This is a genomic window from Spirochaetota bacterium, from assembly GCA_017999915.1.
Lineage (GTDB): Bacteria > Spirochaetota > UBA4802 > UBA4802 > UBA5550 > RBG-16-49-21.
Map to the genome: position 1 here is coordinate 57253 of JAGNKX010000008.1, position 57671 is coordinate 114923.

Here is a 57671-nt window from a genome sequence, read left to right on the forward strand (position 1 = left end):
GGCGTTTATTTCTTTGACTGGGTCACATCCTTTGTGAATGATGAACTGACAATTAATGATAATAAGGTCTGCACAGATTGTCCCTTTGTGCCTTGATCAAAAAAGATGTCTCATAAATACTGCTGATTAGAAAGCGGGAGGATCATCCTTCCCTTTTTTATACCCGCGTCAGGGATGACGCGGGAGGCGTACCCTCATCCCCCGGCCCCTTCTCCCATTTAGAATGGTAGAAAGGAGAAGGGGGGCGTTGAAAAAGTCGTTAAAGCGGAAACCCTCTCCTTTTTAAGGAGAGGGTGCGCGGAGCGCGGGTGAGGGTAAAACATCCGCCCGCAGGGCGGATACTGATAGGCGATTGTTGTCTGAGGCTGCACAGAGCGAAGCGAATGCAGCCGAGTTAATCGCCAAGCCCGTCGCGGCGTTTGAGCGACCGGGAGGGAGGAGCGCGAGGCCGCCTTTATCTCGACTTCCTGTCGAGTGGCGGCAGGCGGGCTTCCTGCCCGCTCGATGTCGGCCGCGAAGGCCTTCATCCTCGCAAAAAATAACCTACTCATATTTTGTCTTTTCCAGATTCTTCAACCGCGTCCGCTCCCCGAAATTTTCCAGTGAGAGGAGGTGCCGCTCGGCGCGGAAAACGATGGCGAAGCCGCAGAGGAACACGCAGTTGCGGAGGATGAGCCAGGGAGTGACGTTCTCGGAGATGTTGATGCCCAGGAGCCCCAGCTGGAAGCAGCCGCACTCGAAGCTCCGGCCCCGGGCCACGTTGACCGATATGAAGGCGATGAAGGCGGTCATGAGGAGGAAGGCGACGGCCGCGGAGGCCCGCACCTTGACGCCGATGAGAAGGCAGAGCCCCAGGATCAGCTCCAGCGACGGAACGTATGAGGCGGCGTAGGGGACCAGCGCCTCCGGGAGAATGTCATAGCGGGCCACGATGAGCCCGAAGGACGCCGGGTCTGTCAGCTTGACCGCGCCGGTGAAGGCCAGCATGGCCCCGAGGGCTACCCGTAGTATCACCGTGACCCTGTTGCCGTAGAGGGCGCCATTCAGGGCCTTCCTGAGGCCGCTTTCATTTCCCATCCCGCTTCTCCCCGTCGACGGGGTATCCCTTCGATTTCCATTCCGGGATCCCCTGTTCGAGTATGTATATGGTCCTGCCGTATCCCCGCTTACGGATAACCTCCGCCAGCATGGCCGAGGCGCCGCAGGCGGGACCGTCGCAGTAGATCACCGCTTCCACCGGCTTATCGAGGATGGAGTAATCGGCCTTCCCCTTTCCCTCGGCCGCGTCCAGGGCGGGCATGTTAAGGGCGCCCCTGATGCGGGCCCGGTCGTATTCATCTTTCTCCCTGGCGTCGATGAAGAGGGCCCCGGCGTCATGCTTGATCTTCGCCTCGGCCGCGGATATGGCCACGATCTTACGGGCTTCGAGGGCCTGCCTGCCTGCCAGGACGAAGCCGCGCGGATGAAGCAGGTTCACGCACAGGCCGGCGGCGCCTGCCATGACAAGAATGACGGCCATGTCTTTAACGAGGCGCCGTGTTTTACGCTTATCACTGACTGACATTGTCCTCCATGTATCGCTTGAACGCGTCGGTGTTTATTTTTTCGTAAATCCTTTTATCGATGAAGAGCTCCACCAGGTCCCGGTCAAGGACCCATTTTTCAGCTTCCTCGCGCAGTATCTTCAGCACCCGGTCCCGGGGCAAGGCCTTTTTATAGGGGCGGTCGCTCGCGACCAGGGCGTCGTAGATGTCGGCGATGGCCATGATCCGGGACTGGAGGAGGGTGCTCTCGCGGCCGGCGAGGCCGTCCGGGTACCCCGTGCCGTCCAGCTTTTCATGGTGCCGCAGGGCGATCTCCGGGATGTTCCGGTATTCCGGCGGCCAGGGGATCTTGCTCACGAAGGAGTGGGTATGGAGCACGTGGCTTTCGATCTCCTTGCGCTCCATCGGGTTCAGGCTTCCCCTCCGGATAGAGAGGTTCAGTATGTCGAAGGGCGATATGACCAGGAGCCTGCCGCCGCCCACGTTAAGGCACTCGATCCCGTCTATCTCGCTCGATATCCGCTCCAGCGTCTCCTCCGGGTTCTGATCCACTACCGCCGGCTCGTTCATTTCAGAGAGCTTCTGCTTAATTTCCATGATCCTGTCAAGCTTGAATTTTTTCTCATCCCGGAGCTCCTCGAATGCGGCGAAGGAGTTCTCATCCTTCTTCATCTCCTTCAGCAGCTCGGCTTCCCTGGCGGAAAACTGCAGCTCGATGAAACGGTAGAGGTAGTTGAGGCGCAGGCAGAGATTGTCGAAGTCCTTGGGATAAAGCTTTTTTTCCTTCTTGAAGACCGAGAGGTCGATGTAGACCTTGCCGAAATCGTGGAGCAGCGCCGCGAGCTCGATCTCCTTGATCTGCGTATCGGTGAAATGAAAATCCTTGAGATATCCCTCGCTCACTTCGTTGACGGCCCGTGCCATGGCCGTGCAGATGTCCGCCACCCGGAAGGAATGGCCGGACGTGGCCGGGTCCCGCGACTCGATGGCGGAGACGGACGCCTTCACGAACTCCTCGAACTGGTTCTGGATCTGCATGATCATGCGGTTGTTCTCGATGGCGATCGCCGCCTGTCCCGCCACCGCCTCCATGAGGCTGTCGTACTTGTTGTTGAAGATGACGACGTGGCGGTCGAAGTCTTCCGGCGTCTCCAGCTTGATGGTGAAGGCCTCGTAGGCCCCGTCGCTGACCATTTCCGGGTTTTCCTTGCAGTTGATGAGCTGTATGACGCCGATGACCTCGTCCACGTGGTTCTTCATCGGCACCACCAGCATGGAGCGGCTCCGGTAATGGTTCTTCCTGTCAAAGGAGAGGTTGAAGGAATAGGGCGCGTCCGGCGGCAGGTTGTAAGCGTCGGAGATGTTCAGGACCTGGCCGGTGACCGCGACGTATCCCGATATCGATTTCTTGTCCATGGGAAGGACCATTTCCTCCAGGGGGATGTCGCGGGAAAAGGTATGGGAATACTTGAAGCGAAGGCGCATCTTCCCCTCCTCGTCCTGCTCCACCAGGAAGATGCTGCCGGCGTCGGCCCCGGTGATCCGCTTGCTCAGGAAGAGGAAGAGCCGGAGGAGCTTGTCCTGGTCCTTTTCGGTCGACAGGGCGCGGCCCATGTTGATCAGGTCTTCCTGGTCTTTCTTCGTATCGATGAGCCGGGCGAGGTACGTCTCCTGGAGGGAGCGGTTGACGTAGAGCTCGTTGATGACGGCGAAGGTCCTGCGCACGATGAAGGCAAATTCCGGGGCGGAGACCGGGTGGTGCCGGAAGTCTGATATTTCCCTCAGGTTCTCGAAGTGGAGCTCCCTGACCGATTCCTCGGGGCCGAATATGATGAACTGGTAGGTGATATCCGTGAAGGGAAGCACGCTCAGGAGCTTGTTCAGGTCCATGTACTCGTCATAGTGAAGGAATATGACCGCCAGAATATGGGTGTCGCTGACGTTGTCGATGAAGTCCTGGATGTCCTTGCCGATGTTGGCGGATTCCAGGATCGTGTAATCGTGCTCCTCCGGGATAGAGAGGAACGGCCGGGCCTTGTGGGAAATAAGGACGATGCTTTTGTTTCGTATCTGCAAAAGATCCATACATGAATCACCCGTATTGTGCCATCATGATCAAACATTTTTTAAAAGGCGTCAATGATAATTTTCATCACTGCCACAGCCTTTCCATGGACGATTATTATGTCGTTAACGACCGCCCATGTCATGGCTGCTGCGGATGAATAATACTTGACAGGCGCGCTTTTTATTGTAGACGAATTATTGCCTTTGTCGCATTCTCTGTGAATCGACCGGCGCGCTATACCATGAGCGATGTAATGAAAATAAATATCCACCAGACCCTGGAGGAGATCGGCGAGGCCGTCATGGCGGCCCTTGCTTACAAGCGCTATTCCCTGGACCACCTGGAGAGGGTCATGTCGGCCATCGATGATCTCATGATGAACCCCTCCAACCGGAAGGAGTGCGAAAACCACCTGCGGTCATCGGGAACCAATTATGTCCTTTTTTTCCTTTCCAACATCCTCTATAACCTGAAGCAGCGGGGCCAGCTGGTCCTCTCGGAAGAGGTCATGAAATGGCTCGGCAGCGTGTGGAAGAACTTTCTCAAGCGCAACAGGGCCTACCAGGAGACGTTCCCCGGCATCGATGAATACCGCATCAAGATGCGGAAGTATTATCCAGCCGGCGGCACCTTCATCAGCCAGATCGACAACGTCAACCTTGTCAGGGACGACTTCGTCGCCGACACGGAATCGGAGGAGAGCCCCATCCGCAGGCTGGAGCGCTTTTATGCGGCCGCGTGGGACATCCTGAGCGCCATGAAACCGAGCTATTTCTTCCTCCTCGATTATCACTACGAGAAAAAGATGACCACCGGCGTAGATTCGAAAGAGGCGGTGGCCCTGGAGGCGGGAGGGCTCACGAAGTTCGGCCATGTCAATTACACCTACGCGGACATCGCCGTCCTGATCTGCCAGTGCCTGGGGATCCTGGAGGCGGCATACCTCATTTTAAAGAAGAAAAAAATGCAGCGGCGCCTCGTGAACGTCAACGGGAAGCAGAAGTTCCTCACGACGCCGGAGATCTATAACCTCTACCTCGACAAATTCAACGCCATGAAGAAGGAGCTGACGAACCTGAACAAATAGTTCCGGCCCGCCACCGAGACCCATGACCGCCTACAAAGACAGGGATATCATCACCATCCTCGGGAACATACCCGTATTCCAGGGACTCGCCGAGGCCGACTACGCGGAAATCATGCCGCTCCTGAAGCCGGAGAAATTCTCTCCCGGCGCCCATATCATCAAGGAGGGCACCCACGGCGATTCGATGTGCATCATCGTCAACGGCGCGGTCAAGATAACCAAGACCGGCGGGGACGGCGAGGAGATACTGCTGGACACCTTTTACGCCGGCTCCTATTTCGGCGAGTTTTCCCTGGTGGACAACATGCCCCGCTCGGCCAACGTCATCAGCCTGGAGGACACGGAGCTGTTCCGCCTCGAGAAGAAAACCTTCGATTCGCTGCTGGCGAAGAACGGCTCCATATCGGCCGCCTTTTACCGGAACTGCCTGGAGGAGACCTTCTCCCGCTTCAGGAACATCATCGCGAACTTCGCCTTCACGGAGCACACCCTCCGCCAGACCTCGACGAAGCTGGATGAGCTGGACCGCGATCTCTCCATGGCCAGGGAGGTGCAGGGCTATTTCATCAACCGGGAGCTCCTCGACCACGAGCATTCCTTCCTGCCGGGGGTGCGGCATTCCTACGTGTACAAGCCGTGCATCGCCATCGGGGGCGATTTCCTGAACGTGACGGAGCTCCGGCCCGGCCTGGCCGGGATTATCATAGCCGACGTCATGGGCCACGGCATCACCTCGGCCCTGGGCACCGGCGTGCTCAAGAGCGCCTATTCCATCGCGGTGAGAGAGCTGGGACAGAGGCCGACGCAGCTCATGAAATACCTCAGCCGCCATTTCCTGAAGGTCATTCCGGAGCTGTACGCCACCTGCTATTACGCCCTGGTGGACATGAAGAGGAAAAAGATCCAGCTCGCCAAGGGGGGCCATCCCCAGCCCCTGTTCTGGAAAAACCGGCGCAAGGGCTTCATCGACATCCAGTGCCAGGGCACGGGCCTCGGCCTGGTGAAGAAGGCCCGCTTCGGCAGGGTGGAGTACTCCATCGAGCGGGGCGACAGGATCCTCTTCTATACCGACGGCATCATCGAGCAGAAGAACCCCCGGGGGGAGATGTACTCCGAGGGACGCCTCCGGAACATCTTCAGGGACCTGATACTCCGGAACGACGGCGATATCGTGAATAACCTTTTCAAGGACATGACATCCTTCGCCTCCCGCAAGGCGCTGGAGGACGACGTCACCCTGTTCCTCCTGGAGTTCTGAGGCGATCCTTCACGGTTAAACCCGGCCGTTCCCGCCCTGGCCATCAATCACTCTCTTCGGCCGCCTCTCATCACCGGAAAAACCGTCCGTTTCCGCCAATAGTTATGCTTTCATCCGCTTTTTTATCGCCAAAAATCTTAAAAACACAAGCCGTTCATTCTCCGGGAGTGGCCGTTCATTCCGTGCCCATTGACAGGGGTGTATAACTTTATATCTTTTTATAAGAAACACTGAGAGCATACAATACACAATTCGGCATGCTACGTCGCGGTCGGGCATTACTGATTCCTACCGTGGCAATATGGACCCCCGGGAGGGCGAAGTCCTGATTGGCTTCTTCCGGACAGGTCATGTCTCATAGGGGCAAAAAAGCAAAAGGGGCGCAAAAACCGGATTTTTTTGGAGGATTCATTGAAATGAAAAATTTGTTCAAGCCCGCGGCCTGCTGCCTGTTAATGGCGGCGATGTTGGCCTCCACTGCCTGCGAGAACATTGAGAAAAAGAAGGACAATAAAAGACTGCTTCCACTCCTTCTGCTGGGCTCCGTAACGGAGACAAGCTGGTACACGTTCATCGGCGGGAGCGGCAATGACTATGCGAACTCTATTATGCAGACCGCCGACGGCGGGTACATAATTGCCGGCAATGCAACCAAAGACATTGCGTCCATGGGAGGGAAGACGCCGATCAACCCGTATTCTGAGGGCTTTGATATGATCGTAGTGAAGCTCGATTTCAGAGGCGCTGTAGCCTGGCACACCTTCCTCGGAGAGAGCAGCTTTGAATTTGCCAGTTCCGTGACCCAGACCGCCGACGGCGGGTACATCGTCGCCGGTTCCGCTCTGGGAAATATCCCGTCCATGGGAGGCAAGACGCCGGTCAACGCCTATTCCTCGGACTATGATATGGTCGTGGTGAAGCTCGATTCAAGGGGCGTCGTTGTCTGGTATACCTTCCTCGGCGGGAGCGGTATGGATCAAGCAAAATCAGTGGCGCAGACTCTCGACGGCGGATGCATCGTCGCCGGTTATGCAGACACAAATATCGCGTCCCTGGGAGGGAAGTCGCCGATTATGGCGTATTCCTCAAACTCTGACATGGTCGTGGTGAAGCTCGATCCAAGCGGCGCCGTCGCCTGGTACACCTTCCTCGGCGGGAGCGGTTATGACCAGGCCTGCTCAGTGGCGCAGACCAAAGATGGAGGGTATATCGTGGCAGGTTATGCGGGCGCAAATATCGCGTCCATGGGAGGGGCAGCGCCGATCAACGCGTATTCCTCGGGCATTGATATGGTCGTGGTGAAGCTCGATTCAAGCGGCGCCGTCGCCTGGTACGCCTTCCTCGGCGGGAGCAGTGATGACCAGGCCTACTCCGTGGCGCAGACCAAAGATGGCGGGTACATCGTCGCCGGTTCCGCATATGCAAACATTGCGTCCATGGGAGGGAAGGCGCCGGTCCGCGCCTATTCCTCAGGTGAGGATATGGTCGTGGTGAAGCTCGATTCCAGTGGCGCCGTCGCCTGGTATACCTTCCTCGGCGGGAGCGATATTGATAGAGCCAATTCCGTTGCCCAGACAATCGACGGCGGGTACATCGTCGCCGGTACAGCGAACCAGGATGTTATTACCGGAAAAAACGATATGTCGGTGGTAAAGCTCGATTCAAGGGGCTCCATAGCCTGGTCCACCCTCCTTGACGGGAGCGGCGCGAATACGGCCAGCTCCGTGGCGCAGACCGGTGACGGCGGGTACATCGTCGCCGGTTCCGCATACGCAAACGTCGCGTCCATCGGGGGCGCAACACCGGTCAACGCCTATTCCTCGAACAGCGATATGTTCGTGGTAAAATTGAAGAGCAACGGTTCGTTGTGACCGGGGGGCTGAGATATATTGAAGATTCGTATTGTCAGAGGGGCGCATAATACATTCCGGGGATATTAAAATGAAAAATCTGCTTAAAACTATGGCATATTTCCTGCTGACGGCGGCGGTTTTGGCCTTCACGGCCTGCGAGATCAGTGAAAAAAAGGACAATAACTTGCTGCTCATGTTGCTCCTGGGGGGCGCCAATGGCGGAGATACCGTTGTAAACATCGCCGCCATACCCGGCGTGGTAGCGCCGGCTTATAGCGGGACACCAGTGACAACGATCACCGAGACAGACCAGTACACGGGAACAGTTGCGTGGAATCCTTCGGACAGTGCATTTGCCGCGACAACAGTCTACACCGCGACCATAACGCTGACACCCAAACCGGGATACAAAATAACCGGTGTGATTGCGGACTTCTTTACCGTAGCAGGAGCAACGAGCGTTACGAACAGCGCCGGCTCAGGGGTGGTAACCGCGGCATTTCCGGTGACGGACTGGGCGGTATATAATCTACGTGACACCGGTCCTGCCGGCGGGCTGATATTTTACATCAATCCCAATGCTTCGACTGATGGTTGGAAATACCTTGAAGCTGCTCCTGTCTCAACAGAATGGACAGAAAAAGTTTGGGGCGGTTATGGAACTGCGGTAACTGGTGCAGATGGGACTGCTATCGGAACAGGAAAACAAAATACAATAGATATAGTTTCTCAGTTTGGAGCGCAAGAGCCATACGAAAGCAAAACAGACTATGCGGCAAAACTTTGCAGTGATCTTGTAAGCGGGGGCTATGAGGACTGGTTTCTTCCATCAAAAGATGAATTGAATTTGATGTACACCAATTTAAAAGCGTACGAGGTTGGTAATTTTGGGAACAGCTATTATTGGAGTTCGTCTGAGGGCGACCATCTCAGCGCGTGGTACCAGTTTTTCTTAAATGGCGCCCCGAACTCCTACTATAAGTACCTCGTCTCCAACAAACGGGTTCGGGCTGTCCGGTCGTTTTAACAATCATTGGAAAAATATTTTTTGGGGATAATCATGAAAAACACCAGACGAATACTGGGATGCATGCTGATTACGGCATCGCTGGCCTTTACGGCCTGCGAGACGGGGAAGAAAGATGATAACAGCTCGCTTCTGTTGTTGCTTTTGAGCGGTGGTGGCAAAGCCGTTATTAATATAGCCTCAATACCCGGCGTCACACCGCCGGTTCTCGGAGAGATTCCGGTGACATCGATAACTGAAACCGCCCAGTACACCGGGACGGTTACGTGGGATGGCGGCTGGGCATGGTCGGCGAGATTTGGCGGCGATAAGGCCTACATGGCAACCATCACGCTCACTGCTAAAACGGGATATACCCTCACGGGTGTGACCGCGAACTTTTTCACGGTTGCGGGGGCATCATCGGTAACAAATTCGGATGATTCAGGAGTGATAACCGCAGTATTTCCCGCGACAGCATCAGTTGGAAATATAGGAGATTCCGCATTGGGAGGTAAAGTAGGATATATTCTGCAAAGCAGTGACACGGGATATGTCGCGGGAGAACAGCGGGGCCTCATAGCGGCGACCGAAGACCAGAGCACAGGAGTAGAATGGATATCCGGAGGATCAACTCAATCCACCTTAGTGCCGGGCGGTACCGGCACCGCCCTCGGGACAGGTACTGCAAACACGGATCGAATTATTGCCCAGGCGGTGGCGGCAGGCAATACTACTCCGACATCATACGCGGCAGGCCTTGCCCGGGCCTATAACGCCGGAGGGTACACCGACTGGTATCTTCCATCAAAAGATGAGTTGAGCAAGTTATGCACTAATAGAGTGTCGATTGGTGGTTTCGCTAGTGCCTGGTATTGGAGCTCGTCTGAGGCCGGCACTGCTTACATCGCGTGGTCCCAGTATTTCGGCGGGGGGACCATGGGCGGCGCCAAGTTCGGTTCGTGGAGAGTTCGGGCTGTACGGGCTTTTTAACAGTTTAACTATATAACAATTCAAGAGGGGGTTACCGGGACAGCTCCTCACCACCAAAATTAGACTACTACCCAATTGCTCAGATAATGCAAATAAATTGATTGATTCATGAGGCTCTTTTCATTATTCTAGTCCGCACTATTCAGTATCCGCAAGATACGAATATTCTCTGGAATGCTATGAATTCATACCGCCGGGCCGTAATAAAGGGAATAGTGTTGTCCATTATCTGCTGCGGTGCGCTGCTTATAACCGCATGCGGGCGCAGCTTTGCATCCGGCAAAACACCGGTCGCGGTCAACGGCGTCATCGATCTGACGGAATGGGACTTTGAAAAACAGGGGACCGTCAAGCTGAACGGGAGCTGGGAGTTCTACTGGAACCGGCTCCTTGAGCCAAAGGATTTCGCGCAGCCGCTCCTTCCGGCAAAGACAGGGTATTTCACTATGCCGGGGTCCTGGAACGATTATGAGACAGGCCATGAAAAGATCCCGGGACAGGGGTACGGCACCTTCAGACTGACCGTCAGGCTCGGGAACAGGGACGGGATCTACGGGTTAAAGACCCTTCACATGGCCACCGCCTACAGGATGTGGGTGGACGGCGCCCTCCTGTCGTCCAACGGAACGGTCGGCACGTCCCGCGACGCCATGGTCCCCCAATACCTGCCTAAAATTTCGATGTTCAGGCCAAAGGGCGCCACCGTCCCGATCGTGCTCCAGGTTTCCAATTTTTATCACCGAAAGGGAGGCCCCTGGGAGGTCATTGAATTCGGCACCGCTGACCAGATCATTGAAAAACGCGAAAGCCGCAGCCACTTCGAGCTGTTCATTTTCGGCGCGCTGCTGATCATGGCGGTATATCATTTTGCGCTGTATCTTTTCAGGACAAAGGACAAATCGCCGCTCTATTTCGGCATCGTCTGCCTTGCCGTTGTGGGGCGCCTGGTCGTGACGGGGGAGCGTTTTTTCATTTCACTGTTCCCCTCAATCAACTGGGAAGTCGCGCTCAAGACAGAGTATATATGCTTTTACCTGTTCATGCCCCTGTTCATGATGTATTTTGAAAGGCTGTTCCCCGGGGAGTTTTCGAAACCGCTGCTGCGGATCTCCCAGTGGCTGGGGGCGGCATTCATACTCTTCGTGATCGTGACGCCGGCGTCGGTCTATTCATACTCAACACAGCCATATCAGGTCATCACCATCGCTTTCGGATTGTACCTGCATTACATCACCATCCGGGCGATCATGAAAAAACGGGAAGGCGCCATCCTGGTTATGGTCAGCGGAGAAATATTTTTCATCACGGCTATCAACGATTTTTTCGTGGCAAATGAATTCTACTATGCGATCAATCTGGTGCCCCTGGGGCTCCTGGTTTTTATCACCTCCCAGTCCATCATCCTTTCCAGGAGATTTTCCAGCGCTTTTTCCACCGTGGAGACCCAATCGGAACAGCTGAAAATCAACGAGGAGGAGCTCTGGGAAAAAAACGTGGCCCTGGAAAACAGCGACAGGATCAAGGACATGTTCCTGGCCAATACCTCCCACGAGCTGCGCACCCCCCTGCACGGGATGATAGGCCTTTCCGAATCGATGCTGGAAGGCTCCGCCGGCGCGCTTCCCCCGAAGGCCGTTGAAAACCTTTCGCTCATCGCCTCGAGCGGCCACCGCCTGGCGGGCATGGTCAACGACCTGCTCGACATGGCGAAGATCCAGGACGAGGGCCTTTCGCTGAACCTGCGGCCCCTGGACCTCCGCTCCCTGGGCGAAATGGTGGTGAGGCTTTCCCTTCCCCTGGCCGGCGTGAAGCCCCTGGAGATCATTAATGGCATCAGGCCGGACCTGCCGGCGGTGCAGGCCGACGAGGACCGGATACGGCAGGTGCTGCACAATCTCGTGGGCAACGCGATCAAGTTCACGAACGAGGGAAGGATAGAATTGTCCGCCCGCGTCATGGACCGGCCCGACGGAGAGGGCGATGAAAGCGGCTGGCCGATGATCGAGGTGGCCGTGTCTGACACCGGCATCGGCGTCCCGGAGGAGTACAGGAAGAAGATATTCGAGGCCTACCAGCAGGTCGACGGGGGCGACGCCCGGGCCTATGCCGGCACCGGCCTGGGCCTGGCCATAGCGAAGCGGATCGTGGAGCTCCACGGCGGCGCGATCCGGGTGGAGCCCAACCCGGGCGGGGGCTCGGTGTTCTCCTTCACCCTGCCGGCGCTGCACGGCGTTGCAATGGATAATCCGGGGCCGGTCGTCATCGAGGGTATGAGCGAGGCGCCGGGCGACGGCGCGGCCGGCCCGGCTCCGCTGTCCGGGGAAACCGACGGCGGAGCCTTCGAAAACAACCCGGTCCTCCTCGTGGTCGACGACGACCCGGTGAACGTGCGGGTCCTCCAGACCTATTTCGAGTCGAAGCGATGCACGGTGAAAACCGCGATGGACGGGATCAGCGCCCTCGATCTCATCGACCGTGACGATACCATCGAGCTCGTGCTCCTCGACATAATGATGCCGGTCATGTCCGGGTACGAGGTGTGCCGGAGGATACGCGCAACCCGGTCGGCGGAGCGGCTCCCGGTGGTGATGCTCACGGCAAAGAACATGATGGCGGACATAGACGCAGCTTTCGAGGCCGGGGCCAACGATTACATCGTGAAGCCCTTCCGCATCAGCGAGCTCCACGCGCGCGTGGGCACCATGCTGAAGCTGCGGAACGTCAGGAAGACCGCGGCCTCCGGCCTCACCATCCGTGACCGGAACAGGGCCTATTCCATCGCCTTCAGCGATATCATCTATATCACGTCGTCCGCCAAGAATATCGTGATCCACACCGGGGTGGAGGACATCGAGGTGCCGCTCCTCATGAAGGAGATAAGCGAGCGCCTCCCGCCGGACCTGTTCATCAGGATCCACAAGAGCCACATCATCAACAGGGCCTATATTCACAGCATATCCCACGTCCAGTACGGCCGCTACCGCCTGCGCCTCAGGGACAATGACGATACGGAGCTCCCGGTGGGCCGGGCCTACGCCGAATCCCTGCTGAAAAAAGCATAGAATCTTTTTTGTCATCCCTCCGGCCAATTCAGTTGACAAGGGCGGAATTCCACCCACAGTGGGATGGAAATTAACTGTTGCCTGGAGTGTCCAATGAAAAAAGCCGTTTTCGCCCTGCTGATCCTTTGCACCGCCTGCTCACGGTGGGACGATAGCATAAAGGTGCAGGACTCCGATCTTTCCTACTTTAAGAACAATTACCGCGACTGCAGGATGAACTTCCTGGCCCACGCCCAGAAAGCCGCGGCCCGCTATGATTTCGCCGTGCGGGGGGCCTATGCCGTGCCGTCCGCCACGGACAGGGACCTGGTGATGGATTACCTCTACGTGCCGGCGACGAAAAGGCAGGAAAAGCTCCTGATCATTACCGCCGGGGTCCACGGCATAGAAGGATACGCCGGCAACGCGGTGCTGGACCTCTTCTTCAAGGAGGTGTTCCCCACACTTGACATGGACACCATGGGCGTTGTCGTGTTTCACGCCGTTAATCCCTACGGCATGAAGCACTTCGGGCGCTGCACCGAGGGGAACGTTGACCTGAACAGGAACTGCAGCGCGGACCCGAAGGTGTACAATGCGAAAAACGCCGGGTACGAAAAGATGCGCTCCCTCCTGGAGCCCGGGGGAAAGGCGTCGGCGGGATTTATCTCCGACGCGATCCTCACCCTCAAGCTGGTGTGGTATAACCTGACCATGAGCAAAAAGGATTTCATGGATGGCGTCGTCAGCGGCCAGTACCAGTCCCCGAAGGGGATCTTCTACGGCGGCAAGAAACAGGAGCCCCAGATAGCGGAGATGACCAGGATCCTCTCCTCCATCATGGCGCGGTACCGCTTCGCGGCCCATATCGACCTCCACAGCGGCTACGGAAAGCGCGGCTATCTTCATCTCTTCCTGACGTCGCTGGATGACAGGAAGAACAAGGTCCTGGCATCTCTTTTTCCCGGCCATCCCATAGACTGGTCGACGGACAAGGATTTTTACCAGAACACCGGCGATCTGAGCTATTATCTTTACTCCCTGGTCCGGGGTACTCCGGTACTTCCCATCACCTTTGAATTCGGGACCCTGGACAGCCAGACCATGATGGGCGGCATGAAGTCGCTCAAGACGTTCATCCTCAGCAATCAGGGGGCCCGGAACGGGTACGCAAGCGACGACGACCGCCGGGCCATCCGGACAATGGTGACGGAGATGTTCTATCCGGAATCGCCTGCCTGGAGATCGGAGGTGATCCGCCAGTCCCGGGAGCTCTTCGGGAAATTCTTCAAGCAGTGGAGCCGGCTGCAGAGAAAGGATTTATAAAAGTCTTTGATAGAGGAATGAAGACCCCGGAGCCGAACCCCGGGGTTTTTTTATCCGCGGTAATCCGCCCCGGTCATGGAGGCGCTGATCTCCCACAGGCGGCCGTGGAAATCCGGGCCCGATTTCAGCTTCGGCTCCTTCATCTTCATGAACCGGAAATATTTTCCGCTCACTCCCTCCACCTCGGGGGACGACGCCAGGTAGATGGCGGTGCGGGCCGCCCTGGCGGCAGTGGGAAAGGTGAGCTGGATGATGGCGTCCGCCACGCGTGGCAGAAGCCCCGGCTTCTTGGCGATATTGGTCGCCATGGGCCCCGGGTCAACGGCGTTCACCGTGACGCCGGTCCCGCCGAGCCTCCGCGCCAGCTCCTGCGTGAAATAGGCCACCCCGAGCTTTGACCTGCCGTAGGCGCCCATGGCGGAATAGCCTTTTTTTCCGCCGTCGATGTCCTCCGGGTCCAGGGAGGAGAGCACGTGGGCGTCGGATCCAACGTTCACGATCCGCGCCGGCGCCGCCGTGATGAGGCCGGGCAGGAGGAGCAGGGTGAACTGGAACATGGCCAGGTAATTCACCGCGAAGGTCATCTCGACGCCGTCCGAGGAAAGAGCGCGGCGCTGGCTCACCATCCCCGCGTTGTTCACCAGGACGTGGATGGGTCGCTTCCACGAGAGCACTTCCTTTGCCCCCCGGGCGATGTCCTGACGGGACGAAAAATCGCAGGCCACCGCGCCCGCCAGGGAGCGGAACCTGTCCCGGACCGACTCGCAGGCCTCCCGGGTGGGGCCGTGGAGGATGATGTCCGCTCCCATGCCATGGAGCGCCTCTGCGACGGCCAGGCCGTGGCCGCTGGTGGAGCCGGTGATGAGACACGTTTTCCCTTTCATGAGAGCGGGTGTATTCATGGGCTTTCTCCGGAAATCGATGGTATGGATCGGCGCACGCCGGGTCGCTGGCGGTACAGATCCACCGGATGCGGGAATATATCAATATATTTTTAATAAAAATAACGATTTAACGATCTCCCTGGCAGGGAGGACCTGCGGACCATGACGCGGGAAACGCCCCGCTGGAAAGCGATTGTTATCGTGCCCTGAACCGGCTCTTTGCGCCGGCCGGTGTATAGTCGCCGGCGGCCTTTTTGTGCATCGCCGGCGGTCCCTGGGAAGTGTCGGCGAGGCTCCCCACCGGGACCATGTAGAGGCCCAGGCCGATGAAAAAGTTCCGCACCACCTCCGGGACCGGCGCTTCACCGATGAAAAGGGCCCCCAGCCGGTCGATGCCGGCGGCGGCCCGCACCGGCAGGAAAACATGGCTGCCCGCCAGGGCGTATTTCCTTTTCAGCATTCCCGGAAGATGCCGGCCCGCGTCAAAAAAGGGCGCGGCTTCAAGCGCGGTTTTTTTCGCCCACCTGTACATGAACATCCTGAGGGCCGGCGACTTCGAGGCGATCTCCTGGATGATCCCGTAGAGCTTTTCCGCGACGCGGGGCGTGCAGACCATGGCCGTGGGCCGGATATCGGAAAGGTCCCTGGCGAGCCTGTCCGTGCCGCGGGAATAGGCGATGGTCCCCCCGGCGTGCATGACGCGGTAATAGCCGAGGATCCGCTCAAGGGGATGGGAGAGCGGAAGCATCGACAGGACCACGTCCCGGATAAGGTTCGGCTGGAGCCCGGTGACACCGCGCAGCTCCCGGAGTATGTCATCGGCGGAAAGCGTGATCTTTCTCGGGTGTCCCGAGGGCGACATCGTGTAGATAGCGGTCATGATATCCCCGGGGTCGATCGACCGGATGCGGGTCTCGATATCTTCGCTCCGGTCGTTTGCCAGTCCTTCCTGTATCAGCCGGTCAAGGGTGATCACCGGGACCTGCTTATAGTCTCCATGGCTGAAAACGATGATCTGTTCCAGGGCGGGGAGCCCGCTTCTCACCAAGAGGAGGTTTTCCGCCTGCCTTCTGCCGGAACAGAAGCAGATCCGTATGTCCGAGTCAATGATGATGGAAGCCGCTTCCGAAGCCGAGCATGAGGGATCAATGGTCACATCGGTCGATCCGGTGGAAAGAATTCCCAGGTCCGCCAGGATCCATTCGGCCCTGTTTTCCGAATAAATGCCGATCCTGTCGCCCGGCATTACGCCGTAATTGATAAGATAGGAGGAGATCGCGTTTGCCTTGATATAGGCCTCTTCCCAGCAGAGGTCTATCCAGAAATCGGGTCCCCTGCTTTTCAAAAAGACATCATTCCTGTAATAAGAAACCCTGTTTCTGAAAATCCCTGGGATCGTCACGTCCGGGTAGTAATTGTTCATGATAGCTCTCCGCTGAAAGATAAATTGTACGGGTGCTTTATTATATTAAATTTTATATTCATTAATAATGTACAATGTCGGTAATTGAAAGTAAATAACCAGGAGCCATGGTTGCATTGTCTGGAATCTGTGAAATTCAGCATAACACCATTGGTCATTTGATAATAACCAATTGCATTATGGTGGGGTACTATTTTTTGGTTAACGTCCAATGGGTATAGGAGCATAACAGGTCACGCATCGGAGGACAGCCGATAAAATGATTGATTCACAGGGCGCGGTTCATTAAAATAATCCAACCGGGGATGATAATCCATATTGGCATTGGCAGATAATTAATAAAAGATAGAGAGGATATGCAATATGAAAAAAACGCTTATGGCCTTCATTGCCGCTGTTTCGATGCTTCTGATCGTCCCCCATGCCGCCCATTCCACGAGCCTTACTGTAGGCGTCACCGGCTGGTATGCCTGGTGGGATTATGCCCTGAAAGACCTTGATTCGGGAAAATCATTGCCCTTCACCGCCAAGAGCAAGTTTACCCTGAACCCCGCGCCGATCTATGGCCCGGTCGTGACACTTGGCATAAATAAACAGTGGAGCATATCCGCCCTGTTCCTGTGCGGGTCCCACTACAGGATGAGCGCCGGGTTTTATGATTTGTCCGGTGTGTCCAAGGAGAGTTTCCACACAAAGAACATGTTCAAGTATGACCTCGATACCACCGTGTCCTATGCGCCGGTGTCGTTTTTCAAGGTCTTTGTCGGATTCAAGGTGCAGAGCGTCAAGGAAAAGGGGAACAGCCGTTCCTATGGCATCCTGCCAATCACCGCCGGCGATCCCCAGTATTACTCGCAGGGGACTTACAACTACGGCTTTGTTTCATACGGGCCCGGTCTCGGCGTAGGATTTACGGCTCCCCTGGGCGCCAACTTTTTTCTCCTGTTCAACGTCTCCGGCATTTACATGAGGTCAGACCTCATAAACAGGGAAAGCGGATGGAGCGCGGATACGGAGTTGAACCTGGAGGCCAGCAGATACACGACCAGGGTCAAACTCAATGTCTGGGGAGGCAATACATCCCTCGGCCTCGCCTATGTGTTTGAAAAGGCGCCCGTGACGCTGTCACTGGGGTGCCGCTACCAGTTCCTGAAGAACTACCTTGCGAATTACAGTGAAACGAGCCTTGACTCCGACATGTTCACGGGCTTGAACTATGTGTATAAGTATATCAATCGCCGGTATCTAAAAAAAGCCTACACGAAGAACATGGACCATCTCTGGGGGATCACCCTGGCGGCCCTCTACACGGTCAATTTTTCAAAATAGCTTCTCTTGAACCGCGGCCGGTCTCAGCCGAAGCAGGACGCTGAAGCCGGCCGGGAAGCGCCCTATCCCGTATAGATCACCGCCATGATGACGGCGTTCCCCTTTCCCGCCGCGTTGATCACGTTGTGGGGGATGGTGGCGTGATAGTAGATGCTGTCGCCTTCGTTCAGGACCTCCTCCTTGCTCCCCAGGATCACCTTGATGGACCCTTCCATCACGACGATGAATTCCTCGCCCTCGTGCCGTGACAGCTCGCCGCTGCCGGCGTCGGGAGAGAGGGTGATGAGGAAGGTCTCCATGTGCTTGTCCCTGATCCCGCGGGAGAGGGACTGGTACTGGTAGTTGGGCCGCTCCGTGGAGCCGGAGGAGAAGCGCTTGATCTTCTGCCGCTCCGCCTTGCGCACCAGGGAGTAGCTGTAGCCGGACTCCTGGCCGAGGAGGAAGCTCGTGCCGATGCGGAGGGCCTTTGAGAGCTTGACGATGGTGCCCAGGTCGGGGAGCATCCTCTGTTCCTCGATGTCCTTCAGTTTGCCATGGGCTATTCCCGATATCCTGGCGAACTGCTCGAGGGACATCTTCTGCATGGTGCGGATATCGGTCAGGCGCTTGCCGATGGGGGTGACATCCTCCATCTTTTCCTCGCCCTGGTAGTAACCCTGGACGTCTTCGAAATATTCCCTGGCTTCCTGGTTGTCGTAGGTGATTGTCATGGCACGGCCTCCTCTCTGTATGGTTGGGTGCCGGTATGCCCGGGATGAGCCTTGCCGGATCTTTCCCCTTATACAGATAGGTATTGAATAAAAAAAGATTTGTCAAGGAATAAGAAGTAATTGATCATTGTCCAGCTTTAAAAAATCGACCTGTTGGATCATTACTTAAAGTTTTAATAGTTGCCCCCGCCGCTGAAGGCTCAGGCAAATATCGTCGATCATTAAGTTATACAGCAAGTTTAATAGAGATTTGACAAAAATAGTCCGAATTTTCATAGTTGTCCCTTGTTTGCATATTATTGTCAAAAAGGAATGTCATGAGCGGTCAAGTCATCAAATACGAAAAAGGAAAGATATCCGTGCCCGATAACCCGGTGATCCTCTTCATCGAAGGGGACGGCACCGGGCCCGACATCTGGCGCGCGACGAAAATAGCCCTGGACGCGGCCGTTGAAAAGACCTATGGCGGCGCAAAGAAGATCGATTGGATGGAGGTCCTGGCGGGCGAGAAGGCCTACAAGGAAACGGGCCACTGGCTTCCGGACGCCACACTGGAGAAGATCTGCGCTTACAAGGTGGCCATCAAGGGGCCCCTCACCACGCCCGTGGGCGGCGGGATCCGCAGCATCAATGTGACCCTGCGGCAGAGGCTCAAGCTCTACGCCTGCGTCCGGCCCGTGCGCTACCTCAGGGGCGTGCCGAGCCCGGTGAAGGAGCCGGAAAAGGTGAACATGGTCATCTACCGGGAGAACATGGAGGACCTGTACGCCGGCATCGAGTGGAAGGAAGGGAGCCAGGAGGCCCGCAAGGTCATAAATTTTCTGACCGAGGAGATGGGATCGGACATTCCGGCCGACGCCGGTATCGGGATCAAGCCGATCAGCGTGACCAACACCAAGAACCTGGTCCGGCGGGCCATCGAGTACGCCATCGACAACGACCGTTCCACCGTCACCCTGGTGCACAAGGGGAACATCATGAAGTTCACCGAGGGGGCCTTCCGCGACTGGGGCTACGAGGTGGCGCGGGAGGAGTTCGGCGACAGGACCATCACCGAGGACGAGCTGTGGAAGAGCCATAACGGCAGGGTCCCGTCAGGGAAGATCGTCATCAAGGACCGCATCGCCGACGCCATGTTCCAGCAGGTGATCCTCCGGCCCGACGAGTACGACGTCATCGCCACGCCGAACCTGAACGGCGACTACCTCTCGGACGCCCTGGCGGCGCAGGTCGGCGGCCTGGGCATGGCGCCGGGCGCCAACATCGGCGACAGCGAGGCGGTGTTCGAGGCGACCCACGGCACGGCGCCGAAATACGCCGGCCAGGACAAGGTCAACCCCGGCTCGCTCATCCTCTCCGGCGAGATGATGCTTCGCTTCCTGGGATGGAAAGAGGCCGCCGACCGATTGATCGTGGCGCTGGAGAAGACCATCCAGCAGAAGAAGGTGACCTACGACCTGGAGCGGCAGATGCAGGGGGCCACGCTGCTGAAGTGCTCGGAATTCGGCGCGGCCGTTGCTGATAACATGTAAAAAATTGGAACCCAAATACAGGTTTCTCTGTCTATAAATATATACAGAACGACCGTTGCAGTACGATGCGGCGTCAATTTTCAAGAGGAGTATTACCCGGCAAGATGAAGAGAATACTGAGAGCAATTCTTCCCCTTCTTTTAATCGCGGCGTTCCAGCAGGTTGATCGCGCGGCAGCGGCGGATGACGGCTGGCAAATGAAGAAAAGGCAGGACGGCATCAACGCCTTTCTGCGGGACTATCCCGGATCCGGCCTGAAGGAATTCAGGGGGGTCATGTATGTCAAGGGCGTGCGGCTGTCGAGCATGGTCGCGACATTTGACGATACGGCCTCCTATACCCGGTGGATGCACAACTGCACGGAATCGAGGCTTTTAAAGTTCATGAACGTGCAGGAGCGCATCACCTATACCGTCACCCACGCCCCTTGGCCCGCCAGGGACCGGGACGTGATCGTGTATTCACTCATGAACCAGAACCCCGGGGACCTGTCCGTGACCATAGCCATCACCGGCAAGCCAGATTTCATTCCGCCGCACAAGGGCCGGTTGAGGATTCCGATGATGAAGGCCTCCTGGACCTTCAGGCCGATGAAATCGGGCGATGTCATGGTCGTGTACCAGACGGTCACGGACCCGGGCGGTCCTCTTCCGCTGGCGCTCTTAAACCTCTCCGTGGTGGACCTGCCGTTCCTGACGATGCTGAAGTTCAGGAATGTCGTGAAGGAAGACCGCTACGCGGCGGCAATGTATTCGGTCATTGAAGAGCCAATGATAAACTAACCCCATCTAATAAAAGACCGTTCCGGGAATTGCGCTTGTTCAGGCAAAGTATTCCCGGATGAGACTGGCGGGTGTCCTGATATAAACCCGGCCCATTTTTATTTCTATAGGTAGAAAAGCAACTGGTATGATTAAACTGAAATTGTTACTCCCGGTGATGCTGATGATATCCGGCCTCTGGGCCGCCGACGCTTCGGCCCAGGCGGACTGGAAGCTTAAAAAGAGCGGCGCGGGCATCGAGGTGTACGTGAGGGACGTGGCCGGGTCCAGGTTCCAGGAGTTCAAGGGGATCATGTACCTGAAGCAGACGCGCCTCGCCAGCCTGGTGGCCGTGTTCGACGACCCGTCGACCTACACGACCTGGATGCACGAAGTGGTCGAAGCGAGGCTCCTGAAAACGGTCAATCTCTACGAGCGCTACACCTATACCGTGACCAGGGCCCCCTGGCCGGTGACGAACCGCGACCTCATATCATACTCCATCATCGCCCAGGACCCGAAAACCCTGACGGTGACGCTGCGCACGTCCGGGAAGGCCGATTTTATCCCGCCGGTTCCCGACAGGGTCAGGGTGCCCAGGATGAACGCCCTGTGGACCTTTAAGCCGCTGAGCGGAGGAGACGTGATGGTGACCTACCAGATGCACAGCGAGCCGGGCGGCTACATCACGCCGGAGCTGGCGAACATGGCCGCGGTCGATCTTCCCTATAACACGCTGTTCAAGCTGAGGAATTTTCTCAGGCAGCCGAAATACGCCTCCATCGCCTATCCCCAGATACGGGAGCCGAAGGGTTCGAAGTGACGCCGCTCCCTAGCGGAAGGCCTCCGCGCCTTCGTCGCCGGAGAGGCAGATGAGCAGGGGAAGCTCGCAGGCCAGCAGGAGGGATCTCGTCACGAGGATAAGGAGCGCCGCCGGCGACGTGTCGATTCCCTGGACCGCGCTGTAGAAAAGGTATCCCGCGGCAAAGGCGGCGTGGACGTCTATAAGGCAGAGCTGCAGCTTCCGGTGCAGGCTCTTCCCGAAAAAGAGCTGGATGATGTGATAGGTCAGGAGAAGGGAGAGAATGACCCCGGCGGCTATGGCGACCCCCTTGCCGTAGAGGAAGAGCAGGCCGAACATGAGAAACACGATCTCCAGGTAATAGAGCGTCACGATATAGGCGCTGATCCGGTTAATCCTGCCCCTGATGAGCGATGCGAATGCCTGCGCTGATGCCACGGTGCCGTTCCTTCAAAGATTTTTTGTCGATCTATCTGAAACCGCCGCTATGATGATTGTTACAGATCCGCTCCCGGCCCTGTCCCAATCTCGTGGGCGGTTTATAAGCGACCGGCCCTAAGAGCGGCCGCTATTCTTGAATAGGCTTATCCCCTCCGGCTTTGTCCAGAACATTTTCATGATTTAGTGCAGTTAATTGAAGGGATCGCAATACTGAAAAAGTTAACGGCAGATTATATTATCATTGAAAATTCTAACCCGGCGATATGATGTGGATCTATCAATGCTCGGAGGGAGCAGTATCTCAAGCTGGCAGGTGCCTTTCGTAAACCGACCATTATTTTTTTAAACAATACCCCGGATCTGTCCATCTCCGCAATGCTGAAGAAAAACAATTACGTGACCAAACTCGTATATCAGGAGAACATCGATGTCATTTTTCCGTACACTTTCCTCGTTCATTGCCACTCGATATGCCGATAAGAGTTATATCACCCAGCGGAAGGCCCTTGCCCTGTACTATTATCTCCTGACCACCATGCTGGTATTGCTGGTGATGATCTCGGTGTACCTGACGGTACAGCCCGTTTCTTACATGAGATCGGTCACCGCCATCAGTATCCTCATCCTCATAGAGATATCGGGCCTGGTGATGCTGAGAAAGGGGCGCTACAGCGGAACCGCCAATTATCTCACGGCAATGGTGGCCTTGCTCCTCGCGGTGGCGCAGTTCGCAAAGCTCGGGAAGGACCCCCACACCGCCTATACCACCTATTTCTACCTCATGATCGTCATAGTTGTGCAGGCGGCCCTGTTCTGCTCCAAGAAGTGGCTCTTCGGCATAACGGCTTTTTTCATCATCGGCGACCTGGTGTTTTTCACCCTGGTCAGGGAGAAGCTTGACGAGCTGAGTCTCCAGTCCGCCACCCTGGGCGTCGTGGTGTCGATCTTCACCTTCACCTTCGTCATGATCCTGTCATACCTTATCGTGTCGATCACCGAAAAGGCCATTGAGCGCTCGGAAAAAGAGGCCCGGCTGAACAGGGAGAACTATGAAAAGATACAGTCTCTTCTCGAGTCGGTCAGGGAATCATCCGCAGTTCTGGCGAAGTCCTCGACCGAGATGAGGACATCGACCATCACCTTTTCCGAAAATTTCCAGAGCCAGGCCGCTTCGGCCGAGGAGATCACGGCCGCCATAGAGGAGATATCATCCTCCACGGACCATAACGCCGGCAGCGCGGCGGCCCAGTATGACGCCATTTCCGCGTTCCTTAACCAGCTCGGCAATCTCTCGGAGACCGTCTCGCAGATGGGCGACAAGATAAAGGAAAGCATTGGCGTGGTGAACGAAATATCCGCCTACGCGACGTCCGGTGAGACGTCCCTCAACTCAATGCAGCAGAGCATGACCAAGATCTATGACGGCTCAACGCGCATGACCAGCATCATCGAGATCATCAATTCCATATCGGACAAGATCAACCTGCTGTCGCTCAACGCCGCCATCGAGGCGGCCCGGGCCGGCGACGCGGGCCGGGGCTTTGCCGTCGTGGCCGACGAGATCTCGAAGCTCGCGGACCAGACGGCCACGAGCCTGAAGGAGATCGATACCCTGATCAAGGTCAACATCGGCGAGATATCGAAGGGCTCCGATACCATGGGCAACATGGTCGGGGACATCAGCAGGATCATCAACGGCGTCGCGACGATGAACGGCAAGATCAACGAGATAGCCGGCTCCATGGCGCAGCAGGACGAGATCAACCGGCGGGTCAACGGCCAGGCCGGGATGGTGAAAGACCGCTCCAGCGAAATTAAGAGCGCCTCCCAGGAGCAGAAGGTGGCCTCGGAAGAGATCGTGAAGTCGATATCCTCAGTGAATGAAATCACGCAGCACAACTCCGAAGTGCTGATCAACCTCAAAAGGCTGTCGGAAGAGGTTTCCCGCATGGCCGATCACATGGAAAACAGGGTCACCATGTTGAATTCCTGATGGGTTACGGGCTTTATGATGGGAAAACAATATGCGTCAAAATACCCCGTAACTTGCTGCGGGGTATTTAATAACGGCGGAGCGGCGGCTGCAGATATTCTTATTGACATCGGTTCATGTATTGGTATTTTTTATTAAGAGGGATACCCATGTCAGCCGGATATAATATGTGCCGTATGACGCTCAACTGTTCCACCCTACGCTCGATCCATCCGAGGCAATAGATGCTGCATAAGGTATCGGATTACTTTTTACGGCAGTATAAGCAGGCGGATTACGTCATCCAGCAGAAATCGAGGCTCATTCTGCGGGTCAGCTTTGTCATCATAGCCTTCATTTTTATCATCATCTTCACCAATACATTGCGCAATAACGCCAGCGTTGAAGTCATTTCCCCCCTGGTTTCGGGAATCCTTTTCATGGGCATATCGGTCTACCTGCTGAAGTCCGGAAGGTTCAGCCTTTCAGCACACCTGGTCCTCTGCATATGCCTGATCAGCGTGTGGGCGTCCATGTTTTTCGATATCAATGAGGAGCGGATGATAGTCCTGGACACCATCGTGTATGTCATCGGACTCCTGGTGCTGACCCCCGTCGTGGTGTCCCGATACAGGATCAGCATTTTCGTGTATTGCGCCGTCAACATGGCCGTATTCATTGTTTTTTGTCTCAGGGCGATGGACCTGTATGGCCTGTCGCTTTTCTTCCTGAGCGATTATATCATCGACAATGTCATAGCCATCATGTTCGTGAGCATCATATCCTACCATATATTCAGGATCAACGACGGGGCCCTTCGCCTCGCCGAGGAGGAGATGGAGAAGAACCGCGAACTGGCGCAGCACCTGGAGGAGATGGTCTACGACCGGACCGGGGAGCTCGAGGAGGCCAATGCGAAGCTGAAGGAGCTGGACCGCGTCAAATCGAGCTTCTTCGCCAACATATCCCATGAAATACGGACGCCCCTCACCATGATCCTGGCGCCGGTCCAGTCGGCCCTCAGGGGGGACCAGGGCGTCGCCATCGACCGCGCCCTCCTCGTGACGGTGGAGCGCAATGCCGCGCGCCTGGTGAAGCTCGTCAACAACCTCCTCGATCTCGCCAGGCTCGAATCGGGCCGCATGCCGCTGGTGGCTGCCGAGCAGGACGTGGTGGCCTTCATCAGGTCCTACGTCGACTCGGTCCGCCCCGCGTCCGAAACCCGGCGCCTGTCGATCCGCGTGGCCGTCTCGAGGGAGCCCATCAAGCTCTGTTTTGACGCTGAAAAGATGGACAAGGTTTTCATGAATCTCTTCTCCAACGCCTTCAAGTACACGGAGCCGGGCGGCGCTGTCACCATTAGCGTCATGGACGATGACCGGGGCTGTTTCATCGAATTCGAGGACAACGGATCGGGCATTCCGCCGGAGAACCTGGACATCATTTTTGACCGCTTCGGCCAAGCCCACGCGGCCACCGCCCGGAAACAGGAGGGCTCCGGCATCGGCCTCTCCCTGGTGAGGGAACTGGTGGAGATGCACGGCGGCACCATATCCGTGAAGAGCGTCTATGTCGCGGATAATCCGGTCGGCCACGGGACCGTCTTTTCCATCCTGCTGCCGAAGGGGAGAAAGCATCTTGAGCGCGTCCCGGGCGTGCAGTTCGTGGAGCCGGGCGGCGAGGGCGACCGCGAGCTCCTGATGCAGCGCGCCGCGGAGGTGCGGTTCTTGGCTGAAGCGCAGGTTGACGCGGAGCAACCGCCGTCGCCGGCGCTGCCGTCCAAGCCGGAAGCGACGCTGCTGATCGTGGAGGACAACGCCGACATGCGCAAGTACCTGCTCACCCTGCTGGAGCGCCGGTACGCGGTCCGCTGCGCCCGGAACGGCCGGGAGGGTCTGGCGATGGCCGCGGAGTTGAGACCGGACCTCATCATAACCGATGTGATGATGCCGGTGATGAGCGGCTACGAGATGATGCGCCGGATCAGGGAGAGCGGCGATCTGAAAAACGTGCCGGTCATCATTCTTTCGGCCCGCATGGAGCCGGGCGAGATGGAAGACGACCGCCTGGAATCGGCCGACGATTACATCACCAAGCCCTTTAACGGCCATGACCTCCTGGAGCGCATCGAGGCGCTTCTGGCGAAGCGAAGGTAGGGGCGCCGCTATTCCCTCTTCAATATGCGCTTCAAGGGAGCGAGCATCTCTTCCTTCATGCGCTTCTTGTACACCACGTCCCTGAAACCGGGTATCTTCACCATCATGGCGAGGGCGCCGTTGACAAGGCTCCGCCCGGGGCTCCGCCTCGGAAAATCATACATCCCGTGCTTTTTGTAATAGGTGTGGTCCGCGATGAAGGGGAACCTCATCCAGCTCCATATCTCGTCCCTGAAGATCTTCCACCCGCCCACGGTGCCGAAGGTGAAAGGGCCGACATAATCGCTTTCCGCCAGGGATACGGCGGAGCCCGCCAGGGCCTGTATCCGGCGGTCCAGCTCCTTTGAATCGCCGCATTCGTCGGTGACGATGTCGACCAGGTTGGCGCGCTGGAATTCCGGATAGATCTGGAGAAATTCCCTCAGTGATGAGAGCTCGCTCAGGGGCCCTGACACGAGAAAGCCGATCTGCTTTCCCCCCAGCACGGGGGTGTGGTTGTTGTAAAAAGTCCGGTCGATGAAGCGCTTCCACAGGGACGAGATGTACCGGTCCCTGGTCTCCATGCAATAGAAGATGATATCCGCTTTTTTTACCCGTGTCTCGTAGAACTCGTGGAAACCGTCGCTGTCGCCGTACACGCAGGTGTTGTCGTAGGCGCACTGAATGCATCCCAGGCACCCGCCCTTGATGTCGAGATCGTGGAGATTGTAAGCCTGCGGCGCGACGGCAAAGGACGACCGGAGCCGCTCTACCATCCGGGCCAGGTTGGAGGAGGCGCCGCCGGCATCGCTCAGGATAAGGATGTTCCTGCTCCCGGGGTCGACGGTTTTCTTCGTTTTGGAAGGCCTGTAGGGGAACATCTTCCCTTTCACGGGAACGTAGGCCCGTGAAGCCGGCGCGTCGGCCGAGACCCTCTGGAGCATGACGGCGATGAACTTCCGGAATCGCTCCCTCTCTGCGCTTCTCACCAGGTCGTACATGGAAGCGGAGAAGGATCCGGCGAACTTCATGGCGAGGTCGTCGCAGAGGCCGCGCATGTAGTTGTGGGCCGTGTGATCGAAAAAATGGATCGATGTCGTTATGACCGCGGTGAATTTCGACCTGAAGGCGGCCGCCGCCTTTCTTTCGAAGATGAGCTCGATGAAGCGCTTGTACTGCGACGGAACCAGAAAGTAATAGAGCGGGAAGGCCCACAGGACGAGGTCCGATGACCTGACGTCGTCCATGACCGCCCGGAAGGAGGCGGCGTCCTTTTCCAGGGCCTTGATCCTCAGGGAGATGTCGTGCACCGTCATGCGGATGCCGGGAACCTGTTTCTCCATGTAGCGGACATATTGCATCGTAATGCTCATGTCGCCCTTGGGGCTCCCGTTGAGTACCGATATCTTCATGGCATACCTCCCGATTGGGTGCTGATGTTTCCCGTACGGCCCGTGTGAATCGGGTCATGCCGAATATCGACGATGGCGGCATTGCGGTAAGACTACCATATGTCATGGCGCCCTGTCAACCAGCAAAATGTTATTGACTCGCCCGGATGGTCGTGCTCACATATGCGGGTATCCGGCGGTCGGGCTCAATCGCGCATCCACGTAAACAGGTGAAAAATTTCTATGAATAAGCTGTTGATTCTGTCCCTCGTCATTGTCATGGTGTCGCCGGCGGCGTCCCGCGCCGAAGAGTTGAAGCGCTATGCCGACGGCGTTTACCGCTACAGCATCGCCGCTCCCCGGGACTGGAAGAGATCGTACCATGAGGACGGCGACAGGCACCTCATGACGCTGAAGCGGGGCGCCTTGCCCGGCGCCGAGATAGCGGTCACGGCGTACCGGGCCGGCGACGGCGATGCGCTCACCTGGGACGGCTGGAAGAAGAAGCAGTCCCGGGGCGTCGCCTTCAGGAAAATAATCGAGACCAAGGCCATGGCGGGCGGGGGCGACGTGACGGTCAAGATGTTCGTTTTTGATTATCCCTTCCGGGGGACAAGGGTTCTCCAGCGCACCATGATTTCAAAATTCGGGGACACCTTCCTGGCCGTCGAGTGCCGCGCGCCCCTGGGTCTGTTCGGAAAATACACGGACCTGTTCAACGAGGTCATGGCAAGCGTCGATTATACCGGCGCCATGTCAGGCGATGTCCTGGTGGAAACCGAAGAGGAGAAGGCCGCCGCCCGGAAACAGGCCATGCCGGTAAAAAAAGCCGCGCCGGAAAAAAAGGCTTCGCCGAAAAAGGCCGTTGAACGCCCAATGCCCCGCGAACCGAGGAGAGAACCGGCTCCACGGCGTCCTGTTGAGAAAAAGCGGGAATTAACTCGCCGGCAGGCCCCTCAAGAAAAGCCCGATGTCGTGAAGAAACAGAAAGGCGGAGCGCTGGAGGAAGCTGAGATCACACCGGACAGCGAGACGCCGAAGGCCGAGGATTCGGAGATAGACATACAGGATATAGAGGACCCGGAAGCGAAGCGGGCCATTGAATCGGAGCTGAAAACGCTCCAGGACATGGAGCGGCGGGGCCTCATCGAGAAGGTGGAGGGGAAATAAGCAACCGCCCGCCGGCGTCACCAGGCGTTGAAGCCGAAGCCGCATTCACCCGCGACGGAGTGGAAGTATGAATGGTTTCCCATTATGTACATGTACCGGGCCTGGATGAACATGGAAAAGACGCCGAATGACTTCTGATATCCGAAGATCCCCTGTGCCGAGAAATTAAATCCCCGCGACCGCCCGCCTCCTCCGGGGATCGTGGAGCCGACCTTCGCCTCCAGGTATGACGCGCCGGGCACCAGGGCAAGGATAAAGCAGCCCCAGCCGTTTTTCATCGAGGGGAAGGCCCACATCAGTCCCCCGCCGAAGACGTATCCCGTCAGGCTGTAGGATGATCTCTTGAAATAGACGTATCCCCCCTCAAAGCGGAGCCCCGGTATCATGGGGTGGCGGTTCCCCGATGCGAAATCGAGGCCCTGGTCAAGGGAGAAGTAGCCGGCGTATCCGAAAGGCATGGCGTTGCCGGAGCTTCCCAGGTTGTAATGGTAAGCCCCGGAGAAGGAGATGCGCCCGCTTATCCAGTGGTCGCCGGCCATTTGTTTTTTTCTCAGGGCGTCGCGCTTTTTTTTCTCCCGGGTCTTTGCAAGCTTTGCGGCTTTGTCCCGAGCCTCCTCGCGCTCTTTTTCTCTCTTTTTCAGGCGGATCAGCTCGCGGTTCCTTCCTTCTTTCCTGTTCTCGCCGGCGACGTAATTCTTTTTTATCTTGTATTCGTTGATGGGAAAGTTGTGTTTCCTGTGGACCGCGATGTCTTCTTCATAGGACCTGGTCTTGTACACGTCGTCTATCCTGATCCGCTTGATGCTGAACGTCCCGTAGGCGTTGGCGAAGGTGATGGCAGTCCCGTTCTCCTCGATGATCTTGCCCACCAGGACGGTGCCTTCGAAGAGCTTGATCGTGTCCGCCGCTGATTCCGTGCCGGTCGCGGCGATAATGGCGATACATGCCGGTATGATGAGAAGAAAACGACGTTTCATATGATATACCACATAACACGCACTATTTGAAATTGCAAGGGCCGCACCGGCCAGGCGCGGTGCGGAGAAAAAATGAATGGATAGGTGTTTATTACGGCATCTTTATACGGGTTATAATTACTTGTCAAAACAAAAAAAGAAAATCATGGGGAAATCGAGAAACATGATTGCAATTTATGGCCGCGGCGCAATAGTATACAAAATGCCGGCCCATGCCGGGATCACGGGGGAAACGAGAGAAGATCATTCATGAGCGAAGAGCCGATAGAAATAATCGTGCCGGAAGAAAACAACCTGGAGCGTATAGACCATTTCCTTCCGCCGGCGCTGGAGCAGGACCTGTCGCGGAGCTATATCCAGAAGCTCATTCGGGGCGGCAGCATCACGGTGAACGGGAAGATAATCAAGGCCAACTACAAGGTGAAGACCGACGACCTGATCGTCGTCATCGTGCCAGAGCCCGAGCCGCTGGAGCTGGATCCGGAGGACATACCCCTCGACATCGTCTACCAGGACAAATCCGTCGTGGTGGTCAACAAGCAGGCGGGCCTGGTGGTGCACCCGGGACCGGGGAACTGGAACCGCACCCTGGTCAACGGCCTCCTCTATCACATAAAAGACCTTTCCTCCATCGGGGGCGTGGCCCGGCCCGGCATCGTGCACCGCCTGGACAAGGACACGGCCGGCCTCATGGTCGTCGCCAAGGACGACGCCTCCCACCAGTTCCTCACCGCTGAATTCAGCGGCCGCCGGGTGCGCAAGAAGTACGCGGCCCTGGTCGTGGGCAAGCCGGCGGCGGCCCACGGCCTCATCGATCTCCCCATCGGGAGGCACCGGAAGTACCGCCACAAGATGACCGTCGACGAGGGCGGCCGGGAAGCGCTGACGGAGTTCACGGTGAAAAGGATTTTGAATTCGCGCCTGGGCCTGTTCACTCTCCTCGACATCGACCTTCATACCGGCAGGACCCACCAGATCCGGGTCCACTGTTCCGCCGAGGGCTTCCCCATCGTGGGGGACCCCATCTATTCCAAGAAATGGGAGAAGTACCGGGTGCCGTATCTCCTTCTGGCATCGGTCTTTCTCGAATTCACCCATCCCTCCACGGGGGAGACGATGTCCTTCTCGGCCGATATGCCGGCGCATATGAGGGAGTTCATAGAGAAAGTCGAGCGCCTTGCCTGATCGAACATTAAAGTTGTTGATTATTTTATCCATCAATATATAATTGCAGCAAATACGCTTGATAGTTCGTAACTAAGGATGTAGGTCTTTGACCCTATGTAACTATCTCCTTTTTTCGGATATTGTTAAGCACGATAGAGACCACACAGGAGGATGGTATGCACGGGAGCAAACTTTTCGTCGGAAACATCAGTTATTCGGCGAGCGAGCAGCAGTTAAAGGACCTATTCGCACAGCATGGAACGATCGTCGATTTTAGAATTATCGGCGACAAGGGCTTTGGCTTTGTTGAAATGTCGAGTCAGTCTGAAGCGGAGAATGCGAAGAACGCCCTTGACGGATTCAACCTGGAGGGCAGGAACCTTCGCGTTGACGAGGCTCGCCCCAAAGGCGAAAAAAGAGGAGGCGGCGGAGGCGGCAGGGGATACCGTTAAATCAAATCGCCGTGAAGGCGAGGATTTCCATCCTCGCCTTAGCTTTTCCTTGCCATGAAATCCGGAAACGATTAATCTCACAGAGGACAACGCGTCCACAATATGAAAGTCAGCCTGCCCTATGGCGCCGCATCCATCGACATTGAAGTGCCGGAGGGATCCGTCATTATCGAACCGGCATTTGTACCGGGCCTGGCTGATGAGAAGGCTTCGGCCCTTCGTTCCTTCAGAAACCCTGCGGGAACGCGTACGCTGCGGGATGTCGTGTCGCGGGATGATCGAGTCGTTATCGTGGTCAGCGACATTACCAGGCCCCTCCCGAGCGGGAAAATCGTGCCATGGATACTTGAAGAACTGACCCATGTTCCCCGGGGCAATTTCACTGTCCTGATCGGATGCGGCACCCACAGGGCCTGCACCGATTCAGAAATGTCTTCCCTGCTGGGAGATGAGATTGTTAGAACCGTCCGCTGCGTCAATCATGACGCATTCGATTCCACTGGGCTCGTCTCTGTCGGTACGCTGGGGGACGGCACCGCGGTGCTGCTCAACAGGATTTACGCCGAAGCCGATATCCGCATCACGACGGGCTTCATCGAACCGCATTTTTTCGCGGGGTTCAGCGGGGGGCCCAAGGCGGTGATGCCCGGAATCGCGGGGATCCGGACCATCATGCGTTTTCATGACGCCTCCATGATCGGCCACGGCGGCGCATCCTGGGGAGCCCTGGAGGGCAATCCGGTATACGAGATGGCCAGGGATGCGGCGCTCATGATGAGGCCCGATTTTTCGGTCAACGTCACCCTCAACAGGAATCACGAGATAACGGGATTCTATTGCGGGGATGTCGTCGCCTCCCACCGGGAGGGGGCCGTTGCGGCCGCCTCGTGCTCGATGTTCCGGTGCGCGGAGCCGTTCGATATCGTCATAACGTCAAACGGCGGCTATCCCCTGGACCAGAACCTGTACCAGACGGTCAAGGGGATTTGCGCCGCAGCTTCCATCGTGAAGGAACGGGGCGTCATTATCTGCGTGTCACGGTGCTCCGACGGCGTCCCCGATCACGGCGATTTTATTAAAATCCTGGCCATGAAGCAGTCGCCCCGGGAGCTCCTCGACTTGATCCGCGAGCCCGGCTTTTCCCGGATGGACCAGTGGCAGGTCCAGAAACTGGCGGCCTCACTGGTTCGCGCCGATGTATACTTGTACAGCGATCTGCCCGGGGAAACGATGCGGCGGGCCCACTGCGTTCCCTGCCGCGATATCGGGGAGACCCTTTCTTTTTATTTGAAAAAAAATCCCGGCGCCCGGATCGCGGTGCTACGCGAGGGGCCGATGATCGTTCCCTATTGCAATCAAATCAATGGAGGTGTCGTATGATTATGTTCATTCCGGTGCTGGCCGTCATGGCCGTGGTTTTAATAATGCTGCATCGAGCCGAGTTTTCCGCCGATCAGAAAGGCATCTATATTTTCAAACCGATATCGTCTACGTTGATGACGGCGGTTCTGCTGATGTCGTTTCTCCGCGAAGGCTGTTTCAGGACCGAATACACCCTGGCCCTTCTGGCGGGCATGATCCTTTCCTTCGGCGGCGACATGGCCCTCATGTTCATGAACGCCTCGAAGAAAGCCTTCAGGATCGGATTGGTCCTCTTCCTGCTGGGCCATATCGCGTATATCGTCGTGTTTACCCTGTTCAGCGGGTTCCAGGAATCGGATTGGATAAGCGGGCTCGTACTGGCTGCCGCGGCGGTCTGCATATACCGGTACCTGTTGCCGCATCTGGGGGACATGAAGATACCGGTGCTGCTGTATGTCATCATTATCAGCCTCATGGTGAACAGGGCCGTATCGACATTTTCAGGAACCTATTTCAACCAGACCCAGGCGATGCTCATCACCGCGGGGGCGCTGTTTTTTTATGTGTCCGATGTAATCCTGGCGCTGCACCGGTTCCGGCATCAGTGGCGGTACGGCAGGATCAACCTGGCCTTTTATTATACCGGGCAGGTGCTCACCGCGTTGAGCGCGTCGTTCTTCTGCTGACATGGCCCGGCGTTGCTTCAGGCAAGCCGCCATCTGTTCCGTCCTGCATCACCGGCAAGGACGTTTTTCCCTGATGGCTGATGCGGCAGAACATGTTGCATGAATGACCCGTTTTGTTTTGATTCAGCAATGTAAATTTGAAATAAACGATAGAAGCATTCCGGAGGCATTCAATGCTGAGATACCTCGTGATCATTACCTCTGTTTCGGTGACCGGTTATTTTGCCACGGTCATGATGAACCAGACCTTTGAATGGATGAAAGAAATCGCCATCCTCATCATCCTTCCAATAGGAGCATTTGTTGCCGGCGTTTTGTTCCTCATCAGCTGGCTTGCAAAATCTGGCAACCCCGTCCTGAAAAGGGCGGGAGAAGCCCTCGGAGTCGGCTTTACCTATACCGCCATCTTCCAGGGCCTCATGTTCACGACCCTTGTCTTCTGGGCCCTGGGCACCATGACCGGCATGGGGGATATTCCTGAATCGAAGGCGCGGTTTCTTTTTGATTTCACATTCGGTTCGGGATATCTTTCCGTCTTCGTCATGGGCGCGTCCGGTTTTACGATTCTCTTGACCTATAAAAACAGCCTGAAAAGGGCCTTCGGCGCGGTGTACGCGGCCATAACCATCGCCCTTCCCCTCTACATGCTTATCTTTCAAAAGGAGGCCATGGCGCAGCTGTCGGAAGAGCGGCCTCTGCCTTACCTCGTCGTCCTTATCCTCTATTATCTTGCCTGTTCGATAGCGGCCATGGCCGTGCTTTCAAATCCGGAAAAAGGGGTCATCCCGGCGGATCGAATGAAAACATTGCGAGAGAAGTATAAGAGCCGTCCCTAAAGAGAGCCCGGATCCGATGTCACAGCGGATTGCCCACGTCACGAATGGGGGCACGCCGTCAACTGTCGCTCGACGGCATCAGGATCCAGAGGACGAGGTAGACGATGATGCCGGGAAACGCGGCGGACGCGATGGATCCTACCACGTAGACGATGCGCACCAGGGTCGGGTTCCACCCGAGCCATTCCGCGATGCCGCCGCACACCCCGGCGATGATCTTGTTCTTCGATTTTTTCAGGGCCATGATGTTCCTCCTTTACCGCTCCTCCCGTATTTTCCCAACCTTCCTCCCGGTTCCGTGACCAGGAGGAGCGCCTCCTGCTTCGCGTTACGGATGCACGATATGACCATGACGCAGCGGCCGTCAGGCATGACGAGGGCGTCATCGATATGATCGCCGATGTCGATGGAGGGGTTCTAGCACCTGAGCAGGGCGCTGTCAATATTTTTTAGGGAAGGGGCATTGATGGAGTGTCCGGGCCGGTCAGGCCGCCCGGGGCCTGACCAAGAGAAAAACCTTGACCGCGGAGGGCGTAAACACCGGAGCTGTGGTCCGGGGCATGTTGGCTTCGGGAATGCAAGATCACGATCGAAATCGGAAAAAATTAAGATTTATTACACAAAAAACTTGAATATATATGATATTATATATAATATATTATATATAATTGTGATTATAACCAGGAGGTATTCATATGGGCGGTAAAAAAGTAGTGGTTGTCGGCGCCGGCTGCGCCGGCTTGTCCGCGACCTATACGCTGAAAAAGAAGGGAATCGATGTCGTCGCGCTGGAGGCGACCAATGTCGCGGGGGGCAGGTGCAGGAACGTGAAGAAGAACGGGTTCAACCTTTCGCTGGGCGCGGGGTTCACCGAGCCGCAATGGGGAACGACATTCAGGTATCTCAAGGAAATGGATATGCTCGGGGACGTGCTGGACAATACGGTCCAGAGGTACGGGTTCTGGCGAAAGGGTAAAAAACACTATATCGTGGTCGGGAGCGCGCGGGAGATGCTCAAATCCCTCCCCGAAACGCTTTCGTTCCGGGGGCTCCCCCTGAAGGCGTACCCCCAGCTTCTCAAGCTGGCAATGGCCATCCGGAAGTACCAGAGCGAAATGGACAATAAAAGCCAGAACTTCGATTCGCTCCTCGAGCTGGGAAACACGAGCTCGGCGGAATTCACGCTGCGCCACGGCGGCCCCGAGGCGCTGGACCGGGTGATCAGCCCCTTTCTCGGGACCATGGTCCTGGCGCGGCCGCAGGATGTCACCATTGCCCACATCATCGCCCTGACGCACCTCATGCAGGGAATGTGCGTCATGAAGGACGGCATGGGCTCGATAACCGCCGGGCTGTACGAAAGGGTGAAGGATTCGGTGCGTCTCTCGACGCCGGTAAAAAAAATAGTGATCGATAACAAGCGGGTGAGGGGCGTCGAGACCCGCGACGGCTACATCGAGGCGGACCAGGTGATCTGCGCCACCGACGCGCACCTCGCGCGGAAGCTCATCCCGGACCTTCCCGACACCATGAGGAAGCCGCTGGAGACCTGCAAGTACAGCTCGACCTATTCCTATATCTTCCCCATTGAAAAGAAGGTCACGCCCCAATACTTTCTGTCGCTGTTCATACCGGGGAGCGAGAACTCGATCCTTTCCACGATCTTCGACGCCGCGGGCCTCATGGATTCGGCCCCTCCGGGCGCAGGACTGATGCATTGTTTCACCGCCGGATGGCACGACGGCGAGCTGGGAAAACTCGCAGAGAAGGAGCGGCGCAGGCTGGTTATCCGGGAAGCCCAGAAATTCTTCCCTGATTTCCCCGACGAGCCGTACATGACGGAAATGATCCGCTACGACAGGGCGATCAACCTTGAATCGCCGGGGCAGTTCCCCGCCATTCACGGGCTCCTGAAGGATCACATGCGCGACGTCAAGGGGTTGTACCTGTCGGGAGAGTACCTGTTCCTCATCGCCTGCACCGAAGGGGCGCTGGCCACCGGCGAACAAGCCGCCCTGATGGCGATGGAAGACATGTAGAAAGGGGCACGGGCACTGCGGCCCTTCCGGGCGGCGCCTGGTCGGACAGGGTCATGCGGCGCTGAAGCGGCCGCAGTGTGACGCGTTAAACAGAAAAAGGATTTGACCATAAAGGATCGTTAATGATAAGTCAAGAGGGGCTCCATGGTGCGGGGTCCATTGCGTAAATCCACAACAAAAGAGCGGCCTATGGTTTTACATCATGTCCTTCTGGGGCTCATCAAATTGAGACCGTCGGTTTCCGGATACGAGCTGAAATCCATTATTGACAAGTCGACCGGATATTTCTTTACGGCATCGTTGAGCCAGATCTACCCGGCCCTCAAGCACCTCCATAACAACGGATTCGTCACGTTCAAGGAGGAGCCCCTGGTGGGGAAGCAGGACCGCAAGGTTTACACCATCACCAGGAAGGGAAAGGATGAGCTTCAGGCATGGCTGGCGGAGCCGATGGAGTTCACCTTTTCAATGATGAGCTTCCAGAAATTTCTCCTGAAACTCACATTCATGGGTTCGGCCGACAGGGAACGGATACTGGCCTATCTGCGCGCCGGGCTGGACCATTACACCAGGGAGAAGAATGAATTTACCGCCGAGAACCTGTCCGTCGAAGAGAACTATATAGACAAGGAGCAGGAGGACAGCGGAATGCATCTTCTCCTGTGGCAGCACGAGTTCGAATACATCCTGAAGGAAATCCAGATGAGGATCAACTGGATTAAAAATACTATTGAACGCATCGAGAATGAAACCATGTAGGCTGCAGGCCGGATCGCCCGCCCTGGGCCAGGGAACCGGCGTCCCGGTCCATGACGATTTTTTCATGAATACCCGGCCCGGGTCCTCAGGCGATCTCGGGGCTTTGGAGCAATAACTGCGCCGGGCGGGATGGCGTCCGGCGCAGGGAGGCGCTCCGTTAAAAATTTATCGGAATCGTTTGAAACGTCTGGGTCAGCGGGAGCGAGCCGCACCGCGGATAGAAGAAGACATCCATCGTCAGCGTTGCCGGTTGGATAATGATGGTCTGCACGTTTCCGCTCATGTAGAGGTCCCCTGTCACGGGATTGCCCGGGCCGTCGCCGTTGTTGAAGCCTATGACTTCCTTCACTTCCTGGGCGCCGAGCTTGCCCTTCGCGGCGATTTTGGCGTTAAGCTGCGTCTTCATCGCCTCCCATCGGGCCGAGTTGAAGGTGTAGGCGGATCCGGTATGATTGTCGTAATTGTCCTTCAGCACGTAGGAGTTAACGACGCCTACGGCATTGGCGATGCCCCAGGCGATGTTGTTGTTCAGGACGGAAATATCTGTCCTCAGGGCCCTGATCCCGCCGGTCATGGGATTGTTTTCGACCACTTTGCTTGTCGTGGCATCTGCCAGCATGAGGTTGTGGCTGGCGGCATATACCCTGCTGGGGTCAATCATGTAATTGCCCGCGGCATCCACCGAGTCGCAGCTTTCGAGGGCCGAGCGCAGGTCCAGGTTGTACGAACGCCTGCCTGCTGATTCGTATGTCGGCGTGGGCGATACGAGGATGGCGGCGAAGACCTTGCTGCTGTTGATGCCGGTTATCACACCGGCATGGCCGAGGTAGCCGATCGTGCAGAGCGACTTCTTGCCTGATGCTAAGGAGTATTTTCTGGTAACCACGGCCTGGACCTGCGACAGGATGTTATAGGGAGTGCCGCCGAACCAGTCGAGGTTCCTGCCGACGATGGGGCTTCCGGTCTGGGACAGGTCGCCGAAAACCGAAACAGCCGAGCATCCGCCGATTACTATGTCGGGGAGAATGCTGAGCATGTATAGCTCGGTAAGAGAGAGCTTGCCGTCACCGGGGACATCAGTTGCCGCGGTTGCAAGGACTGATGCGACCCCCTGGATTTCCTGGTCGATATCGGCCGGTATCTGGGATTTAATGTCATTTGTCCGGGTGAGCATTTTGCTGAAGGAAACTCTTAAGGTCCAGGTATAAAGGTATGCGTCGATGATCTTTTCATATGTCGGCACTTTCTGCAGGATCAGGTTCGCATACTCCTGGCCCATTTGATAGTATGTTTTTCCGGAAGTGTAATCGAGCGTTATTTCGTAGTAAAGATCTCCCTGAGTGCATGCCGGGATATTCAGGTAGGGAAGCGCTGCCACTGTCAGGAGTTCGCCGGCTTTGTTATCCTCGGTTTTTTTGCATGATATGGCGGCAAGTGAGACTGCCATTAATATCATAAGTACATCTGACAAGACTTTTTTCATGTTGATCCTCCTCTGCTATGGCTTATTGTTTGTTGGAGCTTCGTATGCCGGCCGCTCGTACCAGGCTTCCCGGGCGCGCAGTCCCGTCGCCTTCCCGCGGCTGTTCCAGGTGCGGAGCCGCAGGTATGCCCTGGGCATTCACATCGGGGTGCGTGTCATGACCGCGTTGGTACTGTCCGGTTTTTTGAGTGTAGACTAAATGCAGATCCCTGTCTTCTCCAATCATGATTTTTAATATGCAGGGGCATCAATAATCATGATTGTTGACAGATGCCTGGTTGGCCCGGAGGGCGCTTACTTCTGATTCTTGGCGGTCACCCTGCATTCTTCCCTGTACTTGATGGGAGATATGCTGAATATCTTCCCAAAGGCCTTGTAGAAGGTCGCCGGCGTATTGAAGCCCACGGCGTATGAGATGCTGGTTATGGACCGTTCCGGTTCATCTATCAATATTTTTTCCGCTTCCCTGATCCGGAACTCGTTGATATAGGTGTTGAAGTTTTTATTAAGGCGTTCGTTGAGGATCTGTGAAAGCTGGTACGGGGTTATTGAAAGCTCTTCGGCGAGTCCGGCAAGGGTCAAATCCTCGTCGCAGAATATTTTCTCGGTTACCATCAGTTCATTGAGCCTCGTTATTATCCCATCTATGTCGAGACCCGTTATGCGGGATGTGGCATAACGGATCTTTTTGGCTTCCGCCTGGATGCGGATAATGTAATCCGGGTGCCGTGTTTTAACAATGAGTATGATGTAAATCTGAATCGAAAGAAGAACAGAAATGATTCTGATCATGTATTTGAAATAGGCTGGATCAACGGAAAAAAAGCGGACCAGGATGAAAATGGCGACATAGCTTATGATCGCCATATAAAAGGAGGCGATAATACTGAGAGAGAAAACCGTTATCCGGTGCATCGCATGGCGTTTCCTGATGAGAAAGGGAACGCTCCGCACTGCAAAATATGCGGCATATGAAACCATCGATATCACAACAAGCACGAGCAGCACGTGAGGCTGGGGAAGTTGAGAAGGTATCCTGTCCCTCGCCTGCATTGTGTTAGTGAACAACATCCGCTTGACTTCAGATGTCTGCATGTAGAAAGGGATCAGGATGATAAAAGCAGCTATGCCGGGCATGAAATGAATCAGCAGTCCCGGCTTGAATGTAAAATCATCTTCCGTAAGGATCCTGAAAAAGAAAAAGAGCAGGGGTATACTGAAGAAATAAAATGGAAAATGAATGAGAGATAAGTGCGGATAGTTGTGCATTACCCCCATTATCGCCAAGCCATGGTAAATCTGCCAGATTGATGTTGAAAAAAGGAAGGCCGCGATTATAAAGTGGGCGAAGGTCTTGTTTTTCTCGACCAGATAGAGCGTCGCGGTGATAAAGTACAGGAAACCCCCGGCGATGATAATCAATTCCGGCATCGTTAGTTCCATGGCACCCCCCTCGGCCTGCATCGTCCATGCCGCATACTTTTTGCTGCTGCTCTGATCCTTCAGTTCCATCCCCCGGATCGGGACGATAAGCATGCTATCGGACAGCAGTGTATTGAAGCATAAGGCCCCTGTCCAGCGCTTTATACAGTGACAGGCTGGCCCGGGTGGTCCGGCGGGTGCGTGAATAATCAATACCGGTGGTCTTCAGTCTTGGTTTTGAAGGCGCCACGGACGTCCTAAGGCTGGTTTTTTATCGATTGAAGACGGTTACGCCGATTCACCTGTCTCCAGGGTGCTCCGCCTGATGATCTCGTCCTTCATCGCGGGCGAGAGGTCGTTGAAGTACGCCGAATATCCGGATACCCGCACCAGCAGGTTCGGATACCGCGACGGATCGTTCCTCGCCTCGATAAGCACCGACGGGTCCAGCACGTTGATCTGGGCCTGCATCCCTCCCCGCGAAAAATAGGTCCGTATGAGGGCCTGAAGGGCGCCGGTCCCCTCGGGGCCCCGCAGGGTGTGGGGGTCGAACTTCAGGTTGAAATTGAGGCCGTTCCCGACCCTTGTCGTTTCGAGGCGGTTCACCGAGTTGAGCAGCGCCGTCGGTCCCCTGAGATCCTTCCCATTCTGGGGCGATATGCCGGAGGCAAAGCTCTCTCCCTTCCTTCTGCCATGGGGGAGGGCACCGGTGATCCTCCCGAAGTACTCGTGGGCCGTTACCGAGTAGAGGCCCATTACATAATCGCCTCCCCTGGTATTTTTCCCCTGTGATGAGAGGGTCTTTTCAAAGGTCTCCGCCACGTACCTGGTCCATCGATCGGCTTCGTCGTCATCGTTGCCGAACTTCACGATGCATTCGAGATAGACGCGGTCCTTCTCGTCGGGTATGTTCTTCTTCAGGATCGAGACAAGCTCCGCCAGGGTATACCGTTTGTCCTGAAACACCGCCTTCTCGATGGCCCTGAGGGCGTCGCCCGTGTCTGCCGGCGCCACGCACTGAACCCCGGAGAAGTTATACCGGGCGCCGCCGGCGGTGCTGCAGCGGCCGCTCTCGAGGCAACCCCGGATCAGCATGCTTGTCAGCGGCGTGGGATGATAGAGCCGGTTGGCCCTCTCCACTGCGCGGAGGTCCCGGATGAGGCGCTCCATCACGGCGCGGAGCTGCGTGTCGAAGGCCGAAAGAACGTCATCCATGGAAGACATTAACTTCGGAGACATGGTATGCGCGCCGGAACTGGCGATCTTCCCGAACCGCCGTCCACCGTTCAGGGCGAGCTCAAGCACGCCGGGGACGTTGAATATGGCCGCGTCGGTCGACGAGAAGCTCCTTCCCTGGGACACAGGCTCCACGCAGCCCACGCCGGTGTAATCCCGCGCGTCTGTGGGTTCGTAACCGTGCCTGACCATGGCGGCGACGATAGCCTCGTCGCCGTAGAGGGCCGGGGAATTGCTTCCGGCCGCCAGCATGGCCGTGATGGAGCCGAGGTACTGCGCCGGCGAGGCGCGGTGCATCCGGGCATGGTAATTGGGCTGCCTCATCCTGAGTTCGTCCATTATCTCCAGGAAGATATAGGAGAGCTCGTTGGTGGTATCGTTTCCCGCCTCATCGGTCCCGCCCACGGTAACCACCTGGCCGTTGAACATCCCTCCGTGGAAATTGGTCAGGTGACGGGAAAACACCGGTATGATCTCGGACATCTTGACGGAAAGGCAGGAGAGGACCTCCTTCGCCGCTTCCCGGTCCAGCTTCCCGGACCGAAGGTCCTCGATATAATACGGATACAGATAACTGTCCATGCGGCCGGGGCACACCGAGTTGTCAAGGCTTTCGATGTTCAGGGCGATCTGCGCGAAAAAGAGCGACTGGACCGCCTCCCTGAGCGTGCGGGCCCTGAACCGGGGAACGCGGCGGCACACCCGGGCGATGTCCATCAGCTCCTGCCGGCGCGCGTCATCCTCCACTGTGGAAGCCATTTCCTCGGCGCAGGCCGCGTACCGTTCGCCGAAGCGGGCCAGTCCCTCGCATATGATCTTTATGCCCTCGTAGAAATTCCATTCCCCGGAGCCCGGTTCCGTCCCGGCCTGGAGCCCCGAAGCTTTTTGCCTGTATCCGTCGGTTCCGATAGCGAGGAGCGTTTCATAATCGGGCGCGAAGTGGGATATGCCCCCGGATTCATTGATCAGGTACCAGCGGGCAACGAGCTGATCGAGGATGAACCTCGCCTTCGCTATCGGCGATCGGAAGGCCCTGAAGCCCAGGAATCGGAAGAGCCAGAAGGGAATGATCCCGATGAGCTTCCGTCTTTCTTTCGGCGAGATCTCAAGGGGGTTTGTTTCCCTTCGGGTGAATGTGAAAAGGTCGAGGAGCACCGGTATGCCGTGGAGCTCCGGGAAGATTGAGCCGCCGACCCGTTTCGATGTGTAATTGCCGACGATGAGCTCCCGGGGATATATCCTGACCGTCTTTTCCGCAAGGACGCAGGAGAGGGCCTCGGCAATGGCGATGGGCGCCGGTTTTTTCCTGTTTGCCCTTCGGCGATAGTACTTCGTCCAGATAAGGGCCCGCTCGGTGCAAATGCCGGGCCTCTGCTCCATCACGGCCTTTTTCAGCTCTGCGATTCTATCGGAGATCCTTTTATCGCTTTCGCCAAATGCCTTCTCAGCTGTACACGATTGCATCGACTCCCTCCTTCTGAAAAAGAGATTTCAGCTCTTCCATTCTATCGGTTCCCTGCGCCTTGATTTCAAGGGGTCTTTGATCGGTATTGATCCACCGGAGCTTGTCCCTCCCGAGGGGATTGTAGGGCAGGCAATGGATGCTCCGTATTCCATTGGAGAGAATGAACGAAGCGCAGCGCCTGATGTTCTCGTTGTCGTCGTTCATGCCCGGTATGACGGGGATCCGCGGCTGCAGACCGCCGTGAACGACAGCCAGTGCGGAGAAATTCTCCAGTATGCGCCCATTGTCCCGGCCGGTGAGCTCCCTGTGCTTCTCGGGGTCCATGTGCTTCAGGTCGTAATAGATGACATCGGCGTGTTGCGCCAGCATGTCCACATGGGACCGGTCGAAGAAGCCGCAGGTCTCCACCGTAACGGAAATGCCCCGCCCGCGGAGAAGCCCGCATACCGACCGGAGGAACGCGGGATGCATGAGGGGCTCGCCGCCGGAGAAGGTGACGCCGCCGCCGGATTCCCGGAAGAAGTCTTTATCCATGGCAAGCTCGGCGGCAAGTTCTTCGGTGAGCCATTCTTCGCCGATAAGGCTGAGGGCGCCGCCGGGGCATACCTTCACGCAATCGCCGCAGCCGGTGCACCGGGAATAATCGACGCGCCGGTCTTCCCCCTGGATGATGGCATCGTAACGGCATGCGGCGAGACATGCGCCGCAGCCTATGCAGCGTTTGTGCCTGAAGGCCACTTCGGGCCTTGCTGAAAGGGTTTCCGGATTCTGGCACCAGAGGCATCGCAGCGGGCAGCCTTTCAGGAAAACCGTTGTCCTGATGCCCGGCCCGTCATGGAGGGAAAACCGCTGGATATTGCTGATAATGGCCCGCTCGATTTTTTCGGATGAAGGTTTTGTGTTCATAGTGCACACAATTATTTATTACTGGACAGTCCAGTTTGAAAATAAATAACCAATTTGTCAATTATTAATAGAAAATAATTGAACTATTTGAAATTTTTGTTGACATTAGTGTTGAACTTGTATTACCAGTTTGTCGGTAAGAGCTTAAATTAAAAATGAACAATCTCACGGATACATTGCTGGAGAAGCTGGAAGCGGACATTCTCAGGGGGATATATCCCATCGGCAGCAGGTTTCCCTCGGAGCGGGAGATATCGGAACAGTACGGCGTAAGCAGGGTGACGACAAGGGACGTTCTAGCGCGGCTGAGCCACATGGGGCTTTTGATCAGGAGGCCCCAGAGCGGGACCTATGTGAACGATTATTTTACCAAGGCTTCAATCGACCTCCTGGCGAGGATCATGCAGACGACCGATGCCGTCGAACCGGAGATACTTATTTCGCTCCTGGAATTCCGCAGGATAAACGAGATGCAGGCGGCCCGGAAATCGGCCCTCTTGATGTCCGTCGATGATGCAGTCACGCTGGAGAAGACGGTCGGCCGCCTGGGAGGCATGGCGAACGATGTCAAGGCATTGAGCGATTGCGATAATGAAATACACTGGGCAATCATCAACCATTCCGGCAATATCGTGCTGGCGCTCCTGTTCCACTCGTTTCGATCAATCTATCGACATTACACGCAATTTTTCTACGGCCTCGCCGGAACCGCCGATGCCGTATTCCCCCTCTACCGCAGGCTCGCCGCGGCGATAAGAAAGCGCGACGGGGATTACGCGGCGAGCGTCATGGAATCGATCCTGGTGTACGCGGAAAACAGGGTGAAGGACGCGCTCCCTGAGAATAGCGGGGACGCTAAAATCAGCCTGTCCATTTTCCGGCAGGAGGAAAAGGAAACGTTGGACGAAAAAACTGAATAAGTTACTTTTCGTACAGGAGGCCGGTCACTTCCTTGACCTTGGCCATGGTGGGCGCCGCCACTGCCCGGGTCTTATCAGCCCCTTTCTTTAAGATCCTGATCACCTCGCCCTTGTCCCCGCTTAATTCCTCGCGCTTTTTCCGGAAGGGCGCGAAGTATTCCCAGATGAGGCCGAGGAGCTCCTTCTTGACCTCGCCGTAGCCGAGGCCGCCCTTCGTGTAGCGGTCGCGCATGTTCTCGACCTTCGCCGGCTCCGCGAAGAGCTTGTAAAGGGCGAAGAGGCTGCAGGTCTCCGGGTTCTTCGGCTCTTCCACCGGCGTTGAATCGGTGACGATCCTCATCACCTTCTTCTTGAGGGATTTCTCGTCCTCGAATATCTCGATGGTGTTGTCGTAGCTCTTGGACATCTTCTGGCCGTCGATGCCGGGGATCACGGCTACATCGTCGGAGATCCGCGGCTCCGGGATCGTGAAGATGTCGCCGTAGGTGTTGTTGAAGCGGATGGCGATGTCCCGGGTGATCTCCACGTGCTGCTTCTGATCCTTTCCCACCGGGACGATATTGGCCTGGTAGAGGAGTATGTCCGCGGCCATGAGCACCGGGTAGGTGTAGAGGCCGGTATTGGGCACGATGCCGTGGGCCACCTTGTCCTTGTAGCTGTGGCTCCGCTCCAGGAGCCCCAGGGAGGTGTGGCAGGAGAGTATCCAGGTCAGCTCCGTCACCTCGGGCACGTCCGACTGGACCCAGAAGTGGCTTTTCTCCGGGTCCAGGCCCAGGGCGAGAAAATCGAGGGCCGCTTCCAGGGTGTAGTTCCTGAGGCGCTCCCCCTCCTGGTTGCTGGTCATGGCATGGTAATTGACGATAAAGCAGAAGAGGTCGTTATCATGCTGGTATTCGATCATCGGCTTCATCATGGCGAAGTAATTGGCGATGTGAAGGGTTCCTGACGGCTGTATGCCGGATAGTATTCGTGCCATTGCGCTCCTCGGTTCGGTGTATATCGGTAAAGAGATCAAACGGCAAAAAAAATAGTCAATAATAAAATTTTTCTTGCGCATTAATGGCCCTCCTCGATAACTATTATCAGCAATACTAATGCAGTGTGATAGCGTCCGCCGACATCAGGGCGGGGGCAAATCCATACAAAACAAGGGGACCACTATGGAAATGAAGAAGAACGTTGGCGCATCCGATCGTTACGTCAGGACCCTCATCGGCCTTGCTTTTGTCCTGAACATTTTCTCATTGGAGCCGACACGGTTCGGCATGTTCGTTCTGCTGGCAATCGGCGCATTGATTCTAAATACCGCCTATACCCAGTACTGCTTCATCTATGACCTGTTGAACATCAACACCTTCGAGAAAAAGGTCAAACCGGCGGAACCGGCGCAGCCCGCGGCGCATTAAGAATAACGAAATCATCATGCAAAAAAAGGGGCACGGTATACCGTGCCCCTTCTGTTTTCATGTCAATCAGGCGGGGTCACGTGACCCCGCTTTCTGTTACCGCTTCAGGCTCAGAAGCTCCTGCAGCATCTGGTCGGCGGTGGTGATGGACCGCGAGTTCGCCTGGAACCCGCGCTGGGTGACGATCATGTCGGTGAACTGGTCCGACAGGTCCACGTTGGACATTTCCAGGGTCCCGGCCACAACCTTGCCCCGGCCCTGGGTGTTGGCCGCTCCCTCGTTGGCCGCTCCCGAGTTGTTGGACACCTCGAAGAGGTTCTCGCCCGTGGCGGTGAGGCCCTGCGGGTTGGTGAAGACCGCCATGCCGACCTGGCCGATGGAGCGCTTGGTTCCGTTGGAGTAGACGCCGGTTATGATGCCGGAGTTGTCCACGTTGAACGATTCCATGTATCCCATGTTGAAGCCGTCCTGCTCCACCGCCTTGGTCGTCGCGGCCGAGGCGAACTGGGTCACGCCCTCGAGGAGACCGGCCTTGCCCATGTCGAGCTGGATGGTGCGCATGTTGGGGTCTCCCGCCACGCGCCAGTTGGCGTTCACGATGAGGCTCCCCTGGTTCGATTCGTCCGGAGTCCCCTCGTCGGCCACGGACACGAGCTTGCCGTCCGGGCTGAAGCGGAGGTTGATCCGGGATGAGGGGTTCGCGTTGTTCTGCTGGGCGGCGCCGGCCGGCACGTCAAGGGTGAGGGGAGTCGTCGATCCGCCGATCGCCGCGGACGCGGTCCACTGGTTCGGGCCGGTCTTCCAGAACACCATGGTGAGGCGGTGCGTGTTCCCCTGGTTGTCATATGCGTCTATGTTGGTGGTGACCCCTGCCGATGAGCGCATGCGTCCCGTGGCGTTGGGAGGAACCACGGAATAGCGCGAGTCGAGATTGCACTTGTACTTGATGTTCGATGTTTCCTTCGCGTCGACCTTTCCGTATATGGGAATGACGATGTCCTCGAGGGACCCGCTCGGGTTGACCACCATCTCCCCGGCCTGGTTGCGGGTAGCCATCCATCCCTGGACCTTGAGCCCGTTGCCCGGATTCACCAGCGTGCCGTTCTTGTCGATGCCGAAGGTGCCGGCCCGGGTGTAGAATTTCCGGTCCCCGTCGGACACGACGAAGAATCCGTCGCCGGATATGGCCAGGTCGGTCTGGTTGCCGGTGGTCTGGAGGCTCCCCTGGGTGAATATCCTGTCGATGGAGGCGATGGTCATGCCGAGTCCCACCTGTTTCGGGTTGACGCCGCCGCGGTTTTCCTCGGGCTTGGCCGCCCCGGACAGGGTCTGGGAGATCATGTCCTGGAATGTGACACGGCTCGTCTTAAAGCCGTAGGTGTTCACGTTCGAGATGTTGTTGCTCACAACATCCATCCTGGTCTGGTGGTTCTTCAGACCGGCAACACCGGAATAGAGTGCACGCATCATAGTGGCAAATCTCCTCTTTGCTGATTATTGGTTGCTCTGGACGGCGTCCCTGCCGTTCATCTGATTATTTCCCGCTTTTTGTTCCATCGAGCCCTTTATGCTCGTTGATATCGTGGCGGCGCTTGAATAGGCGGCCGCAGCGCTCGCTGCCGGCACCTCGGCGTTCCGCACGGCGCTGATGTCGCCCATGCGGACCTGCTCGTTGCCGACCATGAGGATCTGCTCGTCGCCGTTGTACTGTATGGACGACACGACGCCGGATACGCGCCGGTTGGTCAGCGGATTCAGTGCGTCAATCTGTTTTCCCAGTATCGAGAAGGCCTCGTTGGAGCGGGCGCTCTTCAATAAATTTCCCATCTCCTTGTTCAGGTTGGACATCTGCTCCAGCGATGAGAACTGGGCCATCTGGGCGATGAATTCGCGGTCTTCCATGGGCCTGGTCGGGTCCTGGTATTTCAGCTGGGTGACGAGAAGCTTCATGAACATGTCCTTGTCGGCCACGCCCTTGATCCCTTCCTTGCCATGGTTGACCTTCTTGTTGACCAGGTCGGCTTCGAGCCGCGCCGCCATCATCTCTTCCGCTGACATTTTCGCTACCTTCATTGGATTCTCCTATATGACCAGATTGATGCGGCCGTCATGGTACCCGAGGGCGTTCGCGGCGAAGCTGCTCTCGATTTCCACGGCCTGTTCCGCCGGCGCGACAAAGGCGGAGCCATGCTCGTCGCGGTCCCTCAGCAGCCTGCCCCGCTGGTCGTTCACGTTCACCTGGAATTCTCCCACGGCGATGCCCGCGTCCTGGAGCTGCTGGCGGATATACTCAAGGTTTCCCGTGAGAAGCTCCTTGGCCTCCGGCGTCTCGACCAGGAAGCTGCCGCGGACGATTCCCTCATGCAGTTTCAGGCTGATGCTGACCGTGCCGAGCTCATCCGGGTGCAGGCGCACCGAGAAGGAGCCGTTCCGGCTGTCCCTGACGACCACTTTCGCGTTCTGGATTATGCTCTCAAGGTTTTCCCTGAAAAGGCTGTTCTTCGGAGCTGCGGCCGCGACGTCGGTGTGTTTGGCGGACACGTCGCCTTTCACGGCGTTAAATGAAAATGACGGGGTGCTCCCCTGGTCGTTGGCGCCGGAGCGCTGATGGGAGCCCTCTCCCTTGACGCCGTCGAGGAGGAATTCAATTTTTGCCAGCAGATCCTTCACGGCCGGAGCGGCGCCTTCGGGAGAGCCGGCATTCTTGCGGGCCTGGTTCTTATCGTCAACGGCCCTGATCTTTTTCAGCGCTTCCTGGATCCCCGCGAGGGAGCCGGCCGCCTGTTCTGATTTTCCGCCCAGGGCGGACCTGATATATCCGTCAATTGAAGATGCCAGTTTATCGAGGACCTTTTTCAGTGTCGCGCGGTCCGGGTTCTGCTTCGTATCGCGGAGCAGGTCGTGCAGTTCCTGGACGGATGCCTTGATCTGCTTGATCTCCGGCTGATCCTTTCCTTTAAGAAAATCGATCATCCGGTACAGGCCGTCCTGGAGCTCCTGCATCTCCGGTTCGCCGGCTTTCTTATGCTTTTGCTTTTCACGGATCCTGGTTCCGGCTCCGGCTTCCTTATCAATTTTGCCGGCCGGCTGCTGCTCCACAGCCTGTTTTTTCTCGGTTGTGTTTTTCGTGTCAGCGCTTTTTCCCTCTTTTCCCTGAAGCTGGGCCGCGGCCTTCTGCCCCTGCTGCTCTTCGGCCCTGGCCTGGGACTGGGAAGGCTCATCCTTCTGAGTGCTCTTGCGGGTATCTTCCCGGGGCTGCTTATCCTCTGCCGGAGCGGCGGTAACATTCCTTTGCGGCTCAGGTCTATCAATCGAAGAAGGGGATACCTGGTCCGCTGACTGGACCTGGCCCTTCAGTATGTTGAAAAAGCCCGTTTCAGATGAAACATCCACGGTTGCCTTGGCGCCCTGCTGCGGCAGCGAAGAAATAACCATGTTGTTGGTCTGAGCGATTTTTAAATCACCTAAATGGAGCATGTTCACTTTACCCGTTTCGTTGTTTGGCCTATTAATATATCGTTAGGAGATGTAATAAACTGAATGGAATTTTACAAAGAGAGGTAAATAATAAGTTTTGGACCAATGTTTTGGATATTTTTAAGGTTTATGAGACATAAGGAGTCATTTTGCCTGATTTTAATGGGGGTCAGAGCATTGTCAAATACTGCATTCCGGGCTGCCTGGATTCAACCTCAATGCCGGAACTCCAATGGTTTTCGGTGGGAGACCGATAGTTATCGGTAGTCGGGGCGATAACTATCTTATTTTGAAATCTTTTTTCAAGCGCGCCACCAGATGAACCTCGTTCCCTTTATCGTTATACTGTATCTGGTCAAATACCGACCGGGTGATCAGAATGCCCCTGCCGTGGGACAGCAGCTGGTCATTGAGGCTCTTTACCTTGAGTTTTATGAATTTCCTGTAATCGAATCCATCGCCCTCGTCCCGTATGGTATAGGAAATTTCGTCTTCGGTGAGATGGTAATCGATACGGACCTTTTTGCGGCGATTGACCGCGCTCATCTGCCGCTCCCTGAGCAGGTCATGGTAGTTCTGGTTCTTCTGGGCCAGGGTCTTTTCCTCGTAGGTGATCCCCAGGTTCCCGTGCTCGATGGCGTTGATGATCATTTCCCTGAGGCCCAGCCTCAGCAGGTTTATCCTGCCGATGGGCAAAAACTTCTGGAGGTTCCGTGTGATCCTGAAACTCACCTCGTCCGCGATGGTGAGCCGGTTGTCGATGGTAAAGGAGAGGGTCTCCTCCTGCAGATACTCGCGCAGCGGATCGTCCGATATCTCCGACGCGAAGCCCATGATGCCGACTACGGCGTCGTTTTCAATGATGGGATCGAGCTTGAACTGAAGGGTCACCGGTTCGCCCAGGAACTTGTGGTCGCACACGGCGTTGAAGCGCACGTCCGGCGCGCGGTCGTGGAGGACGCGGTGGATGTTTTCCAGGAAGGTTTCCCGGTTGATCTGGTTCTTGTCAATGGGGTCCCTGTAGAGGATGTCGATGATGTACCTGCCGATGACCGAATCCTCGGGGTAGCCGAGCTTGTCCCTGATGTTGCTGTTGACCATGACGAAGTGCGCCCTGCCGTCCAGGGAAAAGATGATGTCCCGGGTCTTCTTCTCGATGAGCTCGCGGTATTTTTTTTCGGATTCTTCCAGCTTTCTCCGGTAGTTGTTCCGCTCCGTCACGTCGACTGCGGAGAGAAGGGCGCCCTTGATCTCAAGGCCTGATTCGCCGATCCAGAGACTGGCGCTGAACTGGGTCTCGAAAAATTTGTCCCGCCCGCGGCTCAGCAGGCGGAGCGGCTCGTTCCTGATGCGGAGGGACCGGAGCTCCCGGGCGCACTCCTCCATCGAGACGGCCTTGTCCTTGATCCACCTGTTCTTTACCCCGACGGCGCTGGTGAAGAGATCGATGAAGAGCGAGGCGGCCCGGTTCCGGTCCTCTTCGTGGATGAAATCCATGTATGACAATCCCTCGTGGTTCGGGTCGAGGCCGTAATCCTCCATGGACACGTAGTTGTAGTCGATGGTTTTGCCGGAGGTGTCGATGAGCATGGAAAAGAGCGGCACCAGGTTGAAGAGCTCGCGGTACTTGCGCTCCGACTCCTCCAGCCGGTCATGCATGCTTTTTCTTTTCGTGATGTCGGTGGTGGTGACGATGTAGCCGGCAATATCGAGGGTGCCCGGGGCGATGATGAGGCTCATGGTGTAATCGACATTAAGGGTCTTGTCGCCGCTGCGGCTCGTGAGCTTCGTGAAACCCTGGCGCGTTCCTATCTGTAAAATGGTTTCCCGCGCCGCATCCCGGTAGGAGATGTCGCGGTCAAGCCTGCGGGGGTCCAGGGTCTTCCGGTAATCGATGATGTTCCGGTAGAGGTCTTCAAAGAGCTCCCGGGTGCGCTGCAGCTCGTCCTCATGGATAAAATCGATATAGCTGACCGGGGCGTCGGCCAGGCCCCTGCCGTAGAGCTGTTCAGCCGCTTCGTTCCATTCAATGACCTCGCCGCGCGCGTTGAGGATGGCCGTGAGGTTCGTCGTTTTCTGAAATATGGTGTGGAAGGTGTCGTATTTCAACGACAGGTCCTCATGATTTTTCTGCATCGCCAGGGCCATGGCCAGGAGATCGATCCCTTCCTGCATCCTGGGGATATTGACGCGGTTTTTTTTCGTTGGCGCTATGATGAGGAGTATGGTGCGGTTTGAATCAGGGATAAACAAAAGCTCGTTTTTTGAATAATTCTCTTCCCTTGAGAAAACGATTATATCGGCATCGGTATAATCGAAGACCATCCCCGGATTATCCGTAAAGATATTCCGGCTGTAGCGGAGGGCAAAGCCCGAATCCTTTCTTAAGGCAATGGCCGATCCCTGGAGTGGATAGAGTTCCATAATACCCTGGCAAAAAGCGACAACCAGGGAATCGGGACCGCCTGTCATATTTTTTAAAATTAGATCCTGCAGTGAAGTATAGGGGCTGGTTTTTTTTACTTTCATATGTTCAAAATTAATTATTTGTACAATAATTTGTATTTTTTATTGTTCCGGTATCATAAATTTGTTTTACTCTGACACCCTGAACTTATCAAATACTGATTAATCAGATTTTGATATGACTAATATCATATTATATTATATAATACAATTATAAAAACCGTCTGTGTGGTTTTTTAAAAACCTGACATTTTCAAGATAACTTCAGGGGGCTGATCATGGACAATAACAAGCACTTTTTTTCCAGAATAGTCTTACTTTGCTCCTCGGTTTTTCTGATTTTATTTTCCGGATGCGACAACGATTCAGATAACAAGTCCCTGTCGATTCTCGGGTGGCTCCCCGGCCTGTCCTCTTCAGGAGTGGTTTCCAATGGCATTGTGGATACCGCGGCCCCCACCGTGCTTCCCGGTGAAAAAACTGAAGGCGGCGGCAGCGTGTACCTGGTCGGCACCGGAATCTATGACATAACGGGGCCAGCCGGCGAGATCGTGATGCAGGGTTTCGCCGTTTCGACCCAGAAGACGAGCGGCATCCACCTGCGGCTCCGCTCCCGGGCCTTCATCGCCGGCGATTCAGACAGGCGGGTCGTCTTCGTCAACGCCGACCTGGGCATGCTCTTCCAGATGGTGAAGGTCAAGGTCTGCGAGAAAATCGCGGCCAACGCGAGTCTGGCTAAATACTATAACGAGAAGAACGTGCTCCTCTCCGCCACCCACACCCACAACGGCCCCGGCGGATATTCCGGATACTTTCTCTATGACGCGACGGTGAATGGATTCGTGAAGCAGAATTTCAACGCCATCGTCGACGGCATATACCAGTCCATACTGCGCGCCCACAACAACCTGAGCCGCGGCAGGATCCTGATAAACCAGGGAACCATCGAAGGCTGCGGCGGAAACCGTGCCGAGACCGCCTACAATAACAATCCCGCCACAGAGCGGGCCCTCTATGACGGCATCACCGATAAGACCATGACCCTCCTGAAGTTCGTCACCCTCGACGGCGAGGAGATAGGCACGCTGAACTGGTACGCGGTGCATCCGGACAGCATCGGGCCGGACAATACCCTGATAAGCGGCGACAACAAGGGGTGGGCCTCATATCTTTTTGAAAAGGACAAAGGGACCGATTATCTCACGGCGCGGACCTTCGTAGCGGCCTTCGCCCAGGCCAGCGCCGGCGACGTGACGCCCAATATCGGCTTCGGCCTTGCGCCGTCCGATGTGACCTTTGAAAAGAACAAGAGCCTGGAGAACGCGGTTCTCAAGCAATACAACAAGGCCAGGGAGCTGTACAACGGCGCCACGACCGAGCTTTCGGGCTCCATCGATTTTCGCCATGAATGGGTCGACATGCGGACGCTCTATGTCGAATCGGCGCAGTGCGTCACCTGCGCGGCCGGAATGGGCGCGTCCTTTTCCGCCGGGAGTCCCTCTGACAATCCGAGCCCGTCGCCCCTGTTCCCGAACGGCACCACCGTTGAGAGCCTGAACTGGAGCGACAACGCGGCCTCCACGTTCCTGAGCACTTTCCTGGGCGGCATCTTCGCCTTCGCGTGGCCCGCCACCAATGACGCGGCGTACAAGAAATGCCAGGCGGAAAAACCGGTCCTCATTCCGACCGGCATCGCCCATATCAACATCAACGGCCCCACCATGACGCCGCAGATTATGCCCCTCCAGGTCGTTAAGATCGGGAACCTGGCCATAGCCGCGGTACCCACCGAGGTCACCACCATGGCGGGACGCCGCATCAAGAGCACGCTCCTGTCGGGCCTTTCGGATAGCGGCGTGAACTACACTGTCATATCAAGCCTTGCCAACTCCTACGCGTCGTACCTGGCCACCAGGGAGGAATACGCCGCGCAGTGGTACGAGGGGGCCTGCACGCAGTTCGGCCCCAACGAGCTCGCCGCGTTCCGGCAGGAATACGCGAAGCTCTGCAGGGCCATCATGGACGGCACGGATGTTCCCGCCGGCCCGGCTCCCCAGGACGTGACCGGCCTCACGGTCGATTTTACGGCGAAGGTGCTGTTTGACGACAAGCCCCTCTTCAAGAGCTTCGGTGATGTCATAACCCAGCCGGGCGCGAGCTATTCGAAGGGCGATACGGTGAGCGCGCAGTTCTGGGGGGGCCATCCCAACAACAACCTCAGGACCCAGGACACGTTCCTGGTTGTGGAAAAGCTCGTGAACGGCAGCTATGTGCCGGTGGCGCGCGATTGGGACCCGGAAACGACCTACCGGTGGGAGCGCAACGGCGTATCCTACTCGAAGATCACCATAACCTGGCACACCAAGAATGCCGATGCCGGCACGTACCGCATCAGGCACAAGGGTAACTGGAAATCGGGCTGGACCGGGAAGATCAGCGCCTATGAGGGCGTAACCAATACATTCAAGGTGCTGTAAGGGCGGTTTAGCTACCGAGCATGGTATTTTCCCTGGAGTGCGTCCCAATTGTCGGGACGCACTTGTAATAAAGCCTCCAAAACCGGAAGCCGCCGATCATGGCGGCTTTTTTTCTATCCGGCATGAAAAATAATCTTTCATTTTTTTTGATTGGTGTATCATGTAGCAGCGGGGTAAGGGGGCGGCCCTGATAAGGCCGGTTACAAACATCGATCGAGGTGCTCGATGAGCTGGGTATCGATTCCTGCGGTCATAATGGCCGCCGTTTCCCTGTACGTGGGATTCTACTATTTCTGGATGTTTGTCCGGCGGCGGCTGGAAATGGAAAACCTCGCCTTCGCCGTCACCTGCATATCCATAGCCTTCTACGACATCTTCTGCGCGGGTCTCTACAACGCGGCCTCGCCGGAACAGGGAATGTTCTGGCAGCGTTTCCAGTTCGCTTCCCTGGGCGTGTTCACCATATCCGTGTCATGGTTCCTCTACTACTTCACCGGGTTCAGGTCGCGGGTGCCCTTCATCGTCATCACCGCCTGGCTTTCTCTGCTATTTGTCCTGGGATTGGCGGTGAGGAACGAATGGACACTTTCTGTGTCCAGGCCCTATGTCAAGGCCATCGACCTGGGCGGTATCGGCATCGTCTATAACGAGGTGGACCCCGGCATCATCTATACCTTTCAGTATGTGTCCATGGTCCTGATAGGTCTCTTTCTTTTTTACGTCATGATCTACCACTATCTGAACGACGAGAAGCCGCGGGTGGGCCCCATTGTGGCTTCGATGGTGCCGTTCCTGGCCGCTTCGGTCAATGATGTCATGGTGGGGGCCGGGGTGTATCCCTTCATCTATCTGACCGAATACGCCTACATGTTCATCATCTTCTCAATGGCCTCCGTGCTCCAGAACCGCTTCATCGACCTGCACCGCGAGGTGGAGGAGCTGACCCAGCAGCTGGAGGAAAAGGTGAACGACCGCACCATGGAGCTCTTCCTGAGCGAGATAACCCACCGCCTCTACGCGGAGATTGCCGGCGAGCCTTCGTCCCGCCCGCCTGACGGCGGCGAGGGACCGGAGGAGCTGCCGGCGCCGGGAAGCAATTTGAGCCAGGACATAAGCATCATCACCAACATCGACAAGCTCCTGAAGCGCTCCCTGGAAAAGGGCGCGGAGATAGTCGGCGCCGCAACGTCGTGCCTGTTCATGATCGATGAAGCGGGAAGGCTTGACCGCGCCGCGGACCTGGGAGAGGAGCCGGGGCAGCCATGGATCGCCGGCGCGGCGGAACGGGTCCTCTGGGAGAACCAACCCCTGATCATGAACCGTCATGACGCGGAAGGGAACCCGGCCGGCCCGGGCGCCGCGGGGGGCCGCCATTCCCTCCTGGTGCCGGTGAATCTCCGGGGGAAGGCCATTGGCGTCTGCTGCATGCAGCGGCCGGTAGCCCTGGACACGTTCACGGAGCGCGACATTCGGATAGCCGGCCTCTACGTGTCCCAGGCGGCTTCGGCCATCGAGAACGCCTATCTCTATCAGCGCATGATCGACCGGAACGTGGCGGTGCGCCAGCAGTCGGTGACGCCCGCCATCGAGGAGAAGATGAAGAAGGCCATCGCCTATATACGGGAAAATTACCGGTCGGACATCTCCCGGGAGGGGCTGGCGGCGTCCCTCAACATGCATCCGGATTCGTTTGGGAGATTCTTCAAGGTCTACACCAACAAGAAGATCAGCGAGTTCATCAACGAGCTCCGGGTCATGGAGGCCGCGCGGAAGCTCCGCGAGACAAACGCGAACATCATCGACATCGCCTTTTCCGTCGGCTTCGAGAGCCTGCCCACCTTCAACAGGGCCTTCCTGAAGATAATGAACGTGACCCCCACGAAGTACCGCGGCGAGAAGGAGTGACGGCGCCTTAATTGATGTCGATGGTTATCAGGGTAAGGTCGTCGTTGAAGGTTTCGTCCCGGGAAAAGTCAACGAGGCTCTTGATCAGTCCCCTGGAAAAGGCCTCCACCGGGAGGTCCCGGTTCCGCGAGATGAAATCGCGCAGCTTCGTGTCGGAGTACATCTCGCGGCGCGCGTTCATGCACTCGGTCACACCGTCGGTGAAGAGGATCAGGCGGTCCCCGGCCTCCAGGTCGATGGTCTCCTCGTTCAAGGCGATATTGCCGGCCCACCCCATGGCCATGCCCTTCGAGTAAAGCTCCCGGAAGCTGCTGTCCTCCCTCCGGTACAGGAGCTGCGGGATGTGACCCGCCGAGGTATAGCGGATCGTCTTCGCCGCCTTGTCAATGCGGCAGTAAAAGCAGGACACGAAATTCCCCATCACCGTGCAGTCGCAGAGGACCTCGTTGATGCGGTGCAGCACCTCCGTGGTGGCGCCGGCCCCGGAGATGGCGTGCAGGAGGGCCACCTTGGTGATGAGCGCCATGAATGCGCCGGGGATGCCGTGGCCTGACACGTCTGCGATAAAGATGTGAAGCTCGTCGCCGGAGGAGTGAAAATCGTAGAAATCGCCGCCGATCTCCTCCATGGGGATGTAGGTGGCGAATATGCTGATGCGGGGGTCCCCCGCGGGAGTCTCCGGCATGAGGTTCGACTGGATGAGCCGCGCGATCTCCAGCTCGGCGTGGAGCTCCCTGGTATGCTCTTCCCGGCGCGCGGCCTCGGTGATTTTTCCGTTGAGCTTGATGATGGTGACGCACAGGAGAAGGGTCAGGACAACGGAGCTGGTGTAGTCCACCAGGGCGCTCTGCGCCACGGGCATGAATTGTGTGCCTATGGGATTCGAATAATTGAGAAGGTACGAGGCGACGCCGCAGATCAGCAGGAGGGTCGTGGTGAAAATGATCCAGGAGGGGCGGCAGAAGAGGGCGGTATAGATGATGATAACCGGAAAGAAATAGAAATTGGTGATATAGTCGATGCGGCCGCGTCCGATCTGTCCGTAAAAACCGAGAAAGATGATGGCCGCGGTGAATAAGAGCGAGAAGAAGTTTACCGCTCCGTGGTACCGGCCTTTTCTGAGAAGGGTAAGGCTGACGACAAGGCCCAGGCATAATCCGAAGATGATGTAGTTGGTCACGGTGAGTTCCATCAGTGTATTGAGAACGATGAAAAGAATTGTGATGAATGCCAGGCTTGATGTGATTAAATAGAGAAAGAGTTTCGCCTTTTCCCTGGTCTCCACCGGCGCGTTGGCATAGGGGGAGAGGAAAAACATTGTTATGTTTTTAATCATGCAAACTGTTCCTTCTGTGTCCCAGTAAAGGCGGCGGGCGATAAATATTTAAATCTGTTACCCAATAGGTAATAATGATTATGATATAAAATTTATTTCTGTCAATAAAAAATCATTTCATTGATTATTTTAATAATGGGTGATATTTAGTATTGATCTTTTCATTGA

At 56.5% G+C, this 57671-nt stretch carries 47 protein-coding genes (1 of these 47 running past the window's edge); 26 read left to right on the forward strand and 21 right to left on the reverse strand.

Annotation, left to right across the window (positions count from 1 at the left end; translation table 11 throughout):
- Positions 1–96: the end of a hypothetical protein gene (locus tag KA369_12740; GenBank protein MBP7736835.1), read on the forward strand. The gene continues 1242 nt to the left of window position 1, outside the view; the window shows 96 of its 1338 coding nt (coding positions 1243–1338); its start codon lies off the left edge, out of view; the stop codon is at positions 94–96.
- Positions 97–543: 447 nt separating this feature from the next.
- Here the strand turns inward: KA369_12740 and KA369_12745 are convergent, their stop codons facing one another.
- From KA369_12745 to KA369_12755, 3 genes are read right to left on the reverse strand one after another with little or no spacing between them, the layout of a single operon-like run.
- A complete protein-coding gene (locus tag KA369_12745; GenBank protein MBP7736836.1) occupies positions 544–1077 on the reverse strand; it encodes a DoxX family membrane protein in 534 nt (177 codons plus the stop codon).
- The gene (locus tag KA369_12750) at positions 1067–1564 is read right to left on the reverse strand and encodes a rhodanese-like domain-containing protein (protein MBP7736837.1); all 498 of its coding nucleotides are present in this window, start codon (positions 1562–1564) and stop codon (positions 1067–1069) included. Before KA369_12750 ends, KA369_12745 begins: the two co-directional genes overlap by 11 nt.
- On the reverse strand, positions 1551–3629 hold the full coding sequence (locus KA369_12755; protein ID MBP7736838.1) for a GAF domain-containing protein: 2079 nt from the start codon (positions 3627–3629) through the stop codon (positions 1551–1553). Before KA369_12755 ends, KA369_12750 begins: the two co-directional genes overlap by 14 nt.
- Before the next feature lie 236 nt (positions 3630–3865).
- On the opposite strand from KA369_12755, the gene KA369_12760 reads away from it, so the two are divergent.
- From KA369_12760 to KA369_12790, 7 genes are all read left to right on the forward strand, one after another.
- Positions 3866–4699, forward strand: a complete 834-nt coding sequence (locus KA369_12760) for a hypothetical protein (GenBank protein MBP7736839.1) — start codon at positions 3866–3868, stop codon at positions 4697–4699.
- Positions 4700–4721: 22 nt separating this feature from the next.
- The gene (locus tag KA369_12765) at positions 4722–5957 is read left to right on the forward strand and encodes a SpoIIE family protein phosphatase (GenBank protein ID MBP7736840.1); all 1236 of its coding nucleotides are present in this window, start codon (positions 4722–4724) and stop codon (positions 5955–5957) included.
- Between the two features lie 416 nt (positions 5958–6373).
- Positions 6374–7828, forward strand: coding sequence for a T9SS C-terminal target domain-containing protein (locus tag KA369_12770; protein MBP7736841.1), 1455 nt, complete (start codon positions 6374–6376; stop codon positions 7826–7828).
- 70 nt (positions 7829–7898) lie between these two features.
- Positions 7899–8837 (forward strand): DUF1566 domain-containing protein, encoded by a 939-nt coding sequence (locus tag KA369_12775; protein MBP7736842.1) that lies wholly within the window; start codon positions 7899–7901, stop codon positions 8835–8837.
- 33 nt (positions 8838–8870) lie between these two features.
- Entirely contained in the window at positions 8871–9809 is a 939-nt protein-coding gene (locus tag KA369_12780) for a DUF1566 domain-containing protein (GenBank protein MBP7736843.1), read from the forward strand.
- 179 nt (positions 9810–9988) lie between these two features.
- On the forward strand, positions 9989–12871 hold the full coding sequence (locus KA369_12785; protein MBP7736844.1) for a response regulator: 2883 nt from the start codon (positions 9989–9991) through the stop codon (positions 12869–12871).
- Positions 12872–12964: 93 nt separating this feature from the next.
- Positions 12965–14176 carry a DUF2817 domain-containing protein gene (locus KA369_12790; GenBank protein MBP7736845.1) on the forward strand — a complete coding sequence of 404 codons (1212 nt, stop codon included), beginning with the start codon at positions 12965–12967 and terminating at the stop codon, positions 14174–14176.
- A 50-nt stretch (positions 14177–14226) separates the two neighbouring features.
- Here the strand turns inward: KA369_12790 and KA369_12795 are convergent, their stop codons facing one another.
- Both KA369_12795 and KA369_12800 read right to left on the reverse strand, forming a co-directional pair.
- Positions 14227–15078 (reverse strand): SDR family NAD(P)-dependent oxidoreductase, encoded by an 852-nt coding sequence (locus tag KA369_12795; protein MBP7736846.1) that lies wholly within the window; start codon positions 15076–15078, stop codon positions 14227–14229.
- Positions 15079–15256: 178 nt separating this feature from the next.
- Positions 15257–16483 (reverse strand): AMP-binding protein, encoded by a 1227-nt coding sequence (locus KA369_12800; protein ID MBP7736847.1) that lies wholly within the window; start codon positions 16481–16483, stop codon positions 15257–15259.
- A gap of 363 nt (positions 16484–16846) precedes the next feature.
- Here KA369_12800 and KA369_12805 point away from each other — a divergent pair, with 363 nt between their 5' ends.
- Positions 16847–17812 (forward strand): hypothetical protein, encoded by a 966-nt coding sequence (locus KA369_12805; GenBank protein MBP7736848.1) that lies wholly within the window; start codon positions 16847–16849, stop codon positions 17810–17812.
- A gap of 62 nt (positions 17813–17874) precedes the next feature.
- On the opposite strand, the gene KA369_12810 is transcribed toward KA369_12805, so the two are convergent.
- A complete protein-coding gene (locus tag KA369_12810) occupies positions 17875–18522 on the reverse strand; it encodes a cupin domain-containing protein (protein MBP7736849.1) in 648 nt (215 codons plus the stop codon).
- Between the two features lie 317 nt (positions 18523–18839).
- Between KA369_12810 and icd the strand changes: the two genes are divergently transcribed.
- The 3 genes from icd to KA369_12825 all read left to right on the forward strand — a co-directional run bounded on the left by icd (position 18840) and on the right by KA369_12825 (position 21638).
- Positions 18840–20054 carry an isocitrate dehydrogenase (NADP(+)) gene (gene icd, locus KA369_12815; protein MBP7736850.1) on the forward strand — a complete coding sequence of 405 codons (1215 nt, stop codon included), beginning with the start codon at positions 18840–18842 and terminating at the stop codon, positions 20052–20054.
- 104 nt (positions 20055–20158) lie between these two features.
- Positions 20159–20836, forward strand: a complete 678-nt coding sequence (locus tag KA369_12820) for an START domain-containing protein (protein ID MBP7736851.1) — start codon at positions 20159–20161, stop codon at positions 20834–20836.
- A 127-nt stretch (positions 20837–20963) separates the two neighbouring features.
- Positions 20964–21638 (forward strand): START domain-containing protein, encoded by a 675-nt coding sequence (locus tag KA369_12825; protein MBP7736852.1) that lies wholly within the window; start codon positions 20964–20966, stop codon positions 21636–21638.
- A 9-nt stretch (positions 21639–21647) separates the two neighbouring features.
- Here KA369_12825 and KA369_12830 read toward each other — a convergent pair whose 3' ends face one another.
- Positions 21648–22055, reverse strand: coding sequence for a hypothetical protein (locus tag KA369_12830; protein MBP7736853.1), 408 nt, complete (start codon positions 22053–22055; stop codon positions 21648–21650).
- A 430-nt stretch (positions 22056–22485) separates the two neighbouring features.
- On the opposite strand from KA369_12830, the gene KA369_12835 reads away from it, so the two are divergent.
- Together KA369_12835 and KA369_12840 are read left to right on the forward strand one after the other, a co-directional pair.
- On the forward strand, positions 22486–24051 hold the full coding sequence (locus KA369_12835; GenBank protein ID MBP7736854.1) for a hypothetical protein: 1566 nt from the start codon (positions 22486–22488) through the stop codon (positions 24049–24051).
- Positions 24052–24275: 224 nt separating this feature from the next.
- Complete coding sequence (locus tag KA369_12840) at positions 24276–26186, forward strand: response regulator (protein MBP7736855.1); 1911 nt, start codon at positions 24276–24278, stop codon at positions 26184–26186.
- A gap of 8 nt (positions 26187–26194) precedes the next feature.
- Here KA369_12840 and KA369_12845 read toward each other — a convergent pair whose 3' ends face one another.
- Positions 26195–27577 (reverse strand): NAD(P)H-dependent oxidoreductase, encoded by a 1383-nt coding sequence (locus tag KA369_12845; protein MBP7736856.1) that lies wholly within the window; start codon positions 27575–27577, stop codon positions 26195–26197.
- Between the two features lie 222 nt (positions 27578–27799).
- Here KA369_12845 and KA369_12850 point away from each other — a divergent pair, with 222 nt between their 5' ends.
- On the forward strand, positions 27800–28726 hold the full coding sequence (locus KA369_12850; protein MBP7736857.1) for a hypothetical protein: 927 nt from the start codon (positions 27800–27802) through the stop codon (positions 28724–28726).
- Positions 28727–28743: 17 nt separating this feature from the next.
- On the opposite strand, the gene KA369_12855 is transcribed toward KA369_12850, so the two are convergent.
- On the reverse strand, positions 28744–29703 hold the full coding sequence (locus tag KA369_12855) for a hypothetical protein (protein MBP7736858.1): 960 nt from the start codon (positions 29701–29703) through the stop codon (positions 28744–28746).
- A 249-nt stretch (positions 29704–29952) separates the two neighbouring features.
- Here KA369_12855 and KA369_12860 point away from each other — a divergent pair, with 249 nt between their 5' ends.
- The 5 genes from KA369_12860 (at position 29953) to KA369_12880 (ending at position 34206) form a co-directional block, all read left to right on the forward strand.
- The gene (locus KA369_12860) at positions 29953–30888 is read left to right on the forward strand and encodes an RluA family pseudouridine synthase (GenBank protein MBP7736859.1); all 936 of its coding nucleotides are present in this window, start codon (positions 29953–29955) and stop codon (positions 30886–30888) included.
- A gap of 158 nt (positions 30889–31046) precedes the next feature.
- Positions 31047–31322: an RNA-binding protein gene (locus tag KA369_12865; GenBank protein ID MBP7736860.1), complete on the forward strand. Its 276-nt coding sequence runs from the start codon at positions 31047–31049 to the stop codon at positions 31320–31322.
- A 102-nt stretch (positions 31323–31424) separates the two neighbouring features.
- Positions 31425–32702 carry a nickel-dependent lactate racemase gene (gene larA / locus KA369_12870; GenBank protein MBP7736861.1) on the forward strand — a complete coding sequence of 426 codons (1278 nt, stop codon included), beginning with the start codon at positions 31425–31427 and terminating at the stop codon, positions 32700–32702.
- Complete coding sequence (locus KA369_12875; GenBank protein MBP7736862.1) at positions 32699–33370, forward strand: lysoplasmalogenase; 672 nt, start codon at positions 32699–32701, stop codon at positions 33368–33370. The genes larA and KA369_12875 overlap by 4 nt, the downstream gene beginning before the upstream one ends.
- A gap of 173 nt (positions 33371–33543) precedes the next feature.
- Positions 33544–34206: a hypothetical protein gene (locus KA369_12880; protein ID MBP7736863.1), complete on the forward strand. Its 663-nt coding sequence runs from the start codon at positions 33544–33546 to the stop codon at positions 34204–34206.
- Positions 34207–34264: 58 nt separating this feature from the next.
- On the opposite strand, the gene KA369_12885 is transcribed toward KA369_12880, so the two are convergent.
- Together KA369_12885 and KA369_12890 are read right to left on the reverse strand one after the other, a co-directional pair.
- A complete protein-coding gene (locus tag KA369_12885) occupies positions 34265–34450 on the reverse strand; it encodes a PspC domain-containing protein (GenBank protein ID MBP7736864.1) in 186 nt (61 codons plus the stop codon).
- Complete coding sequence (locus tag KA369_12890) at positions 34441–34578, reverse strand: hypothetical protein (GenBank protein MBP7736865.1); 138 nt, start codon at positions 34576–34578, stop codon at positions 34441–34443. The genes KA369_12885 and KA369_12890 overlap by 10 nt, the downstream gene beginning before the upstream one ends.
- 323 nt (positions 34579–34901) lie before the next feature.
- Between KA369_12890 and KA369_12895 the strand changes: the two genes are divergently transcribed.
- Both KA369_12895 and KA369_12900 read left to right on the forward strand, forming a co-directional pair.
- A complete protein-coding gene (locus tag KA369_12895; protein MBP7736866.1) occupies positions 34902–36245 on the forward strand; it encodes an FAD-dependent oxidoreductase in 1344 nt (447 codons plus the stop codon).
- A gap of 189 nt (positions 36246–36434) precedes the next feature.
- The gene (locus tag KA369_12900; GenBank protein ID MBP7736867.1) at positions 36435–37004 is read left to right on the forward strand and encodes a PadR family transcriptional regulator; all 570 of its coding nucleotides are present in this window, start codon (positions 36435–36437) and stop codon (positions 37002–37004) included.
- Between the two features lie 157 nt (positions 37005–37161).
- Here KA369_12900 and KA369_12905 read toward each other — a convergent pair whose 3' ends face one another.
- The 4 genes from KA369_12905 to KA369_12920 form a co-directional block, all read right to left on the reverse strand.
- Entirely contained in the window at positions 37162–38487 is a 1326-nt protein-coding gene (locus KA369_12905; protein ID MBP7736868.1) for a hypothetical protein, read from the reverse strand.
- Positions 38488–38781: 294 nt separating this feature from the next.
- Positions 38782–39930, reverse strand: coding sequence for an AraC family transcriptional regulator (locus KA369_12910; GenBank protein MBP7736869.1), 1149 nt, complete (start codon positions 39928–39930; stop codon positions 38782–38784).
- Positions 39931–40197: 267 nt separating this feature from the next.
- Complete coding sequence (locus KA369_12915; GenBank protein MBP7736870.1) at positions 40198–42561, reverse strand: formate acetyltransferase; 2364 nt, start codon at positions 42559–42561, stop codon at positions 40198–40200.
- A 28-nt stretch (positions 42562–42589) separates the two neighbouring features.
- Positions 42590–43516, reverse strand: coding sequence for a glycyl-radical enzyme activating protein (locus tag KA369_12920; GenBank protein MBP7736871.1), 927 nt, complete (start codon positions 43514–43516; stop codon positions 42590–42592).
- Positions 43517–43671: 155 nt separating this feature from the next.
- On the opposite strand from KA369_12920, the gene KA369_12925 reads away from it, so the two are divergent.
- Positions 43672–44436, forward strand: a complete 765-nt coding sequence (locus KA369_12925) for a FadR family transcriptional regulator (GenBank protein MBP7736872.1) — start codon at positions 43672–43674, stop codon at positions 44434–44436.
- Between the two features lies 1 nt (position 44437).
- On the opposite strand, the gene trpS is transcribed toward KA369_12925, so the two are convergent.
- A complete protein-coding gene (gene trpS, locus KA369_12930) occupies positions 44438–45412 on the reverse strand; it encodes a tryptophan--tRNA ligase (protein MBP7736873.1) in 975 nt (324 codons plus the stop codon).
- Between the two features lie 190 nt (positions 45413–45602).
- Between trpS and KA369_12935 the strand changes: the two genes are divergently transcribed.
- Entirely contained in the window at positions 45603–45842 is a 240-nt protein-coding gene (locus tag KA369_12935; GenBank protein ID MBP7736874.1) for a DUF2892 domain-containing protein, read from the forward strand.
- Positions 45843–45938: 96 nt separating this feature from the next.
- On the opposite strand, the gene flgE is transcribed toward KA369_12935, so the two are convergent.
- The 4 genes from flgE to KA369_12955 all read right to left on the reverse strand — a co-directional run bounded on the left by flgE (position 45939) and on the right by KA369_12955 (position 51743).
- The gene (gene flgE, locus KA369_12940; GenBank protein MBP7736875.1) at positions 45939–47312 is read right to left on the reverse strand and encodes a flagellar hook protein FlgE; all 1374 of its coding nucleotides are present in this window, start codon (positions 47310–47312) and stop codon (positions 45939–45941) included.
- A 24-nt stretch (positions 47313–47336) separates the two neighbouring features.
- Complete coding sequence (locus KA369_12945; GenBank protein ID MBP7736876.1) at positions 47337–47900, reverse strand: flagellar hook assembly protein FlgD; 564 nt, start codon at positions 47898–47900, stop codon at positions 47337–47339.
- Between the two features lie 24 nt (positions 47901–47924).
- Entirely contained in the window at positions 47925–49319 is a 1395-nt protein-coding gene (locus KA369_12950) for a flagellar hook-length control protein FliK (protein ID MBP7736877.1), read from the reverse strand.
- Between the two features lie 279 nt (positions 49320–49598).
- Positions 49599–51743 (reverse strand): PAS domain S-box protein, encoded by a 2145-nt coding sequence (locus tag KA369_12955; GenBank protein MBP7736878.1) that lies wholly within the window; start codon positions 51741–51743, stop codon positions 49599–49601.
- Between the two features lie 320 nt (positions 51744–52063).
- Between KA369_12955 and KA369_12960 the strand changes: the two genes are divergently transcribed.
- Together KA369_12960 and KA369_12965 are read left to right on the forward strand one after the other, a co-directional pair.
- Positions 52064–54262 carry a neutral/alkaline ceramidase gene (locus KA369_12960; protein MBP7736879.1) on the forward strand — a complete coding sequence of 733 codons (2199 nt, stop codon included), beginning with the start codon at positions 52064–52066 and terminating at the stop codon, positions 54260–54262.
- A gap of 225 nt (positions 54263–54487) precedes the next feature.
- On the forward strand, positions 54488–56167 hold the full coding sequence (locus tag KA369_12965; protein MBP7736880.1) for a helix-turn-helix domain-containing protein: 1680 nt from the start codon (positions 54488–54490) through the stop codon (positions 56165–56167).
- 7 nt (positions 56168–56174) lie between these two features.
- On the opposite strand, the gene KA369_12970 is transcribed toward KA369_12965, so the two are convergent.
- Positions 56175–57503, reverse strand: coding sequence for a serine/threonine-protein phosphatase (locus KA369_12970; GenBank protein MBP7736881.1), 1329 nt, complete (start codon positions 57501–57503; stop codon positions 56175–56177).
- Positions 57504–57671 lie beyond the last annotated feature (168 nt).

What these genes read in the sequence shown, in the direction of transcription:
- KA369_12745 (MBP7736836.1), bottom strand. Translation starts at nt 1,077, where the DNA reads ATGGGAAATGAAAGCGGCCTCAGGAAGGCCCTGAATGGCGCCCTCTAC.
- KA369_12750 (MBP7736837.1), bottom strand. Translation starts at nt 1,564, where the DNA reads ATGTCAGTCAGTGATAAGCGTAAAACACGGCGCCTCGTTAAAGACATG.
- KA369_12755 (MBP7736838.1), bottom strand. Translation starts at nt 3,629, where the DNA reads ATGGATCTTTTGCAGATACGAAACAAAAGCATCGTCCTTATTTCCCAC.
- KA369_12760 (MBP7736839.1), top strand. Translation starts at nt 3,866, where the DNA reads ATGAAAATAAATATCCACCAGACCCTGGAGGAGATCGGCGAGGCCGTC.
- KA369_12765 (MBP7736840.1), top strand. Translation starts at nt 4,722, where the DNA reads ATGACCGCCTACAAAGACAGGGATATCATCACCATCCTCGGGAACATA.
- KA369_12770 (MBP7736841.1), top strand. Translation starts at nt 6,374, where the DNA reads ATGAAAAATTTGTTCAAGCCCGCGGCCTGCTGCCTGTTAATGGCGGCG.
- KA369_12775 (MBP7736842.1), top strand. Translation starts at nt 7,899, where the DNA reads ATGAAAAATCTGCTTAAAACTATGGCATATTTCCTGCTGACGGCGGCG.
- KA369_12780 (MBP7736843.1), top strand. Translation starts at nt 8,871, where the DNA reads ATGAAAAACACCAGACGAATACTGGGATGCATGCTGATTACGGCATCG.
- KA369_12785 (MBP7736844.1), top strand. Translation starts at nt 9,989, where the DNA reads ATGAATTCATACCGCCGGGCCGTAATAAAGGGAATAGTGTTGTCCATT.
- KA369_12790 (MBP7736845.1), top strand. Translation starts at nt 12,965, where the DNA reads ATGAAAAAAGCCGTTTTCGCCCTGCTGATCCTTTGCACCGCCTGCTCA.
- KA369_12795 (MBP7736846.1), bottom strand. Translation starts at nt 15,078, where the DNA reads ATGAATACACCCGCTCTCATGAAAGGGAAAACGTGTCTCATCACCGGC.
- KA369_12800 (MBP7736847.1), bottom strand. Translation starts at nt 16,483, where the DNA reads ATGAACAATTACTACCCGGACGTGACGATCCCAGGGATTTTCAGAAAC.
- KA369_12805 (MBP7736848.1), top strand. Translation starts at nt 16,847, where the DNA reads ATGAAAAAAACGCTTATGGCCTTCATTGCCGCTGTTTCGATGCTTCTG.
- KA369_12810 (MBP7736849.1), bottom strand. Translation starts at nt 18,522, where the DNA reads ATGACAATCACCTACGACAACCAGGAAGCCAGGGAATATTTCGAAGAC.
- icd (MBP7736850.1), top strand. Translation starts at nt 18,840, where the DNA reads ATGAGCGGTCAAGTCATCAAATACGAAAAAGGAAAGATATCCGTGCCC.
- KA369_12820 (MBP7736851.1), top strand. Translation starts at nt 20,159, where the DNA reads ATGAAGAGAATACTGAGAGCAATTCTTCCCCTTCTTTTAATCGCGGCG.
- KA369_12825 (MBP7736852.1), top strand. Translation starts at nt 20,964, where the DNA reads ATGATTAAACTGAAATTGTTACTCCCGGTGATGCTGATGATATCCGGC.
- KA369_12835 (MBP7736854.1), top strand. Translation starts at nt 22,486, where the DNA reads ATGTCATTTTTCCGTACACTTTCCTCGTTCATTGCCACTCGATATGCC.
- KA369_12840 (MBP7736855.1), top strand. Translation starts at nt 24,276, where the DNA reads ATGCTGCATAAGGTATCGGATTACTTTTTACGGCAGTATAAGCAGGCG.
- KA369_12845 (MBP7736856.1), bottom strand. Translation starts at nt 27,577, where the DNA reads ATGAAGATATCGGTACTCAACGGGAGCCCCAAGGGCGACATGAGCATT.
- KA369_12850 (MBP7736857.1), top strand. Translation starts at nt 27,800, where the DNA reads ATGAATAAGCTGTTGATTCTGTCCCTCGTCATTGTCATGGTGTCGCCG.
- KA369_12855 (MBP7736858.1), bottom strand. Translation starts at nt 29,703, where the DNA reads ATGAAACGTCGTTTTCTTCTCATCATACCGGCATGTATCGCCATTATC.
- KA369_12860 (MBP7736859.1), top strand. Translation starts at nt 29,953, where the DNA reads ATGAGCGAAGAGCCGATAGAAATAATCGTGCCGGAAGAAAACAACCTG.
- KA369_12865 (MBP7736860.1), top strand. Translation starts at nt 31,047, where the DNA reads ATGCACGGGAGCAAACTTTTCGTCGGAAACATCAGTTATTCGGCGAGC.
- larA (MBP7736861.1), top strand. Translation starts at nt 31,425, where the DNA reads ATGAAAGTCAGCCTGCCCTATGGCGCCGCATCCATCGACATTGAAGTG.
- KA369_12875 (MBP7736862.1), top strand. Translation starts at nt 32,699, where the DNA reads ATGATTATGTTCATTCCGGTGCTGGCCGTCATGGCCGTGGTTTTAATA.
- KA369_12880 (MBP7736863.1), top strand. Translation starts at nt 33,544, where the DNA reads ATGCTGAGATACCTCGTGATCATTACCTCTGTTTCGGTGACCGGTTAT.
- KA369_12885 (MBP7736864.1), bottom strand. Translation starts at nt 34,450, where the DNA reads ATGGCCCTGAAAAAATCGAAGAACAAGATCATCGCCGGGGTGTGCGGC.
- KA369_12890 (MBP7736865.1), bottom strand. Translation starts at nt 34,578, where the DNA reads ATGCCTGACGGCCGCTGCGTCATGGTCATATCGTGCATCCGTAACGCG.
- KA369_12895 (MBP7736866.1), top strand. Translation starts at nt 34,902, where the DNA reads ATGGGCGGTAAAAAAGTAGTGGTTGTCGGCGCCGGCTGCGCCGGCTTG.
- KA369_12900 (MBP7736867.1), top strand. Translation starts at nt 36,435, where the DNA reads ATGGTTTTACATCATGTCCTTCTGGGGCTCATCAAATTGAGACCGTCG.
- KA369_12905 (MBP7736868.1), bottom strand. Translation starts at nt 38,487, where the DNA reads ATGAAAAAAGTCTTGTCAGATGTACTTATGATATTAATGGCAGTCTCA.
- KA369_12910 (MBP7736869.1), bottom strand. Translation starts at nt 39,930, where the DNA reads ATGGAACTAACGATGCCGGAATTGATTATCATCGCCGGGGGTTTCCTG.
- KA369_12920 (MBP7736871.1), bottom strand. Translation starts at nt 43,516, where the DNA reads ATGAACACAAAACCTTCATCCGAAAAAATCGAGCGGGCCATTATCAGC.
- KA369_12925 (MBP7736872.1), top strand. Translation starts at nt 43,672, where the DNA reads ATGAACAATCTCACGGATACATTGCTGGAGAAGCTGGAAGCGGACATT.
- trpS (MBP7736873.1), bottom strand. Translation starts at nt 45,412, where the DNA reads ATGGCACGAATACTATCCGGCATACAGCCGTCAGGAACCCTTCACATC.
- KA369_12935 (MBP7736874.1), top strand. Translation starts at nt 45,603, where the DNA reads ATGAAGAAGAACGTTGGCGCATCCGATCGTTACGTCAGGACCCTCATC.
- flgE (MBP7736875.1), bottom strand. Translation starts at nt 47,312, where the DNA reads ATGATGCGTGCACTCTATTCCGGTGTTGCCGGTCTGAAGAACCACCAG.
- KA369_12945 (MBP7736876.1), bottom strand. Translation starts at nt 47,900, where the DNA reads ATGTCAGCGGAAGAGATGATGGCGGCGCGGCTCGAAGCCGACCTGGTC.
- KA369_12950 (MBP7736877.1), bottom strand. Translation starts at nt 49,319, where the DNA reads ATGCTCCATTTAGGTGATTTAAAAATCGCTCAGACCAACAACATGGTT.
- KA369_12955 (MBP7736878.1), bottom strand. Translation starts at nt 51,743, where the DNA reads ATGGAACTCTATCCACTCCAGGGATCGGCCATTGCCTTAAGAAAGGAT.
- KA369_12960 (MBP7736879.1), top strand. Translation starts at nt 52,064, where the DNA reads ATGGACAATAACAAGCACTTTTTTTCCAGAATAGTCTTACTTTGCTCC.
- KA369_12965 (MBP7736880.1), top strand. Translation starts at nt 54,488, where the DNA reads ATGAGCTGGGTATCGATTCCTGCGGTCATAATGGCCGCCGTTTCCCTG.
- KA369_12970 (MBP7736881.1), bottom strand. Translation starts at nt 57,503, where the DNA reads ATGATTAAAAACATAACAATGTTTTTCCTCTCCCCCTATGCCAACGCG.